The 57,052-nt window shown below is 53.0% G+C and carries 54 protein-coding genes and 2 pseudogenes (1 of these 56 only partly in view); 17 read left to right on the top strand and 39 right to left on the bottom strand.

The annotated features are described in order from the left end of the window. Positions 1-49: 49 nt before the first annotated feature. The 6 genes from Q3F21_RS12545 to Q3F21_RS12520 all read right to left on the bottom strand — a co-directional run bounded on the left by Q3F21_RS12545 (position 50) and on the right by Q3F21_RS12520 (position 7,683). Positions 50-1,762, bottom strand: a complete 1,713-nt coding sequence (locus Q3F21_RS12545; RefSeq protein WP_340252990.1) for a methyl-accepting chemotaxis protein — start codon at positions 1,760-1,762, stop codon at positions 50-52. A gap of 96 nt (positions 1,763-1,858) precedes the next feature. Further along, entirely contained in the window at positions 1,859-2,383 is a 525-nt protein-coding gene (locus tag Q3F21_RS12540; protein WP_340252988.1) for a hypothetical protein, read from the bottom strand. A gap of 122 nt (positions 2,384-2,505) precedes the next feature. Beyond that, a complete protein-coding gene (locus Q3F21_RS12535; protein ID WP_340252986.1) occupies positions 2,506-3,396 on the bottom strand; it encodes a nitrilase-related carbon-nitrogen hydrolase in 891 nt (296 codons plus the stop codon). Between the two features lie 34 nt (positions 3,397-3,430). Beyond that, on the bottom strand, positions 3,431-4,816 hold the full coding sequence (gene hydA / locus Q3F21_RS12530; RefSeq protein WP_340252984.1) for a dihydropyrimidinase: 1,386 nt from the start codon (positions 4,814-4,816) through the stop codon (positions 3,431-3,433). A gap of 102 nt (positions 4,817-4,918) precedes the next feature. Continuing rightward, entirely contained in the window at positions 4,919-6,190 is a 1,272-nt protein-coding gene (gene preA / locus Q3F21_RS12525; protein ID WP_340252982.1) for an NAD-dependent dihydropyrimidine dehydrogenase subunit PreA, read from the bottom strand. Positions 6,191-6,318: 128 nt separating this feature from the next. Then, the gene (locus tag Q3F21_RS12520) at positions 6,319-7,683 is read right to left on the bottom strand and encodes an NAD(P)-dependent oxidoreductase (protein ID WP_340253004.1); all 1,365 of its coding nucleotides are present in this window, start codon (positions 7,681-7,683) and stop codon (positions 6,319-6,321) included. 189 nt (positions 7,684-7,872) lie between these two features. Here Q3F21_RS12520 and Q3F21_RS12515 point away from each other — a divergent pair, with 189 nt between their 5' ends. Both Q3F21_RS12515 and Q3F21_RS12510 read left to right on the top strand, forming a co-directional pair. Continuing rightward, a complete protein-coding gene (locus Q3F21_RS12515; protein WP_340252980.1) occupies positions 7,873-8,430 on the top strand; it encodes a hypothetical protein in 558 nt (185 codons plus the stop codon). Between the two features lie 9 nt (positions 8,431-8,439). Then, positions 8,440-8,865, top strand: a complete 426-nt coding sequence (locus tag Q3F21_RS12510) for a hypothetical protein (RefSeq protein ID WP_340252978.1) — start codon at positions 8,440-8,442, stop codon at positions 8,863-8,865. A 2-nt stretch (positions 8,866-8,867) separates the two neighbouring features. On the opposite strand, the gene Q3F21_RS12505 is transcribed toward Q3F21_RS12510, so the two are convergent. After that, complete coding sequence (locus tag Q3F21_RS12505; protein WP_340252976.1) at positions 8,868-10,220, bottom strand: hypothetical protein; 1,353 nt, start codon at positions 10,218-10,220, stop codon at positions 8,868-8,870. A 237-nt stretch (positions 10,221-10,457) separates the two neighbouring features. Here Q3F21_RS12505 and Q3F21_RS12500 point away from each other — a divergent pair, with 237 nt between their 5' ends. Next, the gene (locus Q3F21_RS12500; protein ID WP_425341252.1) at positions 10,458-10,682 is read left to right on the top strand and encodes a PLDc N-terminal domain-containing protein; all 225 of its coding nucleotides are present in this window, start codon (positions 10,458-10,460) and stop codon (positions 10,680-10,682) included. Positions 10,683-10,768: 86 nt separating this feature from the next. Here the strand turns inward: Q3F21_RS12500 and Q3F21_RS12495 are convergent, their stop codons facing one another. Beyond that, a complete protein-coding gene (locus Q3F21_RS12495; protein ID WP_340252974.1) occupies positions 10,769-12,133 on the bottom strand; it encodes an aminotransferase in 1,365 nt (454 codons plus the stop codon). A gap of 18 nt (positions 12,134-12,151) precedes the next feature. Continuing rightward, positions 12,152-13,660, bottom strand: a complete 1,509-nt coding sequence (locus Q3F21_RS12490; RefSeq protein ID WP_340252972.1) for a CoA-acylating methylmalonate-semialdehyde dehydrogenase — start codon at positions 13,658-13,660, stop codon at positions 12,152-12,154. A 131-nt stretch (positions 13,661-13,791) separates the two neighbouring features. Here Q3F21_RS12490 and Q3F21_RS12485 point away from each other — a divergent pair, with 131 nt between their 5' ends. Further along, complete coding sequence (locus tag Q3F21_RS12485; protein ID WP_340252970.1) at positions 13,792-15,471, top strand: PucR family transcriptional regulator; 1,680 nt, start codon at positions 13,792-13,794, stop codon at positions 15,469-15,471. Positions 15,472-15,515: 44 nt separating this feature from the next. Here the strand turns inward: Q3F21_RS12485 and Q3F21_RS12480 are convergent, their stop codons facing one another. The 11 genes and pseudogenes from Q3F21_RS12480 to Q3F21_RS27435 form a co-directional block, all read right to left on the bottom strand. Further along, positions 15,516-17,765: a S8 family serine peptidase gene (locus Q3F21_RS12480; RefSeq protein ID WP_340252968.1), complete on the bottom strand. Its 2,250-nt coding sequence runs from the start codon at positions 17,763-17,765 to the stop codon at positions 15,516-15,518. A gap of 171 nt (positions 17,766-17,936) precedes the next feature. Beyond that, positions 17,937-18,902 carry a dipeptide ABC transporter ATP-binding protein gene (locus Q3F21_RS12475; protein WP_340252966.1) on the bottom strand — a complete coding sequence of 322 codons (966 nt, stop codon included), beginning with the start codon at positions 18,900-18,902 and terminating at the stop codon, positions 17,937-17,939. Further along, entirely contained in the window at positions 18,899-19,882 is a 984-nt protein-coding gene (locus Q3F21_RS12470) for an oligopeptide/dipeptide ABC transporter ATP-binding protein (RefSeq protein ID WP_340252964.1), read from the bottom strand. Before Q3F21_RS12470 ends, Q3F21_RS12475 begins: the two co-directional genes overlap by 4 nt. A gap of 11 nt (positions 19,883-19,893) precedes the next feature. After that, positions 19,894-20,817 carry an oligopeptide ABC transporter permease gene (gene opp4C, locus Q3F21_RS12465; protein ID WP_340252962.1) on the bottom strand — a complete coding sequence of 308 codons (924 nt, stop codon included), beginning with the start codon at positions 20,815-20,817 and terminating at the stop codon, positions 19,894-19,896. A gap of 12 nt (positions 20,818-20,829) precedes the next feature. Beyond that, positions 20,830-21,795, bottom strand: coding sequence for an ABC transporter permease (locus Q3F21_RS12460; protein ID WP_340252960.1), 966 nt, complete (start codon positions 21,793-21,795; stop codon positions 20,830-20,832). Between the two features lie 80 nt (positions 21,796-21,875). After that, a complete protein-coding gene (locus tag Q3F21_RS12455) occupies positions 21,876-23,636 on the bottom strand; it encodes an ABC transporter substrate-binding protein (RefSeq protein WP_340252958.1) in 1,761 nt (586 codons plus the stop codon). Positions 23,637-23,795: 159 nt separating this feature from the next. Further along, complete coding sequence (locus Q3F21_RS12450; RefSeq protein ID WP_340252956.1) at positions 23,796-26,189, bottom strand: AAA family ATPase; 2,394 nt, start codon at positions 26,187-26,189, stop codon at positions 23,796-23,798. A 199-nt stretch (positions 26,190-26,388) separates the two neighbouring features. Continuing rightward, the gene (locus Q3F21_RS12445) at positions 26,389-26,592 is read right to left on the bottom strand and encodes a hypothetical protein (protein WP_340252954.1); all 204 of its coding nucleotides are present in this window, start codon (positions 26,590-26,592) and stop codon (positions 26,389-26,391) included. A gap of 226 nt (positions 26,593-26,818) precedes the next feature. Then, positions 26,819-27,334: a DMT family transporter gene (locus Q3F21_RS12440; protein ID WP_340252952.1), complete on the bottom strand. Its 516-nt coding sequence runs from the start codon at positions 27,332-27,334 to the stop codon at positions 26,819-26,821. 51 nt (positions 27,335-27,385) lie between these two features. Then, a complete protein-coding gene (locus Q3F21_RS12435; protein WP_425341251.1) occupies positions 27,386-27,718 on the bottom strand; it encodes a DMT family transporter in 333 nt (110 codons plus the stop codon). Positions 27,719-27,807: 89 nt separating this feature from the next. Continuing rightward, positions 27,808-27,870, bottom strand: a pseudogene (locus Q3F21_RS27435) (hypothetical protein); the annotation flags it as partial. A 144-nt stretch (positions 27,871-28,014) separates the two neighbouring features. Between Q3F21_RS27435 and Q3F21_RS12430 the strand changes: the two are divergent. Next, a complete protein-coding gene (locus Q3F21_RS12430; protein ID WP_340252950.1) occupies positions 28,015-28,578 on the top strand; it encodes a sigma-70 family RNA polymerase sigma factor in 564 nt (187 codons plus the stop codon). 121 nt (positions 28,579-28,699) lie between these two features. Continuing rightward, positions 28,700-29,071, top strand: a complete 372-nt coding sequence (locus tag Q3F21_RS12425) for a DUF3600 domain-containing protein (RefSeq protein WP_340252948.1) — start codon at positions 28,700-28,702, stop codon at positions 29,069-29,071. 157 nt (positions 29,072-29,228) lie between these two features. On the opposite strand, the pseudogene Q3F21_RS12420 reads toward Q3F21_RS12425, so the two are convergent. The 6 genes and pseudogenes from Q3F21_RS12420 to Q3F21_RS12395 all read right to left on the bottom strand — a co-directional run. After that, positions 29,229-29,411 (bottom strand): annotated as a pseudogene (locus Q3F21_RS12420) (GntR family transcriptional regulator); the annotation flags it as partial. A gap of 134 nt (positions 29,412-29,545) precedes the next feature. Next, positions 29,546-29,872 (bottom strand): hypothetical protein, encoded by a 327-nt coding sequence (locus Q3F21_RS12415; protein ID WP_340252946.1) that lies wholly within the window; start codon positions 29,870-29,872, stop codon positions 29,546-29,548. 5 nt (positions 29,873-29,877) lie between these two features. Beyond that, entirely contained in the window at positions 29,878-32,424 is a 2,547-nt protein-coding gene (parC, locus tag Q3F21_RS12410) for a DNA topoisomerase IV subunit A (protein ID WP_340252944.1), read from the bottom strand. Between the two features lie 2 nt (positions 32,425-32,426). Further along, positions 32,427-34,415: a DNA gyrase/topoisomerase IV subunit B gene (locus Q3F21_RS12405; protein WP_425341250.1), complete on the bottom strand. Its 1,989-nt coding sequence runs from the start codon at positions 34,413-34,415 to the stop codon at positions 32,427-32,429. Positions 34,416-34,612: 197 nt separating this feature from the next. Next, positions 34,613-35,740, bottom strand: coding sequence for an Rv1355c family protein (locus Q3F21_RS12400; protein WP_340252942.1), 1,128 nt, complete (start codon positions 35,738-35,740; stop codon positions 34,613-34,615). Positions 35,741-35,771: 31 nt separating this feature from the next. Beyond that, positions 35,772-36,623: a hypothetical protein gene (locus Q3F21_RS12395; RefSeq protein ID WP_340252940.1), complete on the bottom strand. Its 852-nt coding sequence runs from the start codon at positions 36,621-36,623 to the stop codon at positions 35,772-35,774. Between the two features lie 224 nt (positions 36,624-36,847). Here Q3F21_RS12395 and Q3F21_RS12390 point away from each other — a divergent pair, with 224 nt between their 5' ends. After that, positions 36,848-37,225 (top strand): general stress protein, encoded by a 378-nt coding sequence (locus Q3F21_RS12390; RefSeq protein WP_340252938.1) that lies wholly within the window; start codon positions 36,848-36,850, stop codon positions 37,223-37,225. Positions 37,226-37,275: 50 nt separating this feature from the next. On the opposite strand, the gene Q3F21_RS12385 is transcribed toward Q3F21_RS12390, so the two are convergent. The 9 genes from Q3F21_RS12385 to Q3F21_RS12345 form a co-directional block, all read right to left on the bottom strand. After that, a complete protein-coding gene (locus Q3F21_RS12385) occupies positions 37,276-37,578 on the bottom strand; it encodes a DUF1292 domain-containing protein (protein ID WP_003385675.1) in 303 nt (100 codons plus the stop codon). A gap of 77 nt (positions 37,579-37,655) precedes the next feature. Further along, positions 37,656-39,086, bottom strand: coding sequence for an ATP-binding protein (locus Q3F21_RS12380; RefSeq protein ID WP_340252936.1), 1,431 nt, complete (start codon positions 39,084-39,086; stop codon positions 37,656-37,658). Positions 39,087-39,203: 117 nt separating this feature from the next. After that, entirely contained in the window at positions 39,204-39,374 is a 171-nt protein-coding gene (locus tag Q3F21_RS12375; RefSeq protein WP_003385677.1) for a hypothetical protein, read from the bottom strand. 46 nt (positions 39,375-39,420) lie between these two features. Then, a complete protein-coding gene (locus Q3F21_RS12370; RefSeq protein ID WP_340252934.1) occupies positions 39,421-40,269 on the bottom strand; it encodes an ABC transporter permease in 849 nt (282 codons plus the stop codon). Continuing rightward, positions 40,266-41,195, bottom strand: a complete 930-nt coding sequence (locus Q3F21_RS12365) for an ABC transporter ATP-binding protein (RefSeq protein WP_340252932.1) — start codon at positions 41,193-41,195, stop codon at positions 40,266-40,268. Before Q3F21_RS12365 ends, Q3F21_RS12370 begins: the two co-directional genes overlap by 4 nt. Beyond that, complete coding sequence (locus Q3F21_RS12360; RefSeq protein ID WP_340252930.1) at positions 41,188-43,437, bottom strand: hypothetical protein; 2,250 nt, start codon at positions 43,435-43,437, stop codon at positions 41,188-41,190. The genes Q3F21_RS12365 and Q3F21_RS12360 overlap by 8 nt, the downstream gene beginning before the upstream one ends. An 18-nt stretch (positions 43,438-43,455) precedes the next feature. Continuing rightward, positions 43,456-44,532 carry a hypothetical protein gene (locus tag Q3F21_RS12355; RefSeq protein WP_340252928.1) on the bottom strand — a complete coding sequence of 359 codons (1,077 nt, stop codon included), beginning with the start codon at positions 44,530-44,532 and terminating at the stop codon, positions 43,456-43,458. Beyond that, complete coding sequence (locus Q3F21_RS12350; RefSeq protein WP_340252926.1) at positions 44,529-45,092, bottom strand: RNA polymerase sigma factor; 564 nt, start codon at positions 45,090-45,092, stop codon at positions 44,529-44,531. The genes Q3F21_RS12355 and Q3F21_RS12350 overlap by 4 nt, the downstream gene beginning before the upstream one ends. 161 nt (positions 45,093-45,253) lie before the next feature. Further along, positions 45,254-46,402 (bottom strand): trans-sulfuration enzyme family protein, encoded by a 1,149-nt coding sequence (locus Q3F21_RS12345; RefSeq protein ID WP_340252924.1) that lies wholly within the window; start codon positions 46,400-46,402, stop codon positions 45,254-45,256. 279 nt (positions 46,403-46,681) lie between these two features. On the opposite strand from Q3F21_RS12345, the gene Q3F21_RS12340 reads away from it, so the two are divergent. From Q3F21_RS12340 to Q3F21_RS12325, 4 genes are all read left to right on the top strand, one after another. After that, on the top strand, positions 46,682-47,383 hold the full coding sequence (locus Q3F21_RS12340) for a peptidylprolyl isomerase (RefSeq protein ID WP_340252922.1): 702 nt from the start codon (positions 46,682-46,684) through the stop codon (positions 47,381-47,383). 89 nt (positions 47,384-47,472) lie between these two features. Further along, a complete protein-coding gene (locus Q3F21_RS12335) occupies positions 47,473-48,252 on the top strand; it encodes a hypothetical protein (protein WP_340252920.1) in 780 nt (259 codons plus the stop codon). Between the two features lie 5 nt (positions 48,253-48,257). Beyond that, positions 48,258-48,812, top strand: coding sequence for a hypothetical protein (locus Q3F21_RS12330; protein WP_340252918.1), 555 nt, complete (start codon positions 48,258-48,260; stop codon positions 48,810-48,812). 120 nt (positions 48,813-48,932) lie between these two features. Beyond that, on the top strand, positions 48,933-49,577 hold the full coding sequence (locus Q3F21_RS12325) for a cell wall hydrolase (protein WP_340252916.1): 645 nt from the start codon (positions 48,933-48,935) through the stop codon (positions 49,575-49,577). 320 nt (positions 49,578-49,897) lie between these two features. Here Q3F21_RS12325 and Q3F21_RS12320 read toward each other — a convergent pair whose 3' ends face one another. Then, on the bottom strand, positions 49,898-50,731 hold the full coding sequence (locus Q3F21_RS12320; protein WP_340252996.1) for a glucose 1-dehydrogenase: 834 nt from the start codon (positions 50,729-50,731) through the stop codon (positions 49,898-49,900). 87 nt (positions 50,732-50,818) lie between these two features. Between Q3F21_RS12320 and Q3F21_RS12315 the strand changes: the two genes are divergently transcribed. Together Q3F21_RS12315 and Q3F21_RS12310 are read left to right on the top strand one after the other, a co-directional pair. Beyond that, on the top strand, positions 50,819-51,127 hold the full coding sequence (locus Q3F21_RS12315) for a YfhH family protein (protein WP_340252914.1): 309 nt from the start codon (positions 50,819-50,821) through the stop codon (positions 51,125-51,127). A gap of 124 nt (positions 51,128-51,251) precedes the next feature. Continuing rightward, positions 51,252-51,701 (top strand): DUF441 domain-containing protein, encoded by a 450-nt coding sequence (locus Q3F21_RS12310; protein ID WP_340252912.1) that lies wholly within the window; start codon positions 51,252-51,254, stop codon positions 51,699-51,701. A 2-nt stretch (positions 51,702-51,703) separates the two neighbouring features. On the opposite strand, the gene Q3F21_RS12305 is transcribed toward Q3F21_RS12310, so the two are convergent. Then, a complete protein-coding gene (locus tag Q3F21_RS12305) occupies positions 51,704-52,024 on the bottom strand; it encodes an iron-sulfur cluster biosynthesis family protein (protein ID WP_340252910.1) in 321 nt (106 codons plus the stop codon). Between the two features lie 100 nt (positions 52,025-52,124). Between Q3F21_RS12305 and Q3F21_RS12300 the strand changes: the two genes are divergently transcribed. From Q3F21_RS12300 to Q3F21_RS12290, 3 genes are all read left to right on the top strand, one after another. Beyond that, positions 52,125-52,265 carry a hypothetical protein gene (locus Q3F21_RS12300; protein ID WP_340252908.1) on the top strand — a complete coding sequence of 47 codons (141 nt, stop codon included), beginning with the start codon at positions 52,125-52,127 and terminating at the stop codon, positions 52,263-52,265. 89 nt (positions 52,266-52,354) lie between these two features. Continuing rightward, positions 52,355-53,404, top strand: coding sequence for a DUF2515 family protein (locus Q3F21_RS12295; RefSeq protein ID WP_340252906.1), 1,050 nt, complete (start codon positions 52,355-52,357; stop codon positions 53,402-53,404). 22 nt (positions 53,405-53,426) lie between these two features. After that, the gene (locus Q3F21_RS12290) at positions 53,427-54,386 is read left to right on the top strand and encodes a hypothetical protein (RefSeq protein ID WP_340252904.1); all 960 of its coding nucleotides are present in this window, start codon (positions 53,427-53,429) and stop codon (positions 54,384-54,386) included. Between the two features lie 4 nt (positions 54,387-54,390). On the opposite strand, the gene Q3F21_RS12285 is transcribed toward Q3F21_RS12290, so the two are convergent. Continuing rightward, positions 54,391-55,239, bottom strand: coding sequence for a DUF1444 family protein (locus Q3F21_RS12285; RefSeq protein ID WP_340252902.1), 849 nt, complete (start codon positions 55,237-55,239; stop codon positions 54,391-54,393). 71 nt (positions 55,240-55,310) lie between these two features. Then, a complete protein-coding gene (locus tag Q3F21_RS12280) occupies positions 55,311-56,510 on the bottom strand; it encodes a DUF3900 domain-containing protein (protein WP_340252900.1) in 1,200 nt (399 codons plus the stop codon). Positions 56,511-56,669: 159 nt separating this feature from the next. Between Q3F21_RS12280 and Q3F21_RS12275 the strand changes: the two genes are divergently transcribed. Then, positions 56,670-57,052: the beginning of a serine/threonine protein kinase gene (locus Q3F21_RS12275; RefSeq protein WP_340252898.1), read on the top strand. 466 nt of this gene lie beyond the right edge of the window; 383 of the gene's 849 nt are visible here — the first part of the coding sequence; its start codon is at positions 56,670-56,672; its stop codon lies beyond the right edge, outside the window.

The following is a 57,052-nucleotide window of genomic DNA, read 5'->3' as shown; positions in this document are numbered from 1 at the left end:
AAGCAAGCTCCGCCGATCATTCGGCGGAGCTTCTTCTGTTTGCTCGCTTTTACATGTTAAACCGGCTAATGGACAATTGCAGCTCATGCGACAGCTTGCTCAGATTTTCGCTGGAGTTGGTAATTTCCTGCATCGATGCCAGCTGTTCCTCAGACGTGGCAGCAACGCCGCGGGTATGGTCGGAAGCCTCCTGGGCCAACCGGTTCATCTCATCCATGGACGACGCCACCTGCTGGATGCTTGCCGACATTTGCTCCGTCGCCGCCGATACCTCTTGAATTTGTTCCGCGATCGTCTGGGACGAACCGACGATGCGCTGGAAGGCTTCGCCAGCCTCGCGCACGATAACGCTGCCCGTTTCCGCTTCCCGGGTACCTTGTTTGATCGCATTCACTACCTGAGCGGTCTCATTCTGGATATCCTGGATCAGTCGCTCAATCTCACGAGCAGATCCTTCCGATTGCTCGGCCAATTTTCGTACCTCGTCGGCCACAACGGCAAAGCCGCGGCCTTGCTCTCCGGCACGGGCTGCTTCGATGGCAGCGTTCAGCGCAAGCAGATTGGTTTGCGAAGCGATACCCGTAATGACCTGAACGATCTCTCCGATCGCTTCGGACCTGACTCCAAGCAGTCGAACCATATCGGCAGCCCGGCTTACCGCTTCATTGATCGCCGTCATCTGATCGACCGCGGATTGAATGCGTTCATTTCCTTGCGCGGCTTCCTGAGCGGCCTGTCCTGAAAATTCAGAGACAGAGCCTGAGGTTTCGGCGATGCGTTGTACGGCCAGAGCCATTTCCTCCATGACCCGTACGCCTTCCTGCGAACGGAGTGTATGCACCTCTGATCCGGAAGCGATCTCTTCGATGGCTGCGGCAGCCTGCTCTGACGCTCTCGCCGTCTGCTCGGCGCTCGCGTGCAGCTCCTCGGAGGAAGCCGCTACCTGTTCGCTTGCCACTTTCACCTGATCGATCAAAAGCCGCAGCTCGGACACCAATCGGTTGAAGGCCAGTCCCAAAGTCCCGACTTCATCTTTGCCCGTGTAGTCGACTGGCTTCACCGCCAAATTTCCGCCGGCCAGCTCCTCCAGTCTGGAAGCCACGTCACGGAGCGGGTTGGCAATCATCCGGGCGATGGCAAATCCGACGCCGAGCGCGAGCACAATCGCTAGCACCGCGATCCCGAGCATCGTAATTTCTACAATTTTTGACTCCGCGGTATTGAGGTTGTTCGTTTCTTCCGCTCTTGCGGAGTTGTAGTCCGCCCAAGATTTCAGCTCCTGGTTAATCCCGCTCAGCGTTGATTCCGTCGCGCGGAAGAAAGCAAAGGCTTCGTCCGGATTTTTTTCTTCTATGAGATGAATCACGACTTTTTGGTCGCCCCGGTATTTTTCCAACAGCATTTTCAGCGTTTCCAGAATCTCTGTCTCCTGTTCCGACGATGCGGATTCCTGAAGCTTCACAAGCAATTCGTCAGACTCCGCAACCAAGTCCTGATACTGCTGCTTGTAGTCCCTTTGTTTGGAAGGGCTTGTTTCCAACATCATTTTATACATGATTGCCTCGATCTGTCTCGTTTCTGTACGCAGCTCGTTCACCCACTTGATCGGCAACAGCTGATCCTGGTACATCGTGGTCATCCTTGTTTCCGCTTTCATTAAATTGTAGTAGCCAGTAGCTCCTACTCCTCCCAAAAAAACACTCATCAGAACAACCAGACTCATTAGCTTTGTACGCGTTCGCATGTTGCGTAGTAGTTTCATGTCTTGAGGCCATCTCCTTATTTTCATAGTCATGATTGCAGAAAATAGTCGAATAATGTCTAATTCTACCAAAGGAGGATGGACAAGTCGATAGTTTTACGACGAAACTCCCACATCAAAAACTGAAAACAATGAAATATTGGAAATTTGCTGGTCGGGGCTGTAACAAATGTAGTAGGTCAGCTCGCCATTTATCTGATAACAGATCCCTTGATAGCCCTGTTCCATCAGGTAAAGTCTGATTTGCTCTCCCGTCCAATCCAGCCATTCCTGTTCATCCATAGCGGCCGAAATCCGCTTTAAATCGTCCACGGAATATTGATATTGCAGGGCATCGATTCGAAGCTGGTTCTCTCCGTATTGTTCGTTCAGATGAAAAAGTCCCGTAGTTCGCAGCTCCTGTGCGAGTATGGCCGCCTGGTCCCATGTCGTCTCCGCGTGACAAATGGCATACTGGGCCGCTATCTTCATGCTGCTGACCAGATAGACGCCTGAGCCAAACACAGCCTTGGCGACGGCCCCATTCACAAATTGTCTGCGCTCGTGCCGTTCATATCTTTGCAGCTGCACGACCCGTTCGGCTTCCCGGTATTCGACTCCCCGATAGACGATCTTTTTCATAGAGAAAACTCCTCTTCGCCGATTCATTTGCAGCTCGTGTTCCAAACGGGAAAAGAGGGGGCGCCGCACCGCGCCGCCCTGCTTTTCGCCAGCCAGGCCATTTCGCAGGACCCATGTCTTTTTTAAGGGAGCAATTTAACCATGTCGTCATAGGTCTCAGGCCTTCTGTCGCGGTAAAATTGCCACGTATCCCGAACCTGGCGGATCAGGTTTTTATCCATTTCCGCGATGATTGCCTCATCCTGGTCTCTGCTGCCGACGGAGACGAATTGTCCCCGCGGGTCTACCAGGTACGATTGGCCGTAAAATTCTCCCATCTTCCACGGGGCTTCCACTCCCACTCTGTTGATTGCGGCCACGTAGTATCCATTCGCCACGGCATGGGCCGGCTGTTCCAGCTTCCAGAGGTACTCGGAGAGGCCGGCAACAGTCGCAGACGGATTGAAGACAATTTCTGCCCCGTTCAGCCCAAGCAGCCTTGCCCCTTCCGGAAAATGGCGGTCATAGCAGATGTAGACGCCCACCTTGGCAAATGCCGTCTCAAAAACGGGATAGCCTAAATTTCCCGGCTTGAAATAGTATTTCTCCCAGAAGCCGCAGCCGTTGCCGCCGACTCCCACGTGAGGGATGTGCTGCTTTCTGTATTTGCCAAGGTACGTGCCGTCCGCATCGATCACAGCGGCTGTATTGTAATAGGTACCAATGCCTACCCGCTCATAGACAGGCAGGATCAGAACTGTCCCCAGCTGTTTGGCGAGCGACTGAAATTGCCGGATGGTTGGTCCATCCGGAACCTCCTCTGCCGCCTCGTACCATTTGGTGTTTTGTTCGGCGCAAAAGTACGGACCGTAAAAGATTTCCTGCAGGCAAATGATTTGAGCGCCTTTGACTGCTGCCTCGCGCACCAGCTTGACGTGCTTTTCGATTGCCTTTTCCTTGTGGACGTGGACCGGCTCATCGCCATGGACGTCGTTTTTTGCCTGGATCAGGCCGATCGTGACCTTGCTTGCCATGCTTGTGTCTGCCTCCTTTCGGGCTAGCTTGATGTTACGGCTGTTGAAAAGTAGTGCGCTTGATGTACTGGCCGCAGCCTGCCTGCCCGACGAATTGCTTGTCGCGTACCACAAACGAGCCTCTCGACAGAACGGATACTACCTCGCCGTATACTTCCATCCCTTCGAACGGGTTGTAGTCGACGTTCATATGGTGGCTTTCGACGGAAAGCGTCCGTTTTACATTCGGGTCAAAGATGACGATATCCGCATCCGAGCCCACCGCGATCGTTCCTTTTTTCGGAAACATTCCGAACAGCTTTGCTGCCTTCGTTGAACAGATGTCCACAAACTGGTTCAGGCTGATGCGCCCCTGGCGTACCCCCTCCGAATAGAGGATCGTCAAACGGTCTTCGATCAATGGACCGCCGTTCGGAATTTTGGTGAAGTCGCCGCGCCCCAATTCTTTTTGCCCGTGAAAGTTGAAAGGACAGTGATCGGAGCCGACTGTCTGCAAGATCCCGTTCTTGAGCGCACTCCACAGCACTTCCTGGTTCCATTTCTCGCGCAGCGGCGGAGACCAGACGTATTTGGCCCCCTCAAAGTCTGGTTGATCCATGACGCTTAGATCCAAAGCCAGGTATTGCGGGCATGTCTCGCCGTAGACATTCCAGCCTTTCTCCCGCGCCTCCGCAATCCGCTGCACGGCGGAAGCGCACGAGACATGGACTACGTAAAGCTGCGATCCGGCCAGGGCAGTCAAAGCGATGGCTCTGCCCGTCGCCTCTCCTTCCGCTTCAGGCGGCCGTGTATAGGCATGGTAGATCGGATCTGTCTTTCCTTCTGCCAGCGCCTGCTTTGTCAAATAATCGAGCACATCGCCGTTTTCCGCGTGCACCTGTACGAGCGCCCCCAGCTCCTTGGCCCTGACAAGCGTTTTAAACAAGGTCTCGTCGTCTGCCTGGAAGACATTTTTATAAGCCATAAACACTTTCAGCGAGGTAATGCCTTCCGCCGAGATGACGCTCTCCAGCTCCTCCAATACTTGATCGTTTGCCTCCGCGATCATCAGATGAAACCCGTAGTCGATAACCGCTTTTCCGCGAGCCTTTTCGTGCCATGCGGCAATCGCCGAGCGCAGTGTTTCCGCTTTTTTGGTCAGACAGAAATCAACGATGCTGGTCGTCCCGCCAAATGCCGCTGCCCTGGTGCCGGTGAAGAAGTCGTCTGCCGTCACCGTTCCCCCAAATGGCATGTCGAGGTGAGTATGCGGATCGATCCCGCCTGGAATGACATAGCAGCCCGTGGCGTCGATCTCTTCCGCTCCTTCGACTGGCAGCTGATGGCCGATCGCGACTACCCGCTCACCCTCCATCAAGACATCAGCCTGGTACGTATCGGCTGCCGTCACAACCGTACCTCCGCGAATCCATTTTTTCATTTTATATCCCCCTCTTTTCCCAGCCCCCGCAGGGCATTTGCACTAGCGGCTTTGTCTTTTGCCATTTTGCCAGTACAGGCTATGCAGTCCCCGGCCAAAACATTACTCCTGGCTCGCTTCTGCCAGTGCCGCCTGGCGCTGGTTCCAGGAAAGCGGTGGCTGGTCCGACGGAATTTCCACCATCTCGATCGTCCCTTCTACCGGACACACGATGGAACAGAGATTGCAACCGACACAGTCCTCTTCCCGAACGACCAGCCTTTCTTTCCCGGTCATTTCGTCAGTGACGATATCGATGCACTGGTGAGAGGTGTCTTCGCAGGCGATATGGCACTTGTTGCAGTTGATGCAGGTCTCCTCGCGAATGCGGGCTACGACCTTGTAATTCAGGTTGAGATGCCCCCAGTCTGAGTACGTATGCACGGCTTTGCCGACGATGTCCATAACCGAAGCAATTCCCCGCTCATCCAGGTAGTTGTTCAGACCGTCGATCATGTCCTCAACGATCCGAAAACCGTGATGCATAGCTGCGGTGCACACCTGAACGCCGCTTGCTCCCATCAGCAAAAATTCGACGGCGTCCTGCCAGGTGGAAATACCGCCAATCCCGGAGATGGGAATCCCCACCTGCGGATCGCGAGCGCATTCCGCTACCATGTTGAGCGCGATCGGCTTCACGGCAGGTCCGCAATAACCGCCATGCGCTCCTTTTCCGTCGACATGCGGGATCGGCAGCCACGAGTTTAGATCGACTCCCATCAGGCTGTTGATCGTGTTGATCATACTGACGGCATCTGCTCCGCCGGATGACGCTGCACGAGCGGTGAAGCGGATATCGGTGATGTTCGGAGTCAGCTTGACGATAACGGGCGTCCGGGCAACTTCCTTCACCCACTCTACCTGCTGCCTGATCAGGTCAGGGTGCTGCCCGACCGCCGAACCCATGCCGCGTTCCGCCATTCCGTGCGGGCAGCCAAAGTTCAGCTCCAGTCCGTCAACCCCTATGGCCTCCACTTTTTTTACGATTTCATGCCACGCTTCCCGTTTATGCTCGACCATCAGCGAAGCGATCAAGGTGTGCTTCGGAAACAGCTTCTTCGTCTCCCGCATTTCCTTCAGGTTTTCCTCAAGCGGTCGGTCCGTGATCAGCTCGATGTTGTTGAAGCCGAGAACCCGCTGCCCTCCGAAATGGAGACCGGCGAACCGGGACGTCACGTTGATGATCGGTTCACCCAATGTCTTCCAGACTGCGCCCCCCCAGCCCGCATCGAATGCCCGCTGCACTTGATATCCGGAGTTGGTGGGCGGAGCCGAAGCCAGCCAAAACGGATTGGGCGACTCGATTCCGGCCAAATTGATGCGTAAATCTGCCATTGCGCTGCGCCTCCTTTTACCTGGAGATTTCTATCGATCAGCACCGTTTCATGAAAAACGGTTCCCAGAATACATGGCCTATTGCCGCTCTTGCGTTTCCGTTTTGTTGCTCATCCACTTCAATATATCTACGAAACCGGCTGAGACTTTTCTTCCAGTGCCGCGTGCATCGCATGAGCAGCCCGCTTTCCGTGATTGGCGGCATCGACGACCATCGCGTCCGTCCCTCCTCCGCCAAAAATGACATCTCCCGCGGCATAAACCCGCGGATCAGAAGTGCGGTACGTTCCTTCCTCTGCCTCGACGATTCCGTTTTTGTGCTTTAGGCCGAACATTTCGATCAGGCCTTCATGCCGCGTTTGCCCGATCGCCTTTACGACGAAATCCGTCTCGAGCACAAACTCGCTTCCCGGTATCGGTACGGGAGTCCTCCGCCCTTTCGCGTCCGGCTCGCCAAGCTGCATTCGCATAAGCTCGATCCCGGTCACCCGTCCGTTTTCGCCGATAATCCGGGTCGGCGCTACCAACCAGCGGAATTCCACTCCATCCTGTTTGGCGAATTCGTACTCGAACTGGTAACAGGTCATTTCCTTGTCTGTGCGCCTGTAAAGGATTTGAACGAGCTCGGCACCCAGTCGTCTGGAGGCAGTCGCACCGTCTATCGCCGTATTTCCCGCTCCGATCACGACCACTTTCTTGCCGAGCATCAGGTCAGCAAGCGGCTTTGTTTTGGTGTCTTCCACGAGAGAGATCGCATCAAGCACGCCGGCCAGGCCTTCGCCTTCGATGTTCAGCATCGGGACAGCTCCCATGCCTGCCGCAAGCAATACAGCATCAAAGCTTTGCAGAAGCTCCTCCGGCGTCACGTCCACACCGACGCGGGTACCGGTCTTGAATATCACGCCCATTTGCCGGATTTGTTCCGCCTCCCACAGGGCTATCTCCTGTGGCAGACGGAAGGACACAATGCCGTAGGTGTTTAACCCGCCCGCCTTTTCCCTCGCTTCGAAAACCGTCACTTCATAGCCGAAACGGGCAAGCTCCCGGGCAGCCGAGAGACCTGCGGGACCGCCGCCCACGATGGCAACACGTCTGCCGTTGTTCTCGCCCGCCCTAAACAGAATTTTCTGATTTTTTATCGCCCAGTCTGTCGCGTGGCGCTGAAGCAAACCGATCATGATCGGCTTTGAAGCGTGATTGAGTACACAGGCCCCCTCGCACAGCTCCTCTGTCGGACAGACCCTGGCGCAGCTTGCTCCCACCGGATTGGCCGCCATGATCGTCTTGGCCGAACCGAGAAGATTGCCGGTAGCAATTTTTTTAATGAAGGACGGAATGTCGATCGAGGTCGGGCAAGCCTTGATACAGGGCGCATCGAAGCAGAACAGGCACCGGTTTGCTTCGTCGATCGCTTCTTTCGGCTTTAGCGCAGGAACCACTTCCTGAAAATTTGCTTCCAGCATGGACGCAGTTTCTTCGCGGTGAACGCTCATCATGCAACAACCTCCTCTGGCGTTCTGAAAATCGCTTCCTTGGTATTAATCAATGTGGAAAAAAAGCGTTTTATGATTCCTTCATCCCCTTTTTTCATATGCCGGTTATGAAATGGAACCGACTTCGCAGGCATGATTGATTTCAACGCGGAATAGGCTGATACCAAAGTGGAAATTGAGGGGGATGGCATGAAGGATTACGACCAGCTGATTGCCAGACTCAAACGGCAAATTGCGGAAACGACCGAACGGTTGGAGCGGTTGGAAGCGGAACGGATTGCTTGTGAGAAACAGCGCCTGGAGAGAAAACGCTATGTATCTTCGCGAGAAATACTCGACCTGCTCGCCTCCCGGAGCGGACGGACGGGCAGCATGGCCTCGATAAAAAGGTGGGCAGACGACGGGCTGCTCGGGACAGTCATCGATGAGCGCGAAGCATTTCCCTTGCTTTCAGGCAAACAGGGCAACAAGCGATTTCTCTACCCCCGGCGGGACGTGTTGCGCTTTTTGCACGGGCGGGGTCTTTTAGTCCCCAGCTTTGACGTGCTTGACCGCGTCCGGCTGGAGCGGAGCGGACAATCGGTTTGCGCTGTCATTACGGCAGTTGCGGTGAGCAAGGCTGACACCGAAGACGAGCTGTTTGTGTACCAGGCGCAGCTGGAGGAAAGCGGCGAAGTGATCGATGACATCCCGGAGAGTGCCCTGCAACAATCCAGCCACGATTCCCATCTGCTTGCCCAATCGTAAGGAGGACTTATGGAAACAGCTGTCATCACGCTGAACAATACGGTGGAAAACCAGGAGTATTCGCGCCAGATTCGCGATTTTCACAAAAGAAAAGGGCAGCCCCTCACCATCCGTTTCAGTGAAGAGCTGACCCATATTGTACTTGAGGCCCCTTGCTTGTATGTGCCTGATCGCCGGATACTCGGCAAGGAGGCGATTGTCGAAGGAGTGGTAAAAAAGAACAGCAGCCATTACGAGATTCACCCGCGCAGCAGGGGAAAAACCGTTAATCTGCATTTGGATTCAGAGCTGGTTGCCGAGCTGGAGCAAATTCGACTGAAGGTGGCGAGCAAAACGCAGCACGACGTCATCCTGGACATGTTCATCCGCGGCCTTCGCGCCTACCAGGCCGAACAGGATAACCAGCCTCCTGACAATCCGGAAGAGCAGGACTGAGCTTATTTATAGTCCCCTTTTAAATAGTTGTAAAACGGTTGATCCACCCAGAACTGATACGTTTCAACATGGACGGAAGGATTGATTTTTTTCAGGCCGGCTGCGACCCTGGCCGACTGTTCGTTCAGGGTAAACGTCTGTGCCAGATAACGCCCTTTTTTCAGTACATGGTTCGTAATCACCGGATAATCATCAAGCTTTGTCAGGGAATAATAGAGCGGCTGCCACCAGGACGCTTTGAGAAGCCCTGTCATATCCTCCTGATTTCGTTTCGCGTACTTCAGCACGAGTGGCTGAAACAGCTCTTTTTCTTTGACGGTGGCAAACTCGAGACTGAGATCGTATTCCTTGGCATACGCAATGTGGTTGCCGTTGTCGATCGGTACTACCTGGTAATCATCCGTCTGAACAGGCTCGCCCCATTCTTTCAGATAAACAAAAGCGGACGTTTTCGGCTCCAGCTGGACTTTCGCATCAATGCCTTCGCTGCGGAGCAGTCCGATCAATTGTACCGCATGGACGATATCGCTGTGCCCGTATGTAATCGTCCGAGTGGGATCGAAGCCGGGATCAAACCGCGTATCTTTGAGATTGTAGCCCGTGATCAGATTTTGCTTTACTCCTTCGTCTACCGTCTTTTGCAATTCCTCTGTTCTGATCAACTGGGATTCGTTCCACGCCTGCACGAGCTTCCCAAAGATATCGTCGTCGCTGATTTCGCCGAGATAGTTTTGCTGCTCTCCATGGAATTCGGCTACCTTGCCCAATAACTGATAAGCGACGTCGGCGGAAACATTGGCTTCCAGCTTTGCTCCGGCCACAGGCTTTGCGGACAGCAAACCGGTGTCCAGCGCGACCGCTACCTCCTGCGCGGATTCCTTGGCAATGGTTTTGCCCGGAGTGTACGACCAGCCCGCCGCATCCCAGGCTGCCGCGATCTTTTCATCAGAATAGGTAAGAGCCAGTTCTTTCAAGTCAGCGGCCTTCACCGACGCGCTGACGGCCTCCCAGAGCAAAAGCTTGCTGTCGGCGGATGCTTTCGGGAAGAAAGAAGGATTGGCCCCAGCGCTGTCAACCGCTATACTGGAAGCAGCCAGCAGTGTTTGCAAAGCCTTTTCATACTGCTGTTTTGTAATGGTCCCGGACAGAGCAATTCCGTACCGCTTGGTGATGTAGGCAGCACTGTCCTTGACGGATGCGGTCTGAAGCGTTGATGTTTGGACTGCGGCAGATTGCCCGGCTAATCCATATGTCGTCGCGAGGGCTGCATGAACCGGCACCCCTGATGACAGCGACAATGCGGTTAGCAGCACTGCCCCGGCGGCTGCCTGCTTGATCGTACGTGCTTTGTTCATAGTCATCCTCCTCTGTCGAAACCTCCAGAATTCATATAATTCCCATTTGTTTAGTGAGTATTGATCAAGTTGTACGTTACCATGATCCCCATCCTGCGTCAATACTTTCCATATCCATTGAGAAAAATGTTCCTGGCTTTTTGCCGTCCAGTCTGAGACGGACGGCTCGTTTCTCCGCAGGAAGAGGACAAAATTCGTTTCCTTTATCGTGCTATCTACTTTTTGGGAGGGGCATTTGTGGTTTACGAAAGCAGCTTCGATTTTCCTATCAACATGATTTTGTTCCCGTTCCTGGTCATCCTGTTTCTATACGCCCTGAATATCGTAACCAGCATATGGGCCTACCGTGACGCAAGAAAACGCGGAAAAAGCAGCGAGTATGCTCTCTTGGTCCTCATCGGCACACTGATGTTTCCGGTGATGGGCCTGATTGTTTATTTCATCATTCGCAATGATTCATAACGATTCGTCCAAAAAGGCTTCCCTCCCCTTTCTGCCATGCTCATAGCAGTCGGGGAACAGGAAGCCTCTTTATTTGCCAGGTATGCTTACGCCAATTCCGCGAACGCTTCTCGCAGCACGCGCGCGATGAAATCAATGTCCTCGCTCGTAGTGGAGAACGGCGGCGAAAGGGTGAGCACATTGTTGAAGCCCGGTATCGTATCGCCGTTTCGCCCGATGATCAGGCCGAGCTGTTTACAGGCTCCAATGATTTTGGTCAGTTTGTCTGGCGCTGCCGGTTCCTTTGTTTCCCGGTTTTCGACCATCTCGATGCCCATCAGGAACCCGAAGCTGCGCATGTCGCCGACATGCGGATGGTCCTCCAAAAACGACAGCTTCTCCCGCAGCTCCTCGCCCAGGCGGCCGGCCCGCTCGATCATCTGCTCTTCTTCCATCAGCTCCAGGTTTTTCAGCGCAAGCGCACAGGCCGCCGGATTTCCGCCAAATGTATTGACGTGGCGGAAATGCAGGTTGACCCCTTGCTCGTTGAACTTGTCGGCAATTTCTGCCCGCACCGCCGTTGCCGACAACGGCAAATACGCGCTTGTAATTCCTTTGGCCATGGTCACAATATCGGGCTTGACGCCAAAGTTTTGATGGCCGAACTTTTGACCGGAACGGCCAAAACCGCAAATCACTTCGTCGACGATCAGAAGCACTCCGTACTTATCGCAAATTTCCCGCACTTTGGGCATGTACTCCGGCGGAGGAACGATGACGCCGCCGCCCGTGATCGTCGGCTCCATGATGACAGCCGCCACTGAGTTTGCTCCCTCCCAGTTGATCACCTCGTCGAACACCTGGGCGCACTCGAGGCTGCAGCTGCCGTACGACTTTCCAAACGGACAGCGGTAGCAATACGGCGGTGATACGTGGAGAAAGCCAGGTGCCAGCGGTTCGTATTTTTGCTTTCGGATCGATTGTCCGGTAGCTGCCAACGCGCCCATCGTATTGCCGTGATAGGCGCGGTGGCGGGAAATGAACTTGTACCGCCCCGGCTCGCCGTTCTGGTGGTGGTACTGCCGGGCGATCTTGAAGGCAACCTCGTTTGCTTCCGAGCCGCTGTTGGAGAAAAAGATTCGGTACTCTTCGCCGAGCCACTCGCTCACCTTTTCCGACAGCTTGATCGCCGGCACGTGGCTTTGCGTCAGCGGAAAATACGCCATCGTTTGCAATTGCTCGTAGGCAGCCTGAGCAAGCTCCTGACGGCCGTAGCCGATATTAACGCACCAAAGGCCGGACATGCCGTCCAAGTATTTGTTGCCGTCAATGTCCGTCACCCATGAGCCGCTTGCTTCCGTGACGATCATCGGGTTGGGGTTGTATGGCGACATGTGATGCCACATGTGCGCCCTGTCTTTTTCCAGCAGAGCTTCCTTTTCCACCGCTTGGGTTTGTTGCTCTTGGCTCATCTTCGATCCACCCTTTCGTTATTTCACGAATACCTTCTGGGAACCGATGCTGGTGTCGCCGTCATCGAACCAGCGGGACGTGATCGTCTTCTTCTTCGTGAAGAAATCGACGCCGTCCTTGCCATTGGCGTGCAAATCTCCGTAGAAGGAGTTCTTCCAGCCGGTGAAGGCGAAGAAGCCCATTGGCGCAGGCACGCCGACGTTGACGCCGACCATGCCGGCTTCCACGCGCTGTACAAACTCCCGTCCCCACTTTCCGTTTTCTGTGTAGATGGTGGCCCCGTTGCCAAAGCGGGACTTGCTGATCGTCTCAAGTCCCTCCTCGAAATTTTTCACCCGCATGATACTCAGCACGGGGGCAAAGATCTCGTCGCGGACGATGACCATTTCGGCATCTGCCTTGTCAAAAATCGTCGGTCCAAGGAAATAGCCTCCCGCACTTGCTTTCGCATCCTCCCGTCCATCCCGAACAAGCTCCGCCCCTGCGGAAAGTCCCTGCTCGATGAAGCCGTGCACTTTTTCCAGATGGGAAGCGCGGATGACTGGTCCAAGGTCCACTCCCTGCTCCAGCCCATTCCCCATTGTCAAGGCGTTGGACTCTTCGATCAGATGGCGGATGAGCTCGTCGGCGATCTCCTCCACCGCGACGACCGCGCTCGCCGCCATACAGCGCTCGCCGGCACAGCCAAAGGCGGAGCTGACAATCGTTTTGGCGGCTCGCTGCAGATTCGTGTCCGACATGACGAGGTGATGGTTTTTCGCTCCGGCCAACGCCTGAACGCGTTTTCCATGAGCTGCGGCCGTCTTGTAGACATACTCGGCGACGGGCTGCGAGCCGACGAAGGAAAGGGCTTTCACATCCGGATGCTCCAGCAGCCCGTTTACGACGTCATGTGCGCCGTTGACGACATTGAACACGCCGTCAGGCAATCCGGCTTCCTTCAACAGCTCGGCGATCCGAATACAGGACAGCGGCGTGCGTTCGGACGGCTTCAGGACAAATGTGTTTCCTGCCGTAATGGCGATCGGGTACATCCACATCGGCACCATCAGCGGGAAGTTGAATGGAGTAATGCCGCCCACTACGCCAAGCGGAAACCGTATCACCTGGCAGTCGATGTTTTTGGCGATATTCGGCAGCGTCTCACCCATGAGCAGCGTCGGCATTCCGGCAGCAAACTCGACCATTTCGATGCCGCGCAGCAATTCGGCCTGTGCTTCCGCCAGGTTTTTCCCGTTTTCCAGCGTAATCATCCGGGCCAACTCATCCTGATGCTCCCACAGCAGGTGCTGAAAGCGGAACATGATCCGGGCGCGGTCCACGGCAGGAGTCTGGCTCCAACCCGGAAATGCCGCCTTGGCCGCTTGAACAGCCTTGTCCACGTCAGCCCTGGTCGAAAGCGGCACGCGTGACAGCAATTCGCCTGTGGCCGGGTTGGGAATATCCTCATAGCGCTCAGCCTGCGACTCCACCCATTCTCCGGCGATGTAGTTCTTCAAAGTAGGACCAACGATTGTTGTACTCATCACGTCAACTCCTTTGCGCACATATATGATTGATAATTCTATCTTATCTGAACATTCATCGTATCATCACTAGACAAACTGACAGGAGTTCGGTAGTATTCATGTTACATACTGTCTATAGGAGGGGAAGAATGACCAATGAATGGCGCCTGACAGTGGCTGATGTCGTCAAACGCCCTTTGTTTCAACATGCCGAAGTGGTGGCAGGCAGTCGGGGAGTATCCCGTTCCGTGCGGTGGGTGCATGTGCTGGAAGCGGCTCATACCGTTCAATACTTGAATGGAGAAGAGCTGATCCTTTCGACCGGACTCGGGTTTGGCGAGGTGAAAGAAAAGCGGCTCGCTTATCTCTCCGAGCTCATCTCGCGTAAGGCGGTCGGCCTTTGCATCGAGCTGGGCGACTACATTCCGAACGTGCCGCAGGACATGATTGAGCTTGCGGACCATCATGACTTTCCATTGATCGTCTTTCACAAGCCTGTTCGTTTTGTTGACATTACGCTAGATCTGCACGAGCATTTGATCAATCGTCAAATGCAGGCGCTTCGCAACCTGGAGACGTATTCCCGCAGTTTGCAGCAGCTCAGTCTGCAGACACAGGGCATCCCGAAACTGCTGCAGCATTTTCAGGCGAGCGTTCACACACAGGTGTTTTTCTTCCCTCTGGATGGCAATCCCCTCTACGTCCCTCCCCTGCCGCAGGCTGTACAGTCGGAGCTGTCTGTCCTGATGCGTACCGCTCTGCCCCAAGGGAATGATACGGCTGCGAGAAGCGGGGTCATCGCCCTCTCGGACAAAAAGAAGCTGGTCTACCAGCCCATTATCGTCATGGGACATCTGCTCGCTTATGTCGGCTTGATTTTGTATGACCGGGAGGCAGACGAATACCTGCTGTTGACGCTCGACTACACCGTAAGCTCCATGGCTCAAATCCTGATGCGAAAAATGTTTGCCGAGGAGCAGATGCTCGCTGCGGAAAATCGGCTGTTCGACGATTTGATCGCGAACAGGCCCTTGCCAGAGGAACAAATTCGCTCGCTGCTCGGTTTATCCGGCAAGAACAAAACACCGACCTACTATACGCTCTTATTGTCTCTGCATCGAAGCGCGGAGGAGCTCTCTTCGCCTCTTGCCCCGCATGAGCTGACAGGTGTTTTCCGTTCCCTGTTGACGAGGCTCGGCTTTCGCCCCTTCATCCGCTGCAAGGGAAACCGCTTTTACCTGCTGCTGATCGCACCGACCAATCAAACGGATATCCGCCGAACCTTGGACAAGGCAATGGCGGAAATGAAACGGATGTGCCGGCAGGTCATAGGCGCCGATACGGATGTCTTGTTTGGCGTAAGCCGCCCTGGGGAACGCCTGTCGGAAGCGGGCAAGCATCTGGCAGAATCCGAGCAGGCCCTGATCTTTCAGCAGGATGCCCACAGTCCCTACTTTTCCGAACTGGGTCTGTTTCGGCTGTTGTTTCATGTCCCGCAGGAGCCAGTACTCACGCATTTTATCGATGATTACCTGGGACCGCTCCTCCGGTACGACGCCGAGAACGGAACCCAGCTGGTCCAAACCCTGCGCGTCTACCTGGATCGCAGCATGTCCAAGCAGGAAACGGCTGATCAGCTGTTTATCCACCGCCAGACGCTGTACCATCGTTTGGAAAAAATCCAGGAGCATCTCCCGGTAGACTTTGCCCATCCCCATGAACGTCTTTGCCTGGAAATCGCCTTGCGGGCCCACGAGTGGAAGGACGGCTTGAAATATCGCTCCCCTGCAAGCCGGGCACACGAGAAAACGGCGGGTCCACCGCGTTAGTGTGGTGAATCGCGCTGTTTAAATACAAATGCTCATTTCAGGGTTTACTCCGGATAGCTCATCGACAGCTTGTAGGGAGCCCTCGGGCCGTCTTCAAGCTCCAATCTGATTTTGTACCGCCCTTTCTCCGGCAGGGGAAAAACAAGGTTTTTCCTCTTTTTTAGGTCTTTGATCGCAAGTATGTCGCCGCTTGGGCCATACAAAGTCAGACTCAGCGACCCATGATTGTTCCAGTCGACGTAGATTCTCAACCGGCCTTCGCTCTCGGCATGAAATGCGTAATCATCGAATCTGTTGATTCTTTTATCATCATTCAACTCCCCGTATTGGATATGATTCCCGCCGCCCTTCTCCACGAATTTGCCTGTAGTGGCGATGGCGAAGGGCTGAGGACCTTTCGGAATGTTGAAGCCTTTTACGTTCACCGTGTACAAGCCTTCTTCCGGACGGGATATCCATACCTGTTCCACGTTGTTCAGATTGTCTACTTCGTCGTCATACGGGTAACGGAAAAAGTCGTTGCCATTGAACCTCTCGCCGCTTGGAGCGGTAACCGTCATATCCAGGTTGTTCACCAAGGCTTTTTTCGCCGCCGGAGAAGCCGGATAGTCCGTCCAAGCCAGCGTGATGGCAAGCGGTTTGGTACGGTCGGTCACCTCAACGGCAAACGTCGCTTCTTCACCGGTTATGAGACCCTCTTTCTCATCGACAAAGTCCGTCTCAATCGCCTGCAAAAGGTTGGCCCGCCCGAATCCCTGCAGGCGCATGTCTTCATCCAGGTCATCGGCGCCGCTGATCAGCATCGCTTTGATCAGGGCGGCACTCGGTTCATCCAGTTCCTTTTCTTCGAGCAAAAACTGGCGGAGCTGAGCCGCCCCTCCGGCCAGGATCGGTGTCGCCATGCTTGTCCCGCTATTGTACGCATAGTAATCGTCGAACAGCGCTTCGAACTCGTCTTCAGGCGCCACCGACGAGCGAGCGGAAAGAATGTAGCTCCCTGGAGCGACAATATCCGGCTTCAGCCGTCCGTCTTTTGTCGTTCCCCTGCTGCTGAATCCCGCAACGGTATCCGGATCGTCTGCCTCTTTGCCGCCGACGTCTGGCCGGTCGTTCTCTGTAGCTCCCACAGCGATCACATTTTTGGCTGTCGCGGGGCTGCCGATCGTCTTGTAGCCAAGGTCTCCCTGATTGCCTGCCGCGACCAGGGCAGTCATATCCTTGTGTGCCCATAGAAACTGGTCAAACAAGTAGGAATCCAGTCCATAGTTGCCGTTATCGTCCGTCCCCCATGAATCCGCGTGGATACGGGCGCCGTCCTCATACGCTTCCCCGAGAATGTCTTTGACCTCGCCTTCCAGGTATCCCTTTTTCGTCAGCATGGAATGAAAGACCAGCTCCGCCTCAGGGGCCATTCCCTGATACTGTCCATCGGAGGCTTCTCCGCTGCCGAGCGCCGAACCGGCCACATGCGTTCCATGACCGTCCGGATCGCTGGCATCGTCTTTGCGGCCGATTGCATACAAGCTTTTGACCCTTCCCTGAAAATCGGGATGGAGATTGTCCAAGTCGCCCGTATCCAAACCGCTGTCCGCGATTCCGATGATTTGTCCTCTCCCTGAAAAGCCGGAAGCCTCCAGCTTGTTTGCCTTGATGATTTTGGCAGCCCGATCGTTATGCAGTTTCCGCTTCGGCAGAGGAACCACGGCGATCACATCTTCTGACTGGATGATCTCCTCCAATCCTTCGCCGCTCATTCGGGCAAGCGAAATATGCTTCGCTTCTTTCAGCGAGTCCACTTTACCCGCGAGCTCTTCACCCGCTGCCCGATGGAGAGTGCGGCGCATGTCCACATGCTGATCAAAGCCGATCACGGCCACCTCTACTTCATTTGTTGTTCCCAATGCCTTGCGCAAAGTGGGAGCGACCTTGTTTACCGGGTAAAAAGGAGCAACGCTTTTCACAAAAGGAAGATGCTTCAGCTGTTTATGATCTTTCTTGTCAGACAATTTTGCGATAAAGGAATAGTCCGGCAAATAATCGCCTAGTTCTACTCCTATGTCCTCTACTTCTACTTTCCATTCTTCTTCGATTGGCCCGTCGAATTGGATGACGACCAGGTCCGTGTCTTCTCCCGCTTCCCGCTTGGAACGAGTGTCCAGCGAAGAGACTTCCCTGGCCTCGATATCCAGATCGCCTCTGCGCTCTCCCGGCTGCTTGGCTCCCGTCGGCAGCCCGCCGGCCATGAGCGACAGCACCAGTACGGCAGTCAGTGTCACATGCCCTTTCGCCCGCAATGAAATGCCCCCTTGTCTCCTTTTTTAATAACAACATTATACGAAAAGAGGAAAAATTGTAAAAGTGTCCCAAGCTTTAGACGGACAAAAAGCGCAGTTGATCCGCACTGGATCATGCGCTTTCTTCGTTTCCCGGCCTCCAGCCGAAAGAACCCTGCCCGGTCCAATCGGTTATACCAGATGGCATGCGACATGGTGCTCCGGACGGACTTCTCGGTACTCCGGCACTTCTGCCCTGCATCTGTCCGTGGCAACCGGGCAACGGGTATGAAACTTGCACCCTTGTGGCGGGTTGGCAGGACTCGGGATATCTCCTGTCAATAAGATACGCTCCCGCGTGATCGTAGGGTCCGGTATCGGTACGGCAGAAAGCAGCGCTTTCGTATACGGATGGAGCGGATTTGCAAACAGCTCTTCGCGTAGAGCCATCTCCACAATCGAGCCTAGATACATAACCGCCACGGATGTGCAGATGTGTTCCACGACGCTTAAATCGTGAGAAATAAACAAGTAGGTCAGGTTTTCCTGCTGCTGCAAATCAGTGAGCAAATTGATGATCTGCGCCTGGATCGATACATCAAGAGCCGATACGGGCTCGTCGAGGACGATAAAGTCCGGCTGCAGGATGAGTGCTCTGGCAATCCCGATCCGTTGCCTCTGCCCGCCGGAAAATTCATGCGGGTAGCGATCGTAGTGGTAAGGCGCCAAACCGCAAATATTCAGCACCTCCAACACCTTCTCGCGAATTTCCGCCTTCGAGCACAGCCCGTGATCGACGACCGCTTCGCCGATCGCCTCCCCGACCTTCACGCGCGGGTTTAGCGAGCTGAACGGGTCCTGGAACACGTATTGCATTTTGGGACGCAATTTGCGAAGCTCTTTTGGCGGCAGCTGATGGATATCCCGCCCATTATATAGAACGCGGCCCTCGGTCTTGTCGTACAGCCTGATAATCGTCCGGCCGGCTGTGCTTTTGCCACAACCCGACTCACCGACAAGCCCCAGTGTTTCTCCTCTTTTCATTGTAAAACTGACCTTGTCAACCGCTTTTACATGCCCGATCGTCCGTTGGAACACACCGGAGCGGATCGGAAAATACTTTTTCAACTCTTTTACTTCCAGAATGACATCGCTCATTTCGCACCCTCACCTTCGTACAACCAGCATGCCACTTTGCCGCTTGCTCCCTCTGTTTTTAATTCCGGCTGCTTCGCGCGGCAAATATCCATCGCATGCTCGCAGCGGTCGCTGTAGTGGCAATTCTCCCCCAATCCAATCGGATTGGGCACCTGGCCCGGGATTGTAAACAAGCGTTCTTTTCGTTGGCCGATTACCGGTTTGGCGAGCAGCAGGCCCTTTGTATACGGATGGCGCGGATTCTGGAAAATCTCTATGACCGGGCCTTCCTCGATCACCTTTCCCGCGTACATGACGATCACGTAATCAGCCATTTCTGCAACGACGCCGAGATCATGGGTGATCAGCATTAGAGACATGTTCCGGTCTTTTTTCAATTGCCGGAGCAAATCGAGTATTTGCGCCTGGATCGTAACGTCCAGGGCTGTGGTCGGCTCATCGGCAATGAGCAGCTTCGGATCGCAGCTGAGAGAGATCGCGATCATGATCCGCTGTCTCATCCCCCCGCTCAATTCATGGGGATAGCTGTCGAAAACCTGTTCGGCGCGCGGAATTCCTACCTGCTCGATGAGCTGGATAGATTTTTTTCGAGCGTCGCTTTTGGAGAGTAGCGTATGCTCGATCAACGGCTCCATGATTTGATCTCCTACCGTCAGAACGGGATTCAGCGATGTCATCGGCTCTTGGAAGATCATGGCGATCTCGTTGCCGCGGATCATTCTCATCTCGCTTTCCTTGATCTTCAGGAGGTCGCGGCCTTCAAACAGAATTTCTCCGCCTTCAATTTTCCCGGGAGGCGAAGCGATCAAGCGCATCAGCGACATGGCGGTTATGCTTTTGCCGCACCCGGATTCCCCTACAATGCAGACTGTCTCTCCCGTACGAATGGAAAAGCTGACGTCATTCACAGCTTGTACGACACCGGCTTCTGTATGGAAATAGGTTTTCAAATTGCGAAATTCAACAAGTGTCTTGGACATGTTCAGCTTCCCTACCTTTTCTGTTTGGGATCAAAGGCGTCCCTCAAGCCGTCACCGATGAAGTTGATCGAAACGACAGTAAGCAAAATGCATATCCCAGGAGGTACCCACAGCCAGGGCCTGTTCTGAAAGTCGATCATGTTGTTTGCCGCCGAGATCATCTGTCCCCAGGACGGGGTAGGCGGAACTACGCCGAGTCCGAGAAAGCTGAGCGTGGATTCGAGCAGGATGGAGTTGGCTACGCCGAGCGTCGCCGCAACGATGATGATCGGAACCGTATTGGGCAGCAGATGCCTGAAGATTTTCCGCCTGTCGCGGAGTCCGAGCACTTCGTTCGCCAGCATGAATTCCTGTTCCTTCAAGCTGAGAACCTGGCTTCTCACGAGACGGGAAAGACTCATCCAGGCGATCATTCCGACGATGAACATGACCAGGTAAATTCGCTTATCCGGGGGAAACTTCAAATCGGACAGGATAGCGCCTAGCGCCACGAGGATGGGCAATGTCGGTATCGCGTAAAGAATGTCTGCAAACCGCATGATCACCGAGTCGACAAAGCGTCCGTAGTAACCGGCAATCGCCCCAAGCGTGCCGCCGATCAATACGATGATGGAAGCCGCGACTACCCCCACGAGCAAGGAAACCCTTCCCGCCTCCATCGTCCTCAGCAGCACATCCCGGCCGAGTTTGTCCGTGCCTAGCCAATGCGTTTCGTTTGGCGGCAGATTGGCGTTTCTGACCGTGATCTTCGCGTCGAGGTGCGAAGAAAAGTAGGGACCGATAAACGAAAACAAGAACATAAAAGCGAGGACAACCACCCCGGCCACGGCCATCTTGTTTTTGAACAGCCGGCGGAAGGCGCTGCGCCACGGGGAGTCGGATTTGACTTTTTTGGTCCTGACCTTCACCTGGACGTTTGCAAGATTCTGGCTCATCTCATATCCCCCCTACCTGTTCCGGACCCGCGGATCTGCGACGCCGTACATCAGATCGGCCAGGATATTGGCGACGATCGTCAGCACGACCAGCAGCATCGTGAAGCCCATCAAGAGCGGGTAGTCCCTTTGAAAAATGCCGTCAAGCACGACCCGGCCGATGCCCGGCCAGTTAAAGATGCGTTCCGTGATGATCGCACCGGAAAACAATCCCGGTATTTCAAGGGCGAACAGGGTGATCAGCGGGAGCAAGGCGTTTCGCAGCGCGTGCTTGAAAATGACGACGCGTTCTTTCAATCCCTTGGCACGGGCTGTGCGAACGTAATCCTGCCTGATCACTTCCAGCATATTGGTCCGGAAGTATCTGGTCACCGAGCCGATATTCAGCATGGTCAGAACGATTACCGGTAGCGCCAGGTGTTTCATCACGTCCCAAAAATCCGCCCAGCCGCTCAGGGTACTGCCTGTCGACCGCATGCCGCCCAGCGGGAAAATCTGATAGTCGACGGCAAAAAACTTGAGCATGAGCAGCCCTAAAAAGAAGGAAGGAAAGGACATCGCCATAAATACGAGCAGCGTGACAGCCGAATCGTAGATGGAATACTGCCGGAGCGCGGCCAGGATGCCGACGATTGACGCAATCATCCATTGCAGCACCAGAACGATAATGGCGATCAAAAAGGAGTTCCACATGAATATATGGATCACACTCGTCACAGGCTGGCGATGCAGGACGGATTCGCCGAAATTGCCCGTCAAAAGGTTGCCAATCCAGGTGAGGTACTGCTTGTAGAGAGGTTGATCAAGCCCGTGCAAGGCGCGTATCTCGTCGATTCTTTCCTGGGTCATGTTGGCGTCAGCCGACATCTGGGTGAGAAAATCCCCTGGTGCCAAGGTGAACACGAGAAAGACGAGGATTGAGGCGCCGATCAGGGTCGGGATGCTCTGGATGAGTCTGCGGATAAGGAGCTGCTTCATGATTTCCTCCCCTCTTATGCAGGCAATATGCCCAGCGTGAAGCCGAGCATATTGCCAATCGGTGTGGTTGTCTAAAAAATTTAGTTAATTTGAATTTCGTTCAGAGACTCAGAGAAGTATTTGTAAGGAGAGATGACAAATCCGGAAAGTCTGGAGCTGTACGCGTTCAAGTTGTAGCGCTGGTACATGAAGACTACCGGAATTTCGTCGTTGATGATCTCGTACGCTTCCTGGTAAATCGCTTTGCGCTTGGCCTGGTCAAATTCTTTCAGGCCGGCCTCCAGCAGCTCATCGACTTTCGGATTGGAGTAACTGTCTTTATTGGAGCCGCCATTGGTGTGGAACAAGCCGTACGGATCAGGGTCTGTGGAAAGTCCCATGGCCAAAAACGCCATCTCGTGCTCTCCCTTGTCGCGTTTATCGATAACCGCGTTGAATTCCAGCTGCTCCGCGATGAACTCAATCCCCAGCTCCTTGTAGTTTTCCACCGCAATCGGAATCAGCGCGTCGTTTACCTCATTCGGGGTAGAAGCAGAGAACTGGATGGTGAACCTCTTGCCGTCCTTATAACGGTAGCCGTCGCCCTCCAGCTTCCAGCCCGCCTCTTCCAGAAGCTGTTTCGCTTTTTCCGGATCGTAGGTGTACTTCGTCAGTTTGGACTCATCCGGATAGCCCCAGGAAAGCTTTGACTGCGGAACGTCGATGACCTCGGCATAGCCTTGGGAATAGGCGTACACGACTTCCTCACGGTTCAGTCCGTACATCAATGCCTGTCTGACGCGTTTGTCCTGGAATTTCGGCAGCTTGTGATTGATCGCGATATAGCCGTATCCGTTGTTCAGCAGCATGTCTAGATTGACAAAACCGAGCTCCTTTAACGCCTCGACATTGTCGGCATTTACGGTAATCGAAGCGTCAAAGTCGGTTGCACCCGTTTTCAGGCTTTGAATCTGGGTCTCATCCGTTGTCGACTTGAAGATCAAATTTTTGACTTTCGGCGCGCCCTTCCAGTAGTTTTCATTCGCCACCAGCCGGACTTCCTGTCCAGGGATGAACTCCTTCAAAATGTAGGGACCGCTGCCCATCGGCTTCTGATGCAGGCTCTTGACGTGCGCCAGGTTTCCTTTCGCGTAGTTTTGTCCGTAATAGTGCTTGGGCAGGACAAAAATTTCAGCCCCGAGCAGCAGCAGGGTCGTTGCGTTTGCCTCTTCCACCTGAACTTGAATGGTCTGCGGATCGATTATTTTTACGCCCTCGATGCTGCTTGCATTTCCATTCTTGTACGCTTCTCCGCCTTTGATTTTGGCTTTGGACAAGTTCGTTCTTCCGTCGTATTTGGGATCCAGGAGGACATGGTAGGCGAAAGAGACATCCTCTGCCGTTACCGGTTTGCCGTCGGAAAATTTTGCCCGTTTGTCTATATAGAACGAATATGTCAAACCATCCTCGGAAACCTCCCATTTTTCCGCAAGTCCCGGAATGACACTGGCGTCCTTTGCTACCGAGAGCAATCGCTCGGTTACCGCTTCGATCACGTATCGGTCATAAATCGTGTTGTAAAACCAGAAGTTGAAAATGCCCTGCGGGTCTGTTATGCCAAGTACCATCGTGTCTGTCCGCTTCTTCGCCGACTCCGGCACCTTCGACGGATCAGTCGCCTTGATGAAGCCCAGCTCCTTTTTTTCGCCCGCTTGGTTCTGCTCCTGCTGGCTCTGTCCCTGTTGGTTTTGCTCTTGCTGGCTTTGCTCCGTCTGCTGCGCTGCAGGCTGTGTGCAAGCTGACAGAAGCAGTGCCCCTGTAAGCAAGGAGCAAATAAATAGAGAAATTGACCTTTTCTTCACTAAATTTCCCCCTTTTTGAATTTTCACATAACATTTCCATTATAACCTATATTTTGGTAATCAGATAGAAAATTCTTGTTGATCAAAATATATCTTGCAGAAATGTGTCCTTAGGCGTCATGCATACAAAAAAAGAGAGACAAAAGTCCCTCCGCAAGATCACGCTCTGTTTCCGTCTCCTGCTGGCAAAAACAACGGGGCAAAGTCTTCCCATTCCAGCATGCTCAACGTTTCGCGCGTCCACTCCCCTGTCTGCCGCTCGGTTATCCTTACCGCCTGATTTTGCATCGCTTCCTGAACGAGATTTTGGACAAGCCTGCCATTCCCGTGCAGCAGGTTGCTTGAGGCGGCCCTCTCCAAATGGGCGCGGATCGTTTCCACGGTTTTGTCGTGCACCTGGTATCCTTCCTGGCAAACCTTTTGCCTGAGCATTTCCACGAGCTCATCCGTCGTGTAATCCGGGAACGGAATATGCTTTTTAAAGCGGGAGTAAAGTCCCGGATTGCTTGCCATGAACCGCTGCATTTCCAGCGGGTAGCCGGCGAGGACAACGACCAGGTTTTCTTGATGCCTGGTCATCTCCTCCACTAATGTATGGATTGCTTCATGGCCATAATCCGTTTCGCTTCCTTCGGCCAGAGCGTAAGCCTCATCGATAAACAGGACCCCTCCCAGCGCCTCCCGAACCTTCCGCCTGGTCAAAGCAGCCGTCTGCCCCACAAATCCGGCGACCAGATCAGCCCGGCTCACCGTGACGAGGTGTCCCCGCTTCAAGTAGCCGATCTCTTTCAACCTTTCGGCATACAGCCCGGCAACCGTCGTTTTTCCGGTACCCGGATTCCCTGTGAAAACCGCATGGAGCTCAATAGGCAAGGCTGGCAGCCCGATCGCGCTGCGCTTGCGCTGAACGTCGACAAAGGCTGATATCTTCTGCAGCTCGGCCTTCACCTGCTCCAAACCGATCAAGGCGGACAGCTTTTCCCAGGCATTGTCTGTCTTCTGATCGCTGCGCTTGGGCAGAACATCCTCTCGGTCGAGAATGGTAAAGTCATGCCAGTCCAGCTCTTTTTGGGCATCCAGCTCCCGCCCTTTGGCAAAAATGGCGTCCAGGACGATATTATGGACCGTCCGGGCGTTGCCAAAGGTGTGGTCTACCTGGGCTTGCTCGATCCGCTCCCGAAGGGCGGCGCGCGTTTCCGCTGTCAGCGTAAAATCATTGCGGCTGGCGACTTGCTCGGCAATGAGCAGAAGCTCTTCCGTGTTGTAATCGGGAAGAAGAAAATGGCCGGTTTCCGGAAACCGGCTGCGAAGTCCCGGATTGGCGTACAGGAACTGCCTCATCTCCTCGGGATAGCCCGCCATCATGACGACAAAGCGACCTGCGTACTCGCCGCCGGTCATGGCGGCAACGAGCGTATCGATCGCGGCCTGGCCATAATCGCTGCCGGAGCTGTCCGGCCGTTTCAGACTGTAAGCCTCATCGATAAACAGGACGCCGCCCTCTGCCCGCTTGACTGCTTCCATCACCTTTTGCTCAGTCTGTCCTACGTATGCGCCCACCAAATGGGAGCGATCGACCTCCACGACTTCTTCACGCTCCAACAATCCAAGCTCGTGATAAAGTCTGGCGATGAGCCTGGCGAGTGTCGTTTTCCCTGTTCCCGGATTGCCCATGAAAACGAGGTGGAGCGAAAGCTCGTCTTGCATATGCCACCCTTTTTCCTCTCGCAATCGGCGGTAGCGGAGAAAATTTGCCAGCGAGCGAACGCGCTCCTTGATTTCCTGCAAGCCGATCAAAGCCTCCAGCTCTTCCAGAGCGGACCGTTTCCCTGCTGGTTCTTCTGCGACATCGGCTTCCTTTTCGGGATCGATCAGCGCGGCTCTCTTTTCATGCTGGGCAGTCAGTGACCGAATCGATTCCTGCAGAGACGCCAGTGATTCTCCGGAATAAAACAGCCCGTGAAGGGAAGCGGCGTGCTCCTCCGCCCGCTCCAGCATTTCCTGCAGCAGCCGCTCCCTTTCCGCGTACAAAGCTCCCAGGGCTGCCAGCCTCTCCGCCTTTTCGTATTCCCCGGCCAGCTTTGCCGCCTCTGTGGCTTCTGCCGTCAGTATACGCCACCCGCCAAGCTCCTCCAGCTCCACTCTGCCCGCTTCCTGGAGAATGTCCAGGTTTTTGCGGCGGCTGACAGCGTTATCTGTCTCGCGCACCGAAGGATAGCCCTGATAAAACCGATGTTCCTTTAGCCGCATTTCATACAGCCAAAGACGGCATTGCAAAGCCAATGGAAAGGAAGCATCCAGCGATATGGCCCGGTCCAGCCATTCCTTTGCCAGCGTATGGCCTCCCGGCTTCTTCATCCGCTTGGCAGCAAGCAAGGTCAGAACGACCGCTTCGGCTTTGTCAATCCGGTCGAAGGGAGCGTTTTTTCGCAAATCCTCGACCACATGCAAAGCCGACAGAAGCTCTCCCTCTGTCGCTTCTTGTGTTCCAAGGGGCTGCTCTCGCCAGATCCATATTTGTTTCAGACGGTCCGGTACGTTCTGTTGCTGCATCAAAGGTCCTCTCCCATCCGTACAATCTCTTCTCACTCCTGTTGTATCATATTTTCTGTAAAGTGAAAAGGACAGGGATCCCCTATGAGGCGTAATCGTTGATATTATGTACAGCTTCACACTAATACAGACTGTAGAAACAGAGAAAGACAGCCTTGCTCACGGGGAGCGGCTGCCTCCGGCTTTGGTTTTTTGCACGTTACACGTTGATATTTCCCAATTCCACGTCCGCCTGAAAACGGGCTTTGGCTGCTTTCAATACGTCCCCCTCGGAATCGGCAGAAACCTTAAACATGGTGATCAGCTTGTCGCCGCTCAACACCTGAACATTGTACTGGGCGTCTCCGTCATACGTAGCGGCAAACTGGTACTCTCTTCCGTTCACATTCATGCATTGTTCCATCGTCGACACACCTCCTGCTATAGTGTGTCACGATTGGCGTTCCGTCATGTCGAGTCTCCCTTTATCAGAAACGGACAAAATTTTCCTGATTGACAGGGATCCATTTTCCTCAAATCCAGGCAAGTTTGATCAGGACAACAGCAAGAATAGGGCCGCGCTTTTCCGCAGAGCAGGGGCTGCCATTATAACGCTGCCTTTTTCAACGAAAACTGCTTACCGTATCCGCCTAAACTCTTTCCGCTATTTTAGACGGATGACGAGCCGCCTTCTTCCCGTTGCTGAGCGTTACCGTGCAAACGCCCGCAATCACCAGGATGATCCCGATCCCCTGAACCCCGGTCATGCTCGAACCGTAGAAGAGGACGGCAATCCAGCAAGCATTGATCGGCACGAGATTCATATAGATGCTCGCCTGACTGGCTCCGAGTTGATGAATCCCCTGATTCCACAGAAAAAACGCGAGGATCGTCGCGAAAAACGTCAAGTAGATCATTTCTCCCCAGGATTGTCCCGACAGAGACGGCACACGATCCCAGCCGCCCTTGGCAAGCGACAAGATCACGAGAAAAAACGCTCCAGTCAATGTTGTCACTGTAGTGGTCAACAGCGGCGATACCCCTTTCATCACGGCCTTGCCGATCAAGCCATACAGCGCCCAGCAGAAAAGGGCTGCCAAAAACAGCAGGGCGCCTGCGTTGAACGCCAGGGCGGAAAACGCTTCCCATGAGCCTTTGACGATCACGAGAAAAACACCGGAAAGCGACAGCAATAAGCCGATTCCGAGCTTTTTGTTTCACAATTCACCTAGAAACAATACCGCTCCCAGCGTAATCAAGACAGGTGAGTTCGCCATAATCAATGACCCGTTGATCGCTGACGTATAGGACAGTCCGATAAAGAAAAAAGCGTTATAGGCGAAAACGCCTGTCACAGACATAAACAAAAGGCCCAGCCAATGCTTTTTTAATGCCTCCAGCTTCCACTCGCCGCGCAGATGCGCAAGGGCAATGAGAATGAGGCCAGCTGTCCCAAAACGCAGAGCCGCAGCCGTAATGGGCGGAATTTCCGATATGACGTGCTGGGCGGTGCCAAAAGCTCCTCCCCAAAAAACCGGAACAACCAGCATCCAGATGTATATTTTCCAATTTTCCGTTGGGTACGTTCGCCTTCACATCTCGATCTCATTTGGATAGTGAAGATCCCGGCCAGATCACTTGCATACTTACATGATTCCATAAAGAGACCAGCGAGAAAAATCTTTGTTTTCAGGTTGTTCATGATGTTTTGAGCCTTTGCTTGTCCAGAGTTTTGACGGAGCTGTTCGTAAAATGGCGAGTATCGTCAAAAAAAGTTTATTCTCTTACTGAACCTTTTTCCCCGCGAGAGCGAATTAAGAGTTGTAAAACGTTCAGGAGGGGCCCCATGAATGATAAAGAGTTACTTCCGTGGCTTGAAAAAGCGACGTTGGGCGACGAGTCGGCCTTTCAGCTTGTTTATCAGGCGACTCACAAAGACGTCTATCGGACGGTTACTTTCCTCGTCTACAACAAACAGGACATTGAGGACATCGTGAATGAAGTTTACATGTGTATGTGGCGATCGTTTCACACGTACGACCCGAACCGACCGTTCCGATTTTTGCTGCACGGGATCACTGTCCGACAGGTCCAGGATTGGAAAAGAAAGGCCTGGCGGCGAATTCGCCTCTTTGAACGAAACCGACAGATGACTTGCGAACAGTTCGACTGGACGGACAAAGCTGTCCTGCAGTCCGAAATGCAGCATGAGCTGTTCAGCCTTGTCCGCCAGTTGTCGTACAAACTACGTGTGGTCGTCATCCTGCGCTATTTTCACGACTATGCTCTGGAAGAAATCGCAGACATGCTGCAGATCCCCGTTGGCACAGTGAAATCCAGGCATCATCTGGCACTGATAGAACTCCGGAAACGATTCGAAATGACGGGAGGAGACGCGTATGCCCATTGACAAGGAATTGCGTGAAGAGCTTCACCAGGTGGCAGATTCGATGCACTGCCCACCCGATTTATATGAACGTGTCCGACAGTCCTATCAACACTATGTGAACGAAAAGAGGGGTAGATCTCCCATGAAAAAACGCATGCTCGCAGGCATTGCCACAGTAGCAATCCTGATTCCGTCTGCCGCACTTGCTGCTTCCTATCTGGCCGATAATATTTTCAGTTCTTCTGCGACCATTGAACAGCACGGCGGTACACAGGAAGATTATCAAGAGATTGAGGGAATGCTTCAGGCAGCAAAAGACAAACTGACGGAAAACGAATTCAAGGAGTATGTGGGGCTGACCAAGCAGTTGATGCAATTAAAGCTGAAGATCACCGATGAAAATGGAGTCCAACATGAGGAGAAGCTGACCAAAGATGAGCAGCAGCAGTATGAGCAGCTCGCCTCCAAGCTGGTCCCGTACTTCAAGAAGATTAACGGAATCGCCAAGCCGTAAGAGAATGAAGCAGTGACCCGTCCGTTGTGGATTGGGTCACTTTTTCTCGTCCAGGGAGCTTTGGGCTATGAACTTTGTGTTATGACAGCGCGAACCCAGGCACTCCATTCAGGTCAAGATTGGCAAAACTGCCCTTTTTTCGTATTGGGCCCAATGCTAGCGATTGCAGGGCTTCTCTCACTGGCGTGCGGCTAATCCCAAGCGCTTCGGACAATTCTGTGTCGAACAGCTGCTCGCCCGGCTCCAGGGTCCCCTCAATAATCCAGCGTTGTATTTGATGAAATTCCTTTTCTTTTGCGGACAGTCTGACTGGTGATTGATAGCTTTGCGGAATTGGCAAGACTTGCACCGCCTTTCTGATTTGTCGGAAAGCGTTTATGGACCATTTGCGAAACATCACACAAGAAATGGAAAACCCCCGGCCAATAGGCACCGGGGGTCTTAAAGCAGCGGCATCCTGCTCTTTCTTCACGATTACACAGGAGAAAACTGTGAAAGGACGGTAGGCTGACGAAGCTTTGTGCCGTCTGGCAGCGCGATGACCAGTGTGCCGACTCCTTCGTCCTCTCCGCTCTCCCAGCGGAATCCAAAGGTCAATTTCTCCGTTTCCGCTCCTTTTGGAAATACAGCCAGCAAGCTTCCCATCGTCTCCGGCAAAATCGGAACCGACACTCGATTCCCCTGTTCGTCGGGAATCGACAGAAGCTTGGGCGCATCCGCGAAATACTGAACCGTATCAGCAAGCAGGGATACTTGCTGCTCCGTCAATTGCGAGGCAAACGATTCGAAAGGCACTCCCATTCCCATCATTCCTTTTCATCTGGTGAATCGTCAAACAAGCTTTGCTGGATCAACGTGTTTTTCTCGTCATCGCCAGGCGCGGCTGTCGGTTCTTCACTGCCGTTCGACGGTACATTCTCTTCTTCGCCAGGCAGCACGGCTTCAAACGCGACATTGCGCACTTCGCCTTCGACAGCTGCCCTGCCGATCCCGCCTTGTTCCGTAATGCCGACCTGATCTGCCTGTACCTGTACCCACTCCTGCTTGTCGGTGAAAGCGTAGAGGGTCTCTTCCAAAGTCGCGGCGACCACCAGGTGGGGATGCGTTTTCCGTTTGCGGATGAGCTGCACCCCTTTTCCGGCCCTTCCCTGCAAGGGGATGCTTTCCAGATAGGTGCGTTTTACGATTCCTTCGGCCGTTAATATGCTGAACACCCGCGGATCTTCTTCTTCAACCGGCAAAACCCCGACAACCTGATCTCCTGCCGCGAGCGCGATCGCTTTGACACCGCTTGAAGCCCGTCCCGTCGGACTTACTTCGCTCTTCAGGAAGCGGATTCCCATCCCGTCTTTCGTGACAACGAGGAATGCCCCCCTGTCATCCGCCGCAAAGGCAGCAACGTACTCGTCCTCTTCGGATTTGAGCTTGGCGGCTACCAACGCGCCGGAACGATTCGTTTCGTACTCGCTCAAAGACGTTTTCTTCACCAGACCCGAGCGGCTCATATGGACGATTTGCAACGGCTGCTTGAAATTCTCGACAATCGCGAAGCCGATCACCCGCTGATGCTTTTCCAGCGGAATGATGTTGACGAGCGCGGTGCCGATGTCTTTCCATTTGTCGTCCGGAATGGCATGCACCAAAGTGGCAAAGTACTTGCCGTCCTGGGTGAAAAAGAGAGCGGTATGGGAAGTGTTCGTCTCGGTAAAGTAGCGAACCCGATCCCCTTCCTTCACCCCGCACGTATCAATCGTCCCCCCCATCGACTTGAACGAACGCGGGCTGGTCCTCTTGATGTACCCTTCGTTGGTCAGGGTGACAATGCAGTCTTCGGCATTGATCTGCATGGCGATATCCACCTTGATTTCCTCGATCTCGCCCTGTATTTCCGTCAAACGGGGTTCTGCGTACTTCTTTTTGATTTCGGTCAGCTCGGACGTAATCACCTGGATCAGCTTTTTCTCGCTTTCCAGGATCGATTTCAGCTCGGCAATCTCCTTGGCAAGCGTCTCCAGCTCTTTTTCCAGCTTGACGATGTCCAGACGGGTCAAGGAAGCGAGCTGAATGCTTAAAATGGCATCAGCCTGCGGATCGGTAAAGCCGTACTTCTCCATGATGTTCTTCTTGGCATCGGCCCGATCTTCCGAATCCATGATCGTATCCACTACCTGCCGCAAAATCGATTTCGCCCGGATCAAACCTTCCACCACGTGCTCGCGCTTGGATTTTCGATCAAGGTCGTACTGAGAACGTCTGGTCACGACTTCCTTCTGGTGATCGACGTAGGCGGCGAGCAGTTCTTTTAATCCCATCTGGCGAATCGTGCCTTCGTGGATAACGTTCATGTTGTAGTTGTAATAAATTTGCAAGTCGGTGTTTTTGTAAAGATAGTTCAAGATCGGCGTCTCATCCACATCCTTCTTGATGTCGATGACGATCCGCACCTTTTTCTGCTCCGCTTCCTTGCGGCCGGTCTCATCCCGGACGGCCAGAGCTCCTTCGATCTTGCGCTCCATTACGAGTTCATCGATCTGGGCAACCAGCTTCGACTTGACCACATCGTAAGGGATTTCCGAGATGACGATTTTTTTCACCTTGGCTCCCTTTGGCTCCTCGACATGGGTTCTGCCCCGAATGATGAACTGTCCGCGCCCCGTTTCAAAAGCCTTGCGAATGCCGGAGATCCCTTGAACGATTCCCCCTACCGGGAAATCTGGCCCTTTTACGTAGGTCATCAGCTCATCCAGACTGATGTCCGGCTTTTTCATTTGAGCAATGGCCGCATCAATCACCTCGCCGAGATTATGCGTAGGAATATCCGTAGCAAACCCGACAGCAATCCCCGACGCTCCGTTCACGAGCAGATTGGGGAAACGGGACGGCAACACTGCCGGCTGCTCAGCCGAATTGTCGTAGTTTGGTATAAAGGTAACGGTATCTTTCTCGATGTCCCGCAGCATTTCGTTGGCGAGTGCCGAGAGACGGGACTCGGTATAACGCATCGCGGCAGGCGGGTCGGCATCGAGGCTACCGAAGTTGCCATGGCCCTGAATCAGCACCTGGCGCATTTTCCACCATTGCGCCATGCGGACCATCGTTTCGTAAATAGCGGCATCTCCATGCGGATGGTACGTACCCATAACGTAACCGACTGTTTTCGCCGATTTCCGGTACGGCTTGTCATGGGTGTTCCCCTCCTGGTACATCGCATACAAAATACGGCGCTGCACCGGCTTCAAGCCATCGCGTGCATCGGGGATCGCGCGGGACAGGATGACCAGATTGGCATAATCGCCAAAGCGTTTCCCCATGATTTCCGCAAAGCTCTGTTCGATAATTTGATTGGACAACATGCTTATTCATCCTCCCCCACTTCAAAGGTGACGTGGCTTTCAATCCACTCTCTGCGGGGCGGTACCTTGTCGCCCATCAGAACGGTCACCAGTTTTTCGCAGTGGGCCAGGTCTTCCAGCTGAACCCTGATCAGCTTGCGCGTTTCCGGGTTCATCGTCGTTTCCCACAGCTGATCCGGGTTCATCTCGCCCAAACCTTTGTAGCGCTGCACTTCTGCACCGCGACCAAGCTTTTTGAGGGCTTGTTCCAGTTCGTAATCACTCCAGCAATAAATCGATTCGGCCTGTTTTCCCCGTCCCTCTTTTTTCACCTGATACAAAGGCGGCTGGGCGATATAGAGATGCCCGGCAGCAATCAAAGGCTGCATGTAGCGGAAGAAGAAAGTGAGCAGCAAGGTCTGAATATGCGATCCATCGACGTCTGCGTCAGACATGATGATGATTTTGTTGAACGCGCAATTCTCGATCGAAAAATCTTCGCCGATATCCGTTTCCAGCACTTCCAGCACTGTACGGAATTCCTCGTTGGATAGGACATCGGAAAGCTTGGCTTTCTCTGTATTGAGCGGTTTTCCCCTCAATCCGAAGATCGCCTGAAATTCGGAGCTCCGTGCTTGCTTGGCCGAGCCTCCGGCAGAATCTCCCTCTACGAGAAACAACTCATTGCGCTTCGGGTCTTTATATTGCGGTGGAGCAAACTTCTCCGAAATGGACTTGCGTTTCTTTGTATTTTTGCTCTTTTTGTCTCCGCGCAAAGCTTCCCGCTGTTTTCTCAGCTCTTCCCTGATCTCGGCCGAACGGATGGCCTTTTCTACGAGCAGCTTCCCGATTTCCGGGTTCTCTTCGAGGAAAAAGCCCAGCTTTTCCGAGACGATCTGCTCCACGATCGTCCGCGCTTCTTCATTCCCGAGCTTGTCCTTCGTCTGGGATTCAAACTGGACGTCAGCCATCTGCAAGGACAAAACGCCGAGGAAGCCCTCGCGCAAATCGTTCCCCGTCAGGTTGGCATCCTTTTCCTTCAAAAAGCCTTTTTTCCGGGCAAACTCGTTAAATACCCGGGTCGTCCCGTTGCGGAAGCCGGTCACGTGTGTGCCTCCATCCGTCGTCGGAATCGAGTTCACATACGAGACGAGGGTTTCGGTGTAGCCGTCGTTGTATTGGAAGGCGAGCTCCACGTAAACGTTATCCTTTTCTCCTTCGAAATAGACGACCGGATGCAGCGTATGCTTGCCTTCGTTTAAATAATCCACGTAGGACTTCAGGCCATCCTCGAAGTAAAACTCCTCATGCTTCTTCTCCGGACCGCGCTCATCAATCAGCACCATCCGCAGCTTTTTCAGCAAAAAAGCCGTTTCGCGGAATCTGTCGCGAATCAATTCATAGTCAAAACGCGAATTTCCAAAGACCGCTTCGTCCGGCAAAAACCGCACCGTCGTGCCGGTACGTCTTGTTTTTCCGGTGATGACGAGATCCGTTACAGGCTTGCCCACATGCTCATTGCCCGCCTCATCGACGACATAGGCAAATTTTTGCTTGTGAACGGAGCCGTCGCGATGAATCTCTACTTCCAGCCATTGCGAGAGCGCCACAACGACACTGGAGCCTACGCCGTGCAAGCCCCCGCTCTTCTTGTAGCCCCCGCCGCCGAATTTCCCGCCGGCGTGAAGGGTCGTGAAAATGACTTCCGGCACAGGACGCCCGGTCTTGTGCATGCCGGTCGGGATTCCCCGGCCGTGGTCTTCCACGCTGACACTCCCGTCTTTATGTAAAGTTACGATGATCGTATCATTAACTCCGGCTAGCGCCTCATCCTTGGCATTGTCGACGATCTCCCACAGGAGATGGTGAAGACCGCGACTGCCTGTTGATCCTATGTACATCCCCGGCCGCTTGCGGACGGCTATCAATCCTTCCAGTACCTGAATGTCTTCTTCGGTATATTGGAGTGCATCTGTTTCCTTCAATCGCTTTCTCCCCTCTACTTCTTTCACTGCGGTCCCGCCAAGGCAGTTGGCGGCGTTTCGTTATAAAAGCGAACACTTAATCGCTATTGTACCGTATGGAAACCATTGTATTCAATGTTTAACGGGCATTTCTGGCGGAAAAAGACGCTGGCACGGCAGAAAGCCATCCCGCGCTGCGCGAGATGGCTGCTCGAAAGCCTGCAAATCTTTTAACTGGAAGAGCCCTAAACAGGATTGCGCTGCCGATTGGAAATAATTTCCTCGATATCGACAAAATAACGCCCGGAGCGGGTAAATTGTCCCAATGAGATCCTGCGGCATACATCTGCTCCCACGGCGGCGCCCAGAGAAACGGACGACGCGAGCTGCGGCCAGGTCATAATGCTTTTTCCCACTTCCTGCAAAGAAGATTTGAGCCGATCTGACATCGTTTCATAGCCGACGATTTTCAGAACGAACGGAATTTTCTCCTTGTCCGACAAGCCCCTCAACTGACCGTAGTCCAAACCTTCTGCCAATCCGTGGAGAATCGGACGATCCGGCTCGAGGTCAAAGCGCTCGACGTCCAATAGTCCGCGGTCACTCGTGTCCATAATGACCGGTATTTTGTGCAGCCTCGCTTTCTCCCTGGCCAGAATTTTGATATTGAGGCTGTCGCACTCATCCACGAGGATGTCCAGCTTGCCGCCCTCCAATAAAAATGGTTCTATATTTTCTTCCGTAATCCCGTCCGGATAACAGACTACACGCAAATACGGGTCAATTTCCGCTATCTCCCTCGCTGTGACCACCCACTTGGGCAACCCGAGCTGAAATACGCCGGCTCGTATACGGTTCAGGTTGGACAGCTCCAGCGTATCAAAATCGGCGATGCGAATCTCTCCGCAGCTTCTCTCCATCGCCAACGTCAACGCAATCGATTGGCCCACGGACAACCCGATGACCCCGATCGTTTTTTCATTGAGCAGCTTTTGCTCTTCCGCCGTAATCTTGTTTCGATTCCGATTGGTTCGTACAAATACATAGTCTTCTTCGTCCAGCAAGTGAACAAGCTTGTTTCTCCAGGGATAATGCACCCACACCCCGTGAAACGAGATAGGTGTACTGCCGAGGCGCTCTTCAACCGCTCGGGACAGCTCTTCTGGCGAAAAGCGAATCCCTGCGTTTTCGGCCTTGATCAACTCCTGCAGCTGGGGACGAAAACGATCGATGACTTCTGGACGCTCGGTTTCCATCAACTCATTCAAACGATGCTGGTCTTCGGCTTGCGACAAGCGAAACAACTGCGGACGCCAAACGAAATGATTCTCCTCGTATTTTGTCCCCTGGTCCCAATGCGTAAATGAATGCATGCACACTCCCCCGCTTTTAGACGATATATCCTTACAAAATGATCGTGAAGCCATTCAGCTCTTTTTCAAGTGATTCCACTTGCGGCGAAATAGTGTAAAGAGCCGGCTGCTGTTCGATAGCTGCGCCCGGCTTCCAGTACTTTGAAAATGTTTGTCGCATCTCTTCGTATTTCTGGGCCTGGGCAGGCACCGCATTTGCAACCGGAACCAGGCCGAAGCCGGAATCTGCCATGTACTTCTTCACGTGCGGCGGGAGAATGATATACATCGTTCCCCATCCGTCTTTTTGGGCGCACTCCACCATCGTGGCCAGAAGCATGCGAAAAATATATCTTTTATGCAGCTGAAGGATTTTGAACATAGTCGCGTTCGGATCCTTTGGGAGCATATCCAGGATGGGATGGAAGGAAAAACGAACAAATTCTGCCGCCTTGTCTTCTCTCTCTACGCCCTCGAACAAGTCGTAGCAATCAAGCTCCTTGCCGACGACTGCCCTGGCCGTTGCCAACACGACAGAGTCGTTTCCCAAGTCCTGTTGGACCGTAAACACCTGTGAACTGTCATCTGCTTCATAGCCGATCGGCACGTACCCAAAAGAATCATGGAGATATCGGTAGTTGTAGCTAAAACTGATAATATCCTGCACCTGAGCCCACGCTGACGCATCCGCCTCTGTCGGGCTGGCCCAGTAATACAGGCGGCTGTTCAATGCTTCGTCCGGCCTGTCGATAAATGGTTTTGACAATGAATGGTACAGATGATTCAGCTGAACGGAAGCAAAGGAGTCCGGTTTGTGAAATCGTTTGAAGGGAAACACAGAGTAAGGACTGGTGCGGAGAGGCACACGTTTGGCGGCAATAGAGAATGAATGTGGCGTTGGCATTGTGACAACTTCCTCCTGTCATCTCCCCTGCCAGACGACCGGTTCGGAAGGCTTAGCTGTTTGATCGCTCTCGTCTGTCGCGTGGGAATAATTACCTGATAACATGGTTCTGCAAAAATTTCCGTTTTCCTCCAATTTTATATCCGATTTTCCAAACGTTGTTTTTCATCTTTATGGGCAAGCTACGTATGAGCGAAAACCGAAGGCGAAAAGGGGGAACTTCCTTGATTAGCGCAACGAAACCGTTCGTAAAATTTCACCGTTATGACCAGGAGCTGGTCTCCGATATACAAGCTCTGAACTCTTCGGGCTATCACAAGGACGACATCTGGGTCCTCAAATGGAACCCCGACAAAAACCATTCCAATCAGCGGGACAATTATTACAAGTACAGTACCCATTTTGAGAGCGCTGTCGGAAACATCGACAGCAAGGCGCATTTTTTCGACAATGGCGGGGAAGAATTGCGGACACGTCTGGAAAAGCTCGGTTTGACCAAGGATGAGGCTTCGGCTTTATTTCGGGAATTGCAGGAAACCGACTACACATGTCTTTTAGTCGTTCGCGATCTGAAGGACAACATTATTAAAATGAACGACTGACAGAAAAAGACCGCTGCGCGTACATGCAGCGGTCTTTCGTTCGTTGCGTCTTACTCGTTCTCGATCAATTCGATGCCTTCCAGTACTTCGTTCAGCTTGTTGTAAACGGCATCTTCTTCGTTTTCTTCCAGCGGCACCATTTCGCCGCCGTCTATTTGAAAGACGAAGATATCTACTTCTTCTTCCAAATCCTCGTCGCTATCTTCGTCTTCGACTGCTTCTGTCAGGGCTACATACTCTTTCCCGTTCAGTTCGAACATCGCAATGACTTCAAAATCGCCCAACGGCTCTCCGTTTTCGTCGTCAAGCGTAATGACGTCACCCAGTTCCAGGTCTTTTTCCTCAGCGGTCAATTTGTTCACGTCCTTATTGATGAAATTGGCTACTTCCCTCCCATCATACCGTTTTTTTCCTCGGGACGCAAATGAGCTTAAGCCATCGGCAATCTTACTTCGAACGTACTTCCTTCCTGTTCCTTGCTCTTCACGGTAATTTTGCCGCCCAGGCTGTTGATGATCTTGTAGCTGACCATCAAGCCCAGCCCTGTCCCTTTTTCCTTCGTCGTAAAAAAGGGTTCGCCCAGCTTTGGCAAAAGATCCTCCGGGATACCGCAGCCGTGATCGCGGAAGCGAATGACCAGTTCACTTACTTCCCGCTCCACCTCCACGTGCACTTCCCCGCCGTCCGGCATCGCTTCTATGGCGTTTTTCAGCAAATTGAGAAATACTTGCTTCAGCTGATTTTCCTCGCAGCGAACCGGGGGCAGGGACGGGTCGAATTTGGTGACAATTTGCACGTCGTGCATGATCGCATGTGTTTCGGCGAGCAGGATGATCTGCTCAAGCATGGGACGGATGTCATGAAGATTAAAGACAACGGTATGGGGTTTGGCCAGGACGAGAAACTCGCTCACGATATGTTCGATCCGGTTTAGTTCGGAGAGCATGATGTCGTAATATTTCGGCTTGTCTTCATAACGGGATTGCAAAAGGTGCAAGAAGCCTTTCAGCGAAGTGAGCGGATTTCGAATCTCATGAGCGACGCCCGCGGCCAGTTGCCCGATAATCGAGAGCATCTCCGACTTGCGCAGCATTTCCTCCGCCTGCTTTCTTTCCGTAACGTCAAGCAGAATGCCGATCACAGCCGGGAGCCCTTTGTAAACTGTCGTTTTTTGCAGTACTTCCAGTTCGATCGTGCTCCCGTCCTTTCGCAAGCCGCGAAAGGGATAGCGCATCGAATGGCTGGCGTTCTCGTGACTGAGCGTCTGTTCTCCCGCTGTTTCTACAGGCAGGATGACTTCTTCCATCCCCAGCTTCACAAGCTCTTCCTGGGTGTAGCCGAAGATATCCGCCATATAAGGATTGACGTAGACGAATCCGGGTTCGTCTACATAGGCAATGTATACACCCACCAAGGTGTCTTCGACAAGACTTCGGTACAGTTCTTCGGTTTCTTTCAATTCCCGCTCCATTTGTTTTCGTTCTGTAATCTCTGTAAGGGAACCGACAACTTCTACGACGCCTCCTGAATCTGTGATCGGGGCCAATGTCGTGGTAAAGATCCGATCGCCGATCGAGGCTTCGTATTCGACAATGTGACCTGCATAGGCGCGTTCATACAGAGGGAGTATTTTTTCCTCGTTACAGGTCAGCAAGATTTCTTGCAGCTTTTTTTGTCCGATCGATTCCGTTGTCAGTCCAAAATCTCTGGCCAGTTTGCCTTCTGACAAGGTAAAAACAAAAGACCCATCTTCGCCGCGCTTGTACTTGAAAATTAAATTATGTACATTTTGTATGGTCCGGCGCAGTTCATCCCGATATAAATCGATCCCCTGCTTTCCATCCCTCTCTTGCGCTTGCAACCGGAAAGCACTCCTTTATAACAATGTTCAGATGGGTCAAATATTCGGCATTTTTTTCCGGTATCCTCTTTTTTTTCCAAAAAAGAAAACAACCTGCTCAAAGCAGGCTGCCTTTCGTTATTCCTTCACTTCTTGAATAACTCCTTTTTCCATCAAAAACGCTTCTTCTGCCTGAAGGATCATGATGATCGCATCCCGCTGCACGTATTTCCCGGCTTCAGCCAGGCGGCGTTCGACGAAGCGAAGCATTTCCTCAAAATCGATTATCTGAATGTCCTGGTCACTCACCGCGGTATACCCCCCTTTTTCTATGAACCTATTGTACATGAATGTTCTACTTCTTCCAACTCCACCACTTGCGGCGGATCGGCTTCAGGAGATAAGCGGTCCACAAGACAAGCAAAACGCTCAGCACCAGGTAGAAGCACGAAAAAAACAGCCACGGAGTAAAGTCGAAGCGAATCGTGGGATTCACTGTCTCTCCCAGAATTGCAAACAGCACAATGACCGGATTGATTCCGGCAAGGTATTGAAGCTCCGGCCTGCCCCACACCTCTTGCGAAAGAGATCGATCGGGGGCCAGCTGAATCAAAATCTCGCCGAGAAAGAGGCAGATCAGACCCGTCACCACGACAAAAAAGAACGCGATGCCGTAAGCGATGATCGTACTGACTGCCGTTCGCTTGAACCATGTGGAACAAAACAGCCCCAAAGACCCGAGGAACATGATGTTCACACCGAAAAACAGGGCCAGTTTGATCAGTTGTTCCGGAGATACGCTCCCGTACAGCATCACGATACTGTACAAGGGCATGGATGCGATGACGAGCAAGGATGTAAAGGCGAGCGAGGTAAACAGCTTGCTCCAGATGATCGTCCGTGGCGACAGCTGAGTGGTCAGCAGGATGTTCAGCGTCTGCCGTTCTCTCTCGCCGCTCACCGCTCCCGCAGTCAAGGCTGGGGCCACAAAGCAGATCATGGCATAGTGAAGCGCTGCCGAAATGACAAACAAATCCTTGTTTTGCCCAAGGCTTCCGGCTTTGATCGGATTGACGATCAAAAAGCCAAGCGGAATTCCTCCCATGATCAGCAGAAACAGTATTAATGTCCAGACTGTTTTTTTGGATCGAAAGCGCTCCCGAAGCTCTTTGACGATGATCGGATTTAAAGATGACGACCTCATCCTCCGGCCACTCCTTCCGTAATGGCGAGGAAGACAGCCTCCAGATTTTCGCTGGACTCGCCGAAGTACGCCACGGCCACCTCGGCCTCGATCAGTTTTCGCAGCAGCTCTGCTTTTTGATGCTCGCTTCCGATGAACCGAAAACGAAAACCGTCCATGTTCTCCTCCAGATCCTCCACAAACGCGTTTTCTTCCAGAAGAAGCGCTGCCCGGTGGTGATTGCTGAGCGTTTTGACCATCATCAATGTCACCCCGCGGGCGCGAATGCTCACTTCATCGAGTCCGCCGCAAGCGATCAGTCTCCCTTTTTCAATAATGCCGATATCGTCGCAAAGCTCAGCCAGCTCAGGCAAGATGTGGGAGCTGATCAGAATCGTTTTTCCCATACAGCGCAGCTGCTTCAATATTTCCCTCAGCTCGATCCTCGCCCGCGGGTCCAAGCCCGATGCCGGCTCATCCAATATCAGGACCTGCGGGTCATGGATCAGGCACCTGGCCAGACTGAGGCGCTGCTGCATACCTCTGGACAGGGAATCGACATAAGCTTCCGCTTTGTCCGAGAGATTCACCAGCTCCAGCAGGTCGGCAATCAGCGAGCTGCGTTTATGGGGAGCTATTTTGAAGGCGCCTGCGTAAAAGTCAAGGTATTCGACGGCAGTCAAATTGTCATAGACGCCAAAAAAGTCCGGCATATAACCGAGCGACTGCCTGACCTGGGCCGGTTCCCTCCGAACGTCGTATCCGCAGACGAACGCCTCCCCTTCGGTCGGCTCCAGCAATGTCGCCAAAATCATCATCGTCGTGGATTTGCCCGCGCCGTTCGGGCCAATAAAACCGAATACCTTTCCTTGTTCGATCCGCAGCTGGAGATCGATGAGTGCTTGCACCTTGCCATAGCTCTTGCTCAGGTGAACCGTCTCAATCATGTTTCTTGCGCTCCTTTCCCTCCACCTGGAAATAAGGCATTGGCAGTGCCAGTCGCTGCTCTCCCGGATTGGAGAAGCGGATCAGGATTGATCCGTCAGGGGTAAGGTACTCGCGAAGCTCTTTTCCCACCACAAGTCTTTTGCCCCGTGGAAGCGCCATCCATTTGCCGCTCTTCTGATGGAAGACCTCTTTTTCAAAGGGACGAAACATGCTGTGGTCGAGGGGCACGGTCAATTGATCTGCCGTCTGAAAGGCCTCGCCCAACTTTAGCGAAAAGATTACACTGCCTTTGGAAAGCTCCCAGAGACCGGCGCTGTTGGAATCAAAATCGCCTTTGACCTCGTGGATATCGACACGCAGCATTCCAAACGGAAATGTGATATGACCACTTGCATCTGGCTCAAGCTGTACATTTTGCGTGATGACATTCCAGTGATGCTCGCGATGAGGAAGCTTTAGGGCAAAAGGAGAAAGCGGATCCTGATTGACGCCCTTGATCCGTATCGCCTTGTCCCCTCCGTATGCGAGAACATCATCCTGCATGCGGCGAACACGCCGTGCCGGTGTCTCCTCTTCTTCCGCAAACGGCTTGCGCGGAATGTAGAGAGACTCCAGCTTCACATCGATGTTCTTTCCTTCTCCCTTCTGCAGGCTTCCCAACGGAATGCGCTGCAACCCGACCTCCAGATAGGACTGGTCAAACGAAAACATGGTATCATTTTTAATGCTTCCAATAATGCGGTCTCCTTGTACCTGAAGATGGTTCTCTATTTGTCCCGTATCCTGAAGCATGCCGAATCCCACCGTTTGGCGCGGTGTCAAATACGGGACATTCTGGAAGGACAGGAGGCTCCCGTCACTGCCCTCGCCGATCATCCCGTCCGGCTGGTAATCGTTGCGCCCGACAGACAGGGGGACCGCTACGGTTCCCGGCTTGACGTCAATGTCAAAATTGCCGCCCCCCACGACCAGGAAAGAGGAAGCGGTCGTCGCCTCGGCCGTCTGTTTATCCAGCAAACGCACCTTCGTCACGGCATAGCTCACATCTTCGGAAACGACCATCGGCTTTCCCAGATAAAAAATGCCCGTACTCAGCAAGATTGCCGCACCCGGAATAATGCCCCACGCCCATTGTCTTTTGTCCTTTCGCTTCAGAAGCCAGTACAAACCGGGCGCGACGATGAACGCATACAACACCCACAAGCCTGCCATCATGATCGGGTCGGGCGTCCTTACCTGCGGAATCTGTCTGCTCAGTTCCAAAGATGGACGGCCAAGCTGATCAAAGTAACCCGTATTCGTTAACAGGTTCTGGACGCCGTGGTGCTGAAAAACGCTTTGCCAAAGCTGCGCGTTGAATTGCCAGGAAGCCAACGGCTCCTGTGTAACGTCGTAATTGACAAACAGAAATAAACCCTCGCCCGTTTTTCGAGAAACGAATAATGGCTGATGCTTATCGTAAACAGGAATGTCAAAAGCGGGAATGTTTTTCTCCAGGAGGTAGGGACGAAGACCTTCTGTCGCTATTATTTTTCCCTGCTCGCGTGATTTCAGGGGAAGGAAGTCCGAAAATTGGTCCAGCAGCTTTTGCTGGTCAGAACCGGCGGAGAGAATGAGAATTCCCCCTTGTTTCACCCAGAGTTTAATCGCCTCTACTTGCCGATCTCCGAGCGTCGAAATGTCCTTTCCTCCCAGCGCCAAAATATCGAGATTGTTATAGAGCCAGGAAACATCGGGCATAGACTCCGGGGTCATATTGTAGACAAGATAAGGCCCCCCGCTTCCAGGACCGGATTGATTCATGGCCAAAAAGTGAAAAGCGCTGTCGCCCGAATGCAACACGCCTATGATGATACCGTCCCTGGGATATGGCAAACGTACTTTTTCGCTTTTCACCGTTCGGCCATTCTCGACCAGCTGAAGCTTCCAGTCGTTCATCATCATTTCGGCCGGAAGATCAAAAACGACTTTTTTCTTCTCTCCCTCCTGCAAAGTCAAAGGCTGTTTCAAGACGACATTTCGCGTTTTTTGCCTGTAAGCATCTTTGCGTAATTCAACAGTTCCTGAAAAAGGTTGGTCTCGGCTTGTTACCGCTACCTCCAGCCTCATCCAGGAGTCGTATTTGACGATCCCGTCGAGTGGAACATTAACCGTTATGTCGTAGATCCCTTCGGCAGCCGCTGGTGCAGATACTGCCCCCAAACAAACAGCTATCAAAGCGAGCAGCCATTTCCATTTCATGCCTCTATCCTCCGCTCGTCATCGTGACGCAATTGAAATTGTGGCCGTTGTTTCACCCTTCCGCTTCTGAGTCAAGAGCAGGTGGGTACGGTCACTGGACCACTGAGCCTTGAGCAATGCGCCCTCCCCTAATCGACGTATTGGAACAACTCGAATATCAGGAGGGTCCTGATTCAGCCGGGCTTGCTTTATTTTTCCGTCCGGTGTAGTGAACGTCAGGCTGTCGTCATCGTTCCAGGACGGCCACGCACCTGTCTCCAGCGGTGTTACCGCTCCCGACCGCACCTCCATGACGTGAACGGTGTCCTGCTTTACAAAAGCCAATAACCTTCCGTCAGGGGACCACGCTGGCTGCGTACCCTCGACCAGCTTCCAGTCTTGCATGGCTACAGTGCTGCTTACCCAAATTTCCTCGGTTCCATCATTCGTCCGGCGCGAATAGGCGATACTCTCGTCGTATTGGGACCAGCTCGGTGCGTCAAATGCAACTCCTTTTTCCTCCTTCAGCAGCTGCTTGCTGGAAGGCCGTTCCTCATCTGCCAGGTTGACGATCCACAACCGCGAAAACTCCTCCGTCCGCTCCACAACAGCCAGTTGTTTTCCCCGATTTGACCAGGATACCGCAGTGTATGTCCCGCCGTCATTGGGCAAGACAACGGTCCCTTTTGGCTGCGAATCAGCCAGATCTCTTGTCTTGACGACACGCTTGTCTTCCACATAGGCAACAATCGTGCCATTCGGATTCAGATCGACAAGCGCTTCAGCCCCGTCATTGACAAGTGTCATCATCGAGTAGTGACGCACGGAGGGAGACTGATCGCCCCAAGGGCCGAGGCATACAGCGAGCAATAGCAGGATAAGCCCTCCGCCCGTCACGAGCCAAAGTCGGCGGGCTTTGCCGCTTTTCTGCTTTATCTGTCCTCGTTTCCGTTCCTGTTCAAGCTCTTGGATACGCTGGAGCAGCTGCATTTTCAGCTTCTCTTTGAGCAAGTAGTTTACCGGTACAGCACGCCTAAGCTCTTGCAGGTGTGAAAGAAGCTGCGCGATGGTACCTTCTTCGTAATCGCCGTTGGGGAAGCGTTCTTGGTCTTTCATTGGTCGTCTCCCCTTTCGTACATCCTCTGGAGCTGATGCAAAGCCCGATAGGAGATCATTTTCACGCTGGATTCCGTTTTCCCCAACACTTCTGCCACTTGGCTGATTTTCAGGTCGGCAAAATAACGCAGAGTCAGCACGTCCCGCTGGTCCTGTGTCAATAATTCCATGCGGTCCCTAAGCATGCGTATATCTTCATTCAGCAGGGTCAGTCGCTCTGGCTGCCATGTCTCGTCCGCTTCTGCTCCCATGAACAACTCCTGGTCCACCGGCACTTCCCGATTTTTTCGCATAAAATCGACATACGTATTGTGGGCAATCCGAAAAACCCAGGATGCAAAGGGACTGGTTCTGCTGTATTGTTCAAATTTTTCTAGCGCTTTCAAAAAGACCGTCGTGGTCAAGTCATCTGCGTCCCATGGATTCCGGACGCGGCAGCGAAGATAGCGGTTTACGCGGTCAAAGTATTCATCGTACAGTTCGCTAAAATCGCGCGCTTCGTAATATTGCTCAGATGACTCGGAGGACGGCCCTTCTGAACGCTTCATCGCCATCTCCATCACTGTTCATCACCCGCTGTAAGAAACGACTCTCCAAAAAAAATCGCCTTTACAGGAGCTTTCCCCCTTTTGGACTACATCTAGGTACTACGTTTCAAATGGGTAAAATGTTACAGGATTTGGCGAAAAAAAATTGTTAAAAAAGGTAAAATGTTGGCAGATCATGCAAGCAGAGCGCGATCAAGCTCCTCCATGATATCCTCTGCTGCCTCGATACCCACGGACAAACGGACGAGCCCCATCGTGATTCCGGTTGCGGCTCGCTGTTCTTCTGAGAGGGCCCGGTGGGAGGTTGTGACTGGATGAGAGACGCTCGTCTCCACGCCAGCCAGAGAAGGAGCCAGCTTGATCCAGCTCAGGGAGCGGTAAAAATCGTACACGCGGCTCTCGTCGGCAAGCGTAAATGAGACCATCGCCCCCTGCTTCTGACGGAAAAAGAACGAGGTGTGCTCTGCGTCCGGATAAAACGTCTGTTTCACGGCCGGGTGGCCCTTGAGAAATTGTGCCACTGTACTGGCATTTTCACATTGCCTCTCCATCCGCAGAGCCAATGTCTTCAGTCCCCTCGCAGTCAGCCATGCCTCAAACGGACTGAGAGACGCTCCGTAGTTGACAACCACTTGTCTGGCCCGCTCGATCAGCCCTTTTGTCCCCACCAGGACTCCAGCCGTTACATCGCTGTGCCCTCCAATGTATTTCGTTGCCGAGTGGACGACCAAATCAGCTCCGAAAAGAGTCGGCTGTACCAAATATGGCGTCGCGAACGTATTGTCGACCATGACCGTCAGGCCGTAGTTTTTTGCCTGCTGAATCCAGTAGGGCATATCGGCTACAGTCAGCAGCGGATTGGTGATCGTTTCCATGAAAAACAGCTTTGTGTTGGAACGGATATGCTCGTCGAGAGAATCAAGGCGGCTTAAGTCAATGCATTCTGCCGATATTCCCAGTTTGGTCAACTCGTTGAACAACAGGCTGTAGGTACCCCCATAAATCTCGTGGGAAGCGAGCACGTGATCTCCCGGTCCCAGGACGGCAAGCAGACCTGCCATGGTCGCTCCCATACCGGATGCCGCGCAGACTCCCGCTTCCGCTTCTTCAAGCCGCGATACTGCGTCCGCAAGCTCGTGCTGGTTTGGATTTCCGTTGCGCGTATACAAAAATTCTCCTTCGCCGGCGTAATATCGTTCAACGTCCTCCAGACTCGAGAAAGCGAAAACAGACGTCTGGTAGATGGGAGACGCTTTCCCTGTTACCTGCCTCAGCGGCTCATGTCCAATAAGTACGGTTTTGGTTTCAAAGCGGTCTGCCACGCGAATCCCTCCAATGTCACATTTCCTAACATTATACCATGTGTCTCCCGCTATCAATCAATCCGCAAATCTTGCAGGTTTAGCCCCTATAAACATATGGGTATATAGTCCCTGTACAAGCTGGGTTAATACGATCGATCCTCTCTGAAAACGAGAGGATTTTTTTCTTTCAAATCGTTTCCTCAACTTTTCCATATCCCTTCCGAATTTTGACGAGGTAGTGAAGTGTATGATAATGTGTGTTGTGAATCAAGGACATGTGAAAGGATGGATGAAAAGATGAAGAAATCCTTACTGGCTCTCTTCACGATTGTGCTTTCAATCGGACTTCTGATTGGCTGCAGTTCCAATAACGGGTCTGCGTCTCCGGAGAATACAAATAATCAACCGGCACAAGAACAACCGAAAGAAAAGGACAAGACTCCGGCCCAGCCGGCACCCCCGGGAAAATACAAGGAGTACCCGGCGATGTCGATCGATACGTCCAAAAAGTACACTGCAAAAGTGTCGACCTCCATGGGAGACTTTACGGTTGAGCTGTTTGCCAAGGACGCTCCCAAAACAGTCAACAACTTTGTTTTCCTGGCGAAGGACAAGTTCTACGATAACCTGACTTTCCACCGGGTAATCAAAGACTTTATGATCCAAACCGGCGACCCGAAAGGCGATGGAACCGGCGGCCCTGGCTACAACTTTGAAGATGAGCTCAACAACGGACACAAATACGAGGAAGGCATCGTTGCAATGGCCAATGCCGGGCGTAACACCAACGGCAGCCAGTTCTTTATCGGTACAGGCAAAGATGTCGAAGGCCTGAACAACTCCCCAGACTACACGATCTTTGGCAAAGTGGTAAGCGGCATGGATGTCGTTCACAAAATCGCCGCGGTAAAAGTGAAAGCAAACCCGGTAATCCCCAACGAGCAAAGCGTCCCGGAGCAGCCAGTAACAATCAAAACCATTACGATTGAAGAGAAATAATGCAGCAAAGCCGTCGGTTCCCACCGGCGGCTTTTCCTTTTGAAACTTTTGCCAATCTGAAGCGTCCATTTCTTTTGAGGTGTACATGGATGAAGAAAAAGACAATCTTGACAGCCGGTGTAGTCTGGCTTTGCTTGTGGGTACTCAGTATCGTTTGGTATGAGCACAAAACCCTCAGTGAACCGTATCTACTGCGCCACTACCAGCGATTGCCCCTGTTCAGTGAAGGCTATGTATGGAATCTATCTTTTGTGAAAAACGCCAGCGACAAAAGAGAGGTGCGAAGCGTCGTCGTACCCGGCTTTCCCTCGGCGTTGCGTGCCACAAGCGGCGACGGCCGATACACTCTGGACAATTATGTGGAATACCGCGGAGCTGAGTTTATCATCCCCAACGTGCCGGATATCCCAAAGCAAATAACAGAGGTGGAAGTGACATTTTCAGACGGCTCTTCACGTATGGTTGACATCGGTGAGCTCTATCTGGACGAAGACCGGGAAGGAGAGCCTTCCACAGTGCTGAGCGGCTATCACGGCAAAGGCTCGGTCGACGAGGGAAGCGCCAGTTTTCGCCTTGCCAAAGACGCTGCACTCACCGACGTCACGCTGCTGCCTGCCTCCATATCCGCCAAAGATTTGGAAGTTTCGATCAATGACTCCCCGTGGGAAAAGGGAAAGTCACTCTTATTTTCGAAGGGAGAGCCACTTAAAGTCTCCTATCGCATAGCTTCTGAGGACGGAGTGAGTTTTGACGGACTGATTCATCTGCACTTCCGGACTGCAGATGGTACTGAAACTGTAGAGCATATGCCGTTCCGGGCCAGATCCGATGGCGATCAGCTGCTGCAAGCCATACGGAAAGGAGGATAGCCGGCATGTATCGAAAAGCGTATTTGCAAATATGGTGGGGCCTGCTTTTTCTGTTGTTGTCTTTTCACGTACAGGGGATTGATCTGCTGCCAGACTTGGTGGGCTACTTCCTGCTCTTCCTCGGTCTGCGGACACTAGCCGCGCAGCATCCGCAATTTTGGATCGTGATTTATTTTGCAGCGGCCTCTGTCGTCTATCGTGGAGTCCTGAAAATTCTCCTCTCAGGGAGCGACGAAGGCAATCCACTGACTTCTTACGCCATGACGCTCTTTCTTGAAAATATTCAGGGAGTCTTTCATTTTCTGACGCTTTACGCCTTGTATCAGGCGATTCGCTCAGTCGCCCAAAATCAAGGCTGTTTTGCATTCTCCCAAAAAGTCGAAGGAGCCCAGCGAGCACTGCTGTCTGTGTTTCTGGCGATGGCGTTCGCCTCGCCGTTTCTTCCCCACTTCGAAGCCGGGGTTGCCGCGCTTCTGTTCGTCCTGCAGCTGATTTTTTTCTTTATCTGTTTGTATTCGCTAATCCTGGTTCGCCTCGCAGCGCGCCAGCTCGCTCATTAGAAAATAGTTCTATGGAACCAATCTCCTATTGAACCACTTCCAATCCACAGGTAAACTGGCACATGACCTGATTCGCTTCCGCGACATTCGAGCAAAAAGCGAAAAGGAGTGGTTTAAAGCGTGATGACACGGGAAGCGCGAATGCGCTTTTTCTTCTTTCTTAACAGCTTTGTGATCTTGTTGCTCTGCTTGTTTGTCACCCCGACAAACGCGACTGCCCCCCAGCTGCTAACATGGGGCCCTTCCCTGCCGACAAATGGCGAGAAACAGGAAGCGAAAAGCAAAGCGGCAGGCAAGCAGAATGCACTGCAACAAAGCATAAAACCTCGCAAAGCAAGCGAAAAACATACCTCTGTTCAAGTAAGCCGCGATGATCGGCGAATTGCTGTACGGAATGGAAAAGCGAGAATATCGAAACGGGATATGGAGCTGTTAGCCCGGTTGGTCTACGCGGAAGGCCGGGGGGAACCATACGAGGGACAAGTGGCCATCGCTGCTGTCGTGTTGAATCGGGTAGAGTCTCCTCAATTCCCAAACACGGTTTATGAGGTGATTTTCGCCCGCAATGCTTTCTCTCCGGTAAAAAACGGCCGCCTTTCACCTGACACAAACGAGACGGCAAGAAGGGCTGTCATCGATGCGGTCAACGGGCAAGACCCTTCCCGAGGGGCCTTGTATTTTTTCAACCCGAATACAGCCACGTCGGATTGGATTCGGTCGAGAACTCCGATGCTGCGGATTCAGAATCATGTTTTTGCTCGATAAGTCGAAATATTAGATTTGTGAATGAAATTTAATATTACTTTATTTTTATTTTATGTACTGTTAACCTTTCTCTGTTACAGTTTACACGTAAGCACTTTTTCAACGCATTGAGAAAAGTATGCGATTTCTCACAGTACGCATGATTAGGTCTCTTGATTATCTAATTATGCTTACTGTGAAAATAATGGCAAAAAGCTTGCCGCTTTGGGTGAGAGCAAAGCGCTGTCTTTTGAAGCCAATCGACATTTTTCTCAATCGCCCCCAAAATTTTGGCATTCCCCTTGGGAGTGCTATTTTTTTGCAAAAAGACGGGCTCTGGTCTAGAACCCGTAAATGGACATTCCCCCATCAACAGCAATTGTTTGGCCAGAGATGTATGCGGCAGCATCCGAAGACAGGAAAATCGCCGGCCCGACCAAATCCTCCACGTCGCCAATGCGTCCGCTCGGAGTTCGACTCAATACTTCCTGCAAAAATGCCGGATCGTCCAGCAGCTGTTCGGTAAGCGGAGTACGAAAATACCACGGTGCAATCGCGTTTATATTGACGCCGTACTTGCACCACTCCAGAGCAAGAACCCGTGTCATATGGATCACGCCGGATTTGCTTGCGCCGTAGGCAACTCCCGTGCGAAGGGCGACCAGTCCCGCAACCGAGGCAATATTGACAATTCGTCCATACTTCTGCTCGCACATGGTTTTTCCCGCAGCCTGACACATGCGAAATGTACTCTTCAGGTTGAGGTCAACCACTCTGTCCCAGTCTTCCGTCGATACGTCGAGCGCTTTTTTGCGGATGTTCATGCCGGCATTGTTGATCAAAATATCCCAACGGCCCCATTTCTCCGTCACCGCAGCAGCTACCTTCTCCGCTGCTCCCTCCTCTGTCAGGTCCGACTGGATTGCAAAGGCTGTTCCGCCCTTCTGCTCGATCTCCTGTACCACTTCGTGTATATCAGCATCTGTTCGGGCTACAGCCGCTACTTTCGCGCCTGCCTCCGCCAATCCTAGCGCCAGTGCTTTACCGATGCCTCTTCCCGCTCCGGTTACGACTGCCGTTTTCCCTGTCAGGTCAAATCGATTCATCTCTCTCGCCCTCCTCTTGTCGATGCGTTTCTTCCTTATATATTTGGTTGCCTGCTCCACACGCCGCATGGAACTGCTTTGAATTAGCATTCGCTGTACATGGTCAATTCCCCTGTTTCCTGTTACAATGGGAGGCGTGGAAAGGAGGTCGTCGGCGTGCGTTTGTTAAGTCAAATGACCCTGGCTGAGCTGCAGGAAGAGATGGAGCGTCTGCGCCTCTTGATCGAAGAGAAAAAGCAGCTCGGCGACTCGTCTCAATTGGCTGTGTATCAACAAAAGTTTTTTATGGCCAAGTCGTATTACATCGGGACCGGCGAATTTCGCATTGGGGGCGTCTATCGTGTATACGAACACGATCAACCGTTTACGATCGAGTATTTCAACGGCGTTTTTGCCTGGGGGAAATTTCCGGACTCGCCCGAGGCTGTTGGCTTTCCCGTAGGCATGCTCGAGATGTGGGTATAACTGGTGGGAGTATGAAAGCCGGTCTTGGCAGGAAGGAGACCGGCTTTTCTCATGCAATTTTTGTGACACTTCGGCGCTTTACTCGGGTATAATAAGGGCAAAAAGAAAGAGAGTATTTGTAAACATGGACATGATTAACCTCATGCTGTTAGCCCTGCTTGCCATGGGCATTCTCGGAAATAACTCTGCCGTTTCGATTGCCGTAGCCGTATTGCTCCTTGTAAGGCTGCTGCACATTGAAAAGGCCTTTCCTTTTCTGGAACAGTATGGTTTGCAGATCGGGATTATCGTGCTTACGATCGGCGTACTCGCACCGCTCGCAAGCGGAAAGATCAACCCGCAAACCATCCTCTCCATTTTCACTCATTGGCAATCGATCGTCGCCGTATTTGTTGGAATTTTCGTTGCCTATCTGGGCGGCAGAGGGGTCACATTGATGACCGCGAATCCGTTGGTCGTAACCGGCATCCTTTTAGGCACCATCATTGGTGTGACGTTTTTTCGCGGTGTGCCGGTCGGCCCTCTCATCGCGGCGGGAATGCTCGCTTTCATTTTGCAATTCTTCCCGAAATAGCTTTATTCCCATCTTCCTTTGACTCGAAGTCCATAGGCGACAATCTGCTCGGGGGTTACCAGCCGGAACCCCTGCTGCTCCCGATAATCGACGACGAGCGAGCTGCTCCCTATGTATTCGGCAGTCTCCGGGTCCAACAGGAAGGTTACGCCTTCTACTTCAGTCATCTGGTCGTTTGGGGATTTGTCATCCCAAAACAATCCGTATTCGACAGTCATTCCGCAGCCTCCCACTAATACCCCGTTGATCCGCACCGCTTGTCCCTGCTTCGCAGTCATCGGCTGCAGAATAGCGATGGCCGACTGTGTCGCTGTTATCTTCATGCTGGTTCACCACTCCTGGGTTCTCATTTGTTTTGGATGCATCATCTCCTCCATAATAGCATACAATGGTTGAAAGGCTTTTTGGAGGAGACGATTCAATATGCACATCTACGAGCAAGATGGAATGTTTATAGCAGAAATGGAATACCAATCTGAGCGCATCATCAAAATCGGAAAAACGTGGGAAGAAGCTAAGGAGAATCTATTGGTGCGGCTTCTTGTTTTGGAAATGATTGGATAAAGGGCGGGTCACCACAGAGGCCTGCTTTTTTTGCTGTAACCCTGGATGACCTGAACCAGGCAGAACCGACAAAAGAAAGGCAGATCCGGATGAAGCCGATCGTTACCGAAGAGCGCGGACTCGTGGCAGAGATTCGCCGCGCAACCAATGCGGCCAATCGCAACAATCTCACTCGCACCCAGGCGTACCTGGCTTTTTTTCGCAAGCATCCTGAAGTGCACTGGGCTTTGCTCGCCCACCTCGTTTCCCGCAATGGCGGGTGGAATATGACCGATCTGAAAGGAGAATGGCTTCCCCGGCTCGTGGATAAGGCCGAATCGGAACGCACGTTTTGGTTTCTCGAACGCTGCAACTGGCTGATTTTCCACGATGCCTACGCCCAGCTGCTTCTCTACGAAAAAATGAAGGAAACAGAAGAAGACTTGACTCTGCTTCTGCCGGCTCTTGGTGTATCGCGCTTTATGGAGCCTATTTGGCAAACCTTCCTGCAGAAGCGTGACAGCCAGCTTTTGACACGTGCATTGATTGTCAATGAACAGCAGTATATCGAGCAAAGAGTGGTAGACAAGCCCTTTGCCCGGAAACACATCTTCTTTAGCCCGGCTTTCTTTGCCCAATCCGTTCTTTCTTTAAACCAGGTGATCTTTCCGTACAAGGAGCACCCGACCGATCGCAGGCTTCGCCTTTGCGGCATGACGATTCAACGTTTTCCCTCGTTGGAACAGCGGATCGCCACAGGTAAAACCTTATATCAGCTACTTTTCGACAACCCTGTTCGTTTGGCCAAAATATACGAGTGGGCCCAGCGGATTCCGCATACCGGTTCCCGCGCAGACTACTGGCCCCACCTCTTTTCGCCGCGGCCGCATGCTGTGGATGAGAATAGCACCTATACCCCGCGTATCGACGGCACGGAATTGCGGGCTGGCAGTCCCAAGCTGTACAGTCCAGGCCTTGCTGCCGCATGGCCTGATCGGGAACACCCTCCTGCTGACGGGGTCGACTGGTATCGTGACGACAAATGGCTGGCGGAGCTGGAACAGCGCGCGGATTTGCCCACCATTGACGAGGAGAAATACATTCGTTCCCTGCATATGATTGAGTGGGGCGTCACTTTCGTTACTGCTTTTCGCCCATAGAATAAACGGGAGGCTGTGCTTCATGCAGGCGGCTGTTCGTGCACAAAAACAGTACATTCTGGACTGCCGATTGCCATGTGGCACATTTCGGCTGGGACCTGAAAGGAATCAGGTGAATCCCTACTTCACCAATCTCGCCTTGATCCCCATGATCGGGCTGGGAGAGCTCAAAATCGTGCAAGAACACATAGATTGGTATCTACAAAACAGGAATGAAAACGGCTATGTGAATGACTTCGTGATTCGCGGTGAACTGCTCGAAGACACCGGGGCGGCCGACAGCGAAGACAGCTACCATGCCACGCTGTTCAGCCTGCTGGCAGAATGGGTGCGGTATGCCGAGGATATCGTATGGCTTAAGGACAGGGAACAAGAATGCCTGGAGCTTCTGGAGGGAATTGGACGTCTGCAGCAAAACGACGGCCTGACGTGGGCGAAAGGCTCCTATCGGGTCAAGTACTTGATGGATAACTGCGAGGTGGCAAAGGGGTTGGAGGATGCGGCCTTTCTGTTTTCCCTGTTGGGGAACAAAACAGCCTGCAAGGAAGCAGAGCTGCGGGCTGAAGCTTGCCGGCAGGGGATCGGCCGGATGTACAGCCCGCTTCGGAAATCGTTTGCGGTATACGGTCGAATTTTCCCCTCCTGGCGCAAATGGTACCCGGATGCCACTTCCCAAGCGTTTCCGATCGTTTACGGCATTGCTTCAGCAGAAATCGCCCGCTTGCTATACAGTCGTATCACGCGTTCCTTTCCGCAATTTGAACGGTTCCAGACCGGCGACCCCTACCCGTGGATGACGATGGGCGTATGCGCGTTGCGGATGGGCGATCTTGCCCGCGTGAATCGCATGCTGGCTACCGCCCAAGCCATGTACGTCGAAGGTCCTCGCCGCCCTTACTGGCTCATTCACGAGGCGGGTCGATTCATGGAGTTGGCGATGGAGGTCGCAAATATCCGCTGCCAACCGGGGCAAAACGTTTGAGCGATTAACGGTCCTGGCTGCCTGGCTGTCGGCCCGATCCTTTTTTCTCATGCGCGACAACAACGATCGGAATGAGCTCCCCTGCTTCCCAGACAAACGGGAGCGGTGAGATCGGCATCGAGCTTTTGGATGCAAAATCATACGCGAGCCTGGACAGCAGTTCAGCCCCCGAGTCCCCATGCAAGTCGCCGAAAACAAGAACATCCGGATGGGGAATGGCGACGCCCAAAATATCCCCTGTCCGAGACGATTCCATCTCGTCGATTAAGGTCGAAAGCAAGATTCTGCTTGCCGCGTAGCCGTCTGCGGTCGTAATAAAGGTGAGCAAGTGCGGCCCCACTTTTTGCTGCTTTTTGGGGATCGGCATTTGTTGAAGATTGCTGATGGCATGCCGATGAAGCTCCTCCGCTGTCCACCCGGCATCGCCAAGCATGTCGCGTTCGATCAGGCGATAGCCTTCCGCATCGTCCAGCGCATACAGGATCGACGTTTGTTCCGTATGCTGCCGATGGACCCAGCGCTCCGGATTTTTCCTCACAAACGAGGAATGTCTCAGGACCGGGTAGATTCGGCTTTCCGCCCCCTCTAGCGTCAGCTCCTTCAAATGCCCCCGGACAATGGCGAGCACACGCTCCGCGAACACCTGCGTCAGCGCGAAAGAATCCTGAGAAGACTTCTCGGCTCGGACAAACAGCGGGGTTAACGGAATGCCTGGCGTCAATTCCTTGCCCGCTTTCGTGTCTACAATACGGATTTCCCCATCGGCTCCCACGCAGGAGATGCCTGCGGGAAGCCGGCTGTTCAACAATTTCACTACGCTTTGCATGAGAAGTTGCCGACTGGTTGTTCCCATGACTTATCCTCCCTTTCCAAAGGCGCTGCTTGATGCTGGACATATAGCTAGTCCGATTTCCTTGCCAGCTTTTAGTCCCAAGGCGGGGCGTCGTCGTCGGGTACTGGCTGAGGTGCACGGCTGGCTTGATCCGGCCCGGCAGCGCTTGCATCGGCGCGATCCCAAGGCGGTTGCTCTGGCACATCCTGCCCGTACGACTGTGCATATACCGGACCTGGCTGGCGACGCTCAAGTTCTCGAACGATTTCATGAATATCCTTTGGCTTTACAAATTCGACGGGCGACACCCCTCTTTCGAACTGCAAAAAGTCCCCATCCAGCAAAATGACGTACCGGCCGTTCACTTTGGCGATATGCAAGTTGTTTCCGTAATCGGCCAGAAGCGCCCTTACCTGCATGTGGTCCAGCTTGCACTTCAACTCTATCTCCGGCTGCCTGTCCGTGAGAATTTGAGCGGCCTCCATGACTGTTTCATGATCCCATTTTTCCGCCAGTTCACGCTTCGGACTCGCAGCGATCAGCTCGATCTCTTCTTCCGCCCGCTGCCGCTCTTCCGAGTCCTCCGGGTAGACGAGCTCGATATGCTGCCTGGCCAGCGTGAGAACTTCCTCTGAAATCAGCTGCGTCACTGTTTGCGGGTATTCAACAAAGCGCAAAAATTCCTCAAAATACCGGGCGTGGGAGAACTGGTGTATCTTTACGTGATACGGATCGTTCATGCCTGTCTCGATCATGTTTGGATACATCAGGGACTTCATGTTTTTGGCGTTGATGGCCATTTGCACGTTGGATATGAGACTTTGCTCGTCGGTAATCACCGCTGTTTTCTGCTCAAAATCGCACTTGAGGATAAAGACGAACGGCTCGTCCAACGTTTCCAACCGGGTCCGCACTACGATGAGGACCCCGCCCCTTACTTGCGACGTTCGCAGGTACGATTGCACCAGCTCCTGCGAAGGCTGTTTGCCCTCCCCCGAGGTGACTGCCTGGAGCAAACGATTCAGCAGCGCGTAGTTCGGATTTGCTTCAAGCGGATGTCCCTCTTCGATCACAAACCGGCCCAGCTTGGTAGGGCTGCCTTCGCTCTTCGGATTTACTTCTGCTTTTCGCTTGGCGATACGGGCAAATTCGCCATCCAGAAACTCCCGCAGCTCACTCTTCTCATATTCATCTCCAGACAGATGGCGGGTCATCCGTACCTGCTTGCTCCCGCTCTCATCCTCCGGCTGTTCGATAAGGTAAAATGACAGCCAATCGATTGCAAAATTCATACGCTTCCGCTCCTGTCCGACAAGTAACAGAACTGATTATAACAAATGGCGGAAGAAACGGTAGTCTTTTTCGGCAGATGCATGATAATTGCAGCCGCTCCCATTGTGAAACAGGCCGGTGCCGTTTGTGGTATGATGGTCACAGGAGGAGGATGTTTCATGTGGAAGCGCCTGGTCGCCTGGTGGAACCAAACCATTCGAGACAAGCCCTATCGGATCGGGACTCGCCTCGGGCATTACACGATCGATAGCGTCCTTGGCATGGGCAGCTACGGTATTGCGTACCGCGCCCGCCATGACGTGACGGGTGAGCTGATCGTCCTCAAGCAGGTAAAGCCAAGCCTCCGCCGCAGTCCAAAAGGAGAAGCCATGCAAGCCTATGAGCAGCGTATCCTCCAAGCTCTTTGCCACCCGCAAATTCCACGCTTTATCGAGCGCTTCCATTTTCAGGGAAACGCTTTTCTGGCGATGTCGTATATCGACGGTCCTACGCTGGAAGAGCTGCTGTTTGACGAGCAGGCTGTTGTCGGCGAATCCGAAGC

The sequence above is a fragment of the Brevibacillus borstelensis genome, from assembly GCF_037834415.1.
GTDB classification, from domain to species: domain Bacteria; phylum Bacillota; class Bacilli; order Brevibacillales; family Brevibacillaceae; genus Brevibacillus; species Brevibacillus borstelensis_A.
The sequence above is the reverse complement of the archived record's forward strand: the minus strand, read 5'-3'. Positions and strand labels throughout refer to the sequence as shown.

Coding starts and splice junctions, on each gene's coding strand:
- Q3F21_RS12545 (WP_340252990.1), bottom strand. CDS start 1,762: ATGAAACTACTACGCAACATGCGAACGCGTACAAAGCTAATGAGTCTG.
- Q3F21_RS12540 (WP_340252988.1), bottom strand. CDS start 2,383: ATGAAAAAGATCGTCTATCGGGGAGTCGAATACCGGGAAGCCGAACGG.
- Q3F21_RS12535 (WP_340252986.1), bottom strand. CDS start 3,396: ATGGCAAGCAAGGTCACGATCGGCCTGATCCAGGCAAAAAACGACGTC.
- hydA (WP_340252984.1), bottom strand. CDS start 4,816: ATGAAAAAATGGATTCGCGGAGGTACGGTTGTGACGGCAGCCGATACG.
- preA (WP_340252982.1), bottom strand. CDS start 6,190: ATGGCAGATTTACGCATCAATTTGGCCGGAATCGAGTCGCCCAATCCG.
- Q3F21_RS12520 (WP_340253004.1), bottom strand. CDS start 7,683: ATGAGCGTTCACCGCGAAGAAACTGCGTCCATGCTGGAAGCAAATTTT.
- Q3F21_RS12515 (WP_340252980.1), top strand. CDS start 7,873: ATGAAGGATTACGACCAGCTGATTGCCAGACTCAAACGGCAAATTGCG.
- Q3F21_RS12510 (WP_340252978.1), top strand. CDS start 8,440: ATGGAAACAGCTGTCATCACGCTGAACAATACGGTGGAAAACCAGGAG.
- Q3F21_RS12505 (WP_340252976.1), bottom strand. CDS start 10,220: ATGAACAAAGCACGTACGATCAAGCAGGCAGCCGCCGGGGCAGTGCTG.
- Q3F21_RS12495 (WP_340252974.1), bottom strand. CDS start 12,133: ATGAGCCAAGAGCAACAAACCCAAGCGGTGGAAAAGGAAGCTCTGCTG.
- Q3F21_RS12490 (WP_340252972.1), bottom strand. CDS start 13,660: ATGAGTACAACAATCGTTGGTCCTACTTTGAAGAACTACATCGCCGGA.
- Q3F21_RS12485 (WP_340252970.1), top strand. CDS start 13,792: ATGACCAATGAATGGCGCCTGACAGTGGCTGATGTCGTCAAACGCCCT.
- Q3F21_RS12475 (WP_340252966.1), bottom strand. CDS start 18,902: ATGAGCGATGTCATTCTGGAAGTAAAAGAGTTGAAAAAGTATTTTCCG.
- Q3F21_RS12470 (WP_340252964.1), bottom strand. CDS start 19,882: ATGTCCAAGACACTTGTTGAATTTCGCAATTTGAAAACCTATTTCCAT.
- opp4C (WP_340252962.1), bottom strand. CDS start 20,817: ATGAGCCAGAATCTTGCAAACGTCCAGGTGAAGGTCAGGACCAAAAAA.
- Q3F21_RS12460 (WP_340252960.1), bottom strand. CDS start 21,795: ATGAAGCAGCTCCTTATCCGCAGACTCATCCAGAGCATCCCGACCCTG.
- Q3F21_RS12450 (WP_340252956.1), bottom strand. CDS start 26,189: ATGCAGCAACAGAACGTACCGGACCGTCTGAAACAAATATGGATCTGG.
- Q3F21_RS12445 (WP_340252954.1), bottom strand. CDS start 26,592: ATGGAACAATGCATGAATGTGAACGGAAGAGAGTACCAGTTTGCCGCT.
- Q3F21_RS12435 (WP_425341251.1), bottom strand. CDS start 27,718: ATGCTGGTTGTTCCGGTTTTTTGGGGAGGAGCTTTTGGCACCGCCCAG.
- Q3F21_RS12430 (WP_340252950.1), top strand. CDS start 28,015: ATGAATGATAAAGAGTTACTTCCGTGGCTTGAAAAAGCGACGTTGGGC.
- Q3F21_RS12425 (WP_340252948.1), top strand. CDS start 28,700: ATGAAAAAACGCATGCTCGCAGGCATTGCCACAGTAGCAATCCTGATT.
- Q3F21_RS12415 (WP_340252946.1), bottom strand. CDS start 29,872: ATGGGAGTGCCTTTCGAATCGTTTGCCTCGCAATTGACGGAGCAGCAA.
- parC (WP_340252944.1), bottom strand. CDS start 32,424: ATGTTGTCCAATCAAATTATCGAACAGAGCTTTGCGGAAATCATGGGG.
- Q3F21_RS12400 (WP_340252942.1), bottom strand. CDS start 35,740: ATGCATTCATTTACGCATTGGGACCAGGGGACAAAATACGAGGAGAAT.
- Q3F21_RS12395 (WP_340252940.1), bottom strand. CDS start 36,623: ATGCCAACGCCACATTCATTCTCTATTGCCGCCAAACGTGTGCCTCTC.
- Q3F21_RS12370 (WP_340252934.1), bottom strand. CDS start 40,269: ATGAGGTCGTCATCTTTAAATCCGATCATCGTCAAAGAGCTTCGGGAG.
- Q3F21_RS12365 (WP_340252932.1), bottom strand. CDS start 41,195: ATGATTGAGACGGTTCACCTGAGCAAGAGCTATGGCAAGGTGCAAGCA.
- Q3F21_RS12360 (WP_340252930.1), bottom strand. CDS start 43,437: ATGAAATGGAAATGGCTGCTCGCTTTGATAGCTGTTTGTTTGGGGGCA.
- Q3F21_RS12355 (WP_340252928.1), bottom strand. CDS start 44,532: ATGAAAGACCAAGAACGCTTCCCCAACGGCGATTACGAAGAAGGTACC.
- Q3F21_RS12350 (WP_340252926.1), bottom strand. CDS start 45,092: ATGGAGATGGCGATGAAGCGTTCAGAAGGGCCGTCCTCCGAGTCATCT.
- Q3F21_RS12340 (WP_340252922.1), top strand. CDS start 46,682: ATGAAGAAATCCTTACTGGCTCTCTTCACGATTGTGCTTTCAATCGGA.
- Q3F21_RS12335 (WP_340252920.1), top strand. CDS start 47,473: ATGAAGAAAAAGACAATCTTGACAGCCGGTGTAGTCTGGCTTTGCTTG.
- Q3F21_RS12330 (WP_340252918.1), top strand. CDS start 48,258: ATGTATCGAAAAGCGTATTTGCAAATATGGTGGGGCCTGCTTTTTCTG.
- Q3F21_RS12320 (WP_340252996.1), bottom strand. CDS start 50,731: ATGCGGCGTGTGGAGCAGGCAACCAAATATATAAGGAAGAAACGCATC.
- Q3F21_RS12310 (WP_340252912.1), top strand. CDS start 51,252: ATGGACATGATTAACCTCATGCTGTTAGCCCTGCTTGCCATGGGCATT.
- Q3F21_RS12305 (WP_340252910.1), bottom strand. CDS start 52,024: ATGAAGATAACAGCGACACAGTCGGCCATCGCTATTCTGCAGCCGATG.
- Q3F21_RS12300 (WP_340252908.1), top strand. CDS start 52,125: ATGCACATCTACGAGCAAGATGGAATGTTTATAGCAGAAATGGAATAC.
- Q3F21_RS12295 (WP_340252906.1), top strand. CDS start 52,355: ATGAAGCCGATCGTTACCGAAGAGCGCGGACTCGTGGCAGAGATTCGC.
- Q3F21_RS12290 (WP_340252904.1), top strand. CDS start 53,427: ATGCAGGCGGCTGTTCGTGCACAAAAACAGTACATTCTGGACTGCCGA.
- Q3F21_RS12285 (WP_340252902.1), bottom strand. CDS start 55,239: ATGGGAACAACCAGTCGGCAACTTCTCATGCAAAGCGTAGTGAAATTG.
- Q3F21_RS12280 (WP_340252900.1), bottom strand. CDS start 56,510: ATGAATTTTGCAATCGATTGGCTGTCATTTTACCTTATCGAACAGCCG.